Annotated in this window: 46 protein-coding genes and 1 pseudogene (2 of these 47 running past the window's edge); 27 read left to right on the top strand and 20 right to left on the bottom strand. The window is 52.5% G+C overall.

Going from position 1 to position 57,671, the window contains the following annotated elements; genetic code table 11:
- Positions 1-927, bottom strand: the 5' end (the start) of a protein-coding gene (locus QRN38_RS00510) for an ATP-binding protein (protein WP_057417590.1). It extends 1,050 nt beyond the left edge of the window; the window shows 927 of its 1,977 coding nt (coding positions 1-927); it begins with the start codon at positions 925-927; the stop codon falls past the left edge of the window.
- 282 nt (positions 928-1,209) lie between these two features.
- On the opposite strand from QRN38_RS00510, the gene QRN38_RS00505 reads away from it, so the two are divergent.
- Together QRN38_RS00505 and QRN38_RS00500 are read left to right on the top strand one after the other, a co-directional pair.
- A complete protein-coding gene (locus QRN38_RS00505; RefSeq protein ID WP_057417589.1) occupies positions 1,210-1,653 on the top strand; it encodes a hypothetical protein in 444 nt (147 codons plus the stop codon).
- Positions 1,654-2,038: 385 nt separating this feature from the next.
- Positions 2,039-2,500 carry a hypothetical protein gene (locus QRN38_RS00500; RefSeq protein ID WP_057417588.1) on the top strand — a complete coding sequence of 154 codons (462 nt, stop codon included), beginning with the start codon at positions 2,039-2,041 and terminating at the stop codon, positions 2,498-2,500.
- Between the two features lie 114 nt (positions 2,501-2,614).
- Here the strand turns inward: QRN38_RS00500 and QRN38_RS00495 are convergent, their stop codons facing one another.
- Entirely contained in the window at positions 2,615-5,506 is a 2,892-nt protein-coding gene (locus QRN38_RS00495) for a UvrD-helicase domain-containing protein (RefSeq protein ID WP_081025299.1), read from the bottom strand.
- 527 nt (positions 5,507-6,033) lie between these two features.
- Here QRN38_RS00495 and QRN38_RS00490 point away from each other — a divergent pair.
- Positions 6,034-6,651, top strand: coding sequence for a hypothetical protein (locus QRN38_RS00490; protein WP_057417587.1), 618 nt, complete (start codon positions 6,034-6,036; stop codon positions 6,649-6,651).
- A 285-nt stretch (positions 6,652-6,936) separates the two neighbouring features.
- On the opposite strand, the gene QRN38_RS00485 is transcribed toward QRN38_RS00490, so the two are convergent.
- The 6 genes and pseudogenes from QRN38_RS00485 to QRN38_RS00460 form a co-directional block, all read right to left on the bottom strand.
- The gene (locus tag QRN38_RS00485) at positions 6,937-7,239 is read right to left on the bottom strand and encodes a LysR substrate-binding domain-containing protein (RefSeq protein WP_235814498.1); all 303 of its coding nucleotides are present in this window, start codon (positions 7,237-7,239) and stop codon (positions 6,937-6,939) included.
- Between the two features lie 1,026 nt (positions 7,240-8,265).
- Positions 8,266-9,705 carry an AdeC/AdeK/OprM family multidrug efflux complex outer membrane factor gene (gene adeC / locus QRN38_RS00480; protein ID WP_057417585.1) on the bottom strand — a complete coding sequence of 480 codons (1,440 nt, stop codon included), beginning with the start codon at positions 9,703-9,705 and terminating at the stop codon, positions 8,266-8,268.
- Positions 9,702-12,857, bottom strand: coding sequence for an efflux RND transporter permease subunit (locus QRN38_RS00475; RefSeq protein ID WP_057417584.1), 3,156 nt, complete (start codon positions 12,855-12,857; stop codon positions 9,702-9,704). Before QRN38_RS00475 ends, adeC begins: the two co-directional genes overlap by 4 nt.
- A 3-nt stretch (positions 12,858-12,860) precedes the next feature.
- Complete coding sequence (locus tag QRN38_RS00470; protein ID WP_057417583.1) at positions 12,861-14,009, bottom strand: efflux RND transporter periplasmic adaptor subunit; 1,149 nt, start codon at positions 14,007-14,009, stop codon at positions 12,861-12,863.
- Positions 14,010-14,956: 947 nt separating this feature from the next.
- Positions 14,957-16,989: pseudogene (locus QRN38_RS00465) on the bottom strand (ATP-binding protein).
- A 655-nt stretch (positions 16,990-17,644) separates the two neighbouring features.
- Positions 17,645-17,977 carry a hypothetical protein gene (locus QRN38_RS00460; protein WP_057417582.1) on the bottom strand — a complete coding sequence of 111 codons (333 nt, stop codon included), beginning with the start codon at positions 17,975-17,977 and terminating at the stop codon, positions 17,645-17,647.
- Positions 17,978-19,426: 1,449 nt separating this feature from the next.
- Between QRN38_RS00460 and QRN38_RS00450 the strand changes: the two genes are divergently transcribed.
- The 4 genes from QRN38_RS00450 to QRN38_RS00435 all read left to right on the top strand — a co-directional run bounded on the left by QRN38_RS00450 (position 19,427) and on the right by QRN38_RS00435 (position 22,850).
- On the top strand, positions 19,427-20,113 hold the full coding sequence (locus tag QRN38_RS00450) for an SDR family NAD(P)-dependent oxidoreductase (protein WP_057417581.1): 687 nt from the start codon (positions 19,427-19,429) through the stop codon (positions 20,111-20,113).
- Positions 20,114-20,266: 153 nt separating this feature from the next.
- Positions 20,267-21,280 (top strand): zinc-binding alcohol dehydrogenase family protein, encoded by a 1,014-nt coding sequence (locus tag QRN38_RS00445; protein WP_057417580.1) that lies wholly within the window; start codon positions 20,267-20,269, stop codon positions 21,278-21,280.
- 112 nt (positions 21,281-21,392) lie between these two features.
- Positions 21,393-21,812: a nuclear transport factor 2 family protein gene (locus tag QRN38_RS00440; protein ID WP_057417579.1), complete on the top strand. Its 420-nt coding sequence runs from the start codon at positions 21,393-21,395 to the stop codon at positions 21,810-21,812.
- Positions 21,813-22,112: 300 nt separating this feature from the next.
- Entirely contained in the window at positions 22,113-22,850 is a 738-nt protein-coding gene (locus tag QRN38_RS00435; RefSeq protein WP_081025297.1) for an IclR family transcriptional regulator, read from the top strand.
- Between the two features lie 162 nt (positions 22,851-23,012).
- Here the strand turns inward: QRN38_RS00435 and QRN38_RS00430 are convergent, their stop codons facing one another.
- Together QRN38_RS00430 and QRN38_RS00425 are read right to left on the bottom strand one after the other, a co-directional pair.
- Positions 23,013-24,089, bottom strand: coding sequence for an aldo/keto reductase (locus QRN38_RS00430; RefSeq protein ID WP_057417576.1), 1,077 nt, complete (start codon positions 24,087-24,089; stop codon positions 23,013-23,015).
- 357 nt (positions 24,090-24,446) lie between these two features.
- Complete coding sequence (locus QRN38_RS00425; protein ID WP_057417575.1) at positions 24,447-25,490, bottom strand: NAD(P)-dependent alcohol dehydrogenase; 1,044 nt, start codon at positions 25,488-25,490, stop codon at positions 24,447-24,449.
- A 969-nt stretch (positions 25,491-26,459) separates the two neighbouring features.
- Between QRN38_RS00425 and QRN38_RS00420 the strand changes: the two genes are divergently transcribed.
- Entirely contained in the window at positions 26,460-27,050 is a 591-nt protein-coding gene (locus QRN38_RS00420; RefSeq protein WP_144433542.1) for a hypothetical protein, read from the top strand.
- A 378-nt stretch (positions 27,051-27,428) separates the two neighbouring features.
- On the top strand, positions 27,429-28,328 hold the full coding sequence (locus QRN38_RS00415; RefSeq protein WP_057417573.1) for a LysR family transcriptional regulator: 900 nt from the start codon (positions 27,429-27,431) through the stop codon (positions 28,326-28,328).
- Between the two features lie 50 nt (positions 28,329-28,378).
- Here the strand turns inward: QRN38_RS00415 and QRN38_RS00410 are convergent, their stop codons facing one another.
- Positions 28,379-29,035, bottom strand: coding sequence for an NADPH-dependent F420 reductase (locus QRN38_RS00410; RefSeq protein ID WP_057417572.1), 657 nt, complete (start codon positions 29,033-29,035; stop codon positions 28,379-28,381).
- Between the two features lie 805 nt (positions 29,036-29,840).
- Here QRN38_RS00410 and QRN38_RS00405 point away from each other — a divergent pair.
- The 8 genes from QRN38_RS00405 to QRN38_RS00370 all read left to right on the top strand — a co-directional run bounded on the left by QRN38_RS00405 (position 29,841) and on the right by QRN38_RS00370 (position 37,651).
- Positions 29,841-30,731: a LysR family transcriptional regulator gene (locus QRN38_RS00405; protein WP_057417570.1), complete on the top strand. Its 891-nt coding sequence runs from the start codon at positions 29,841-29,843 to the stop codon at positions 30,729-30,731.
- Positions 30,732-30,951: 220 nt separating this feature from the next.
- Positions 30,952-31,251, top strand: coding sequence for a hypothetical protein (locus QRN38_RS00400; protein WP_057417569.1), 300 nt, complete (start codon positions 30,952-30,954; stop codon positions 31,249-31,251).
- A gap of 10 nt (positions 31,252-31,261) precedes the next feature.
- Positions 31,262-31,552, top strand: coding sequence for a LysR family transcriptional regulator (locus QRN38_RS00395; RefSeq protein ID WP_057417568.1), 291 nt, complete (start codon positions 31,262-31,264; stop codon positions 31,550-31,552).
- A gap of 397 nt (positions 31,553-31,949) precedes the next feature.
- Entirely contained in the window at positions 31,950-33,152 is a 1,203-nt protein-coding gene (locus QRN38_RS00390; protein ID WP_235814496.1) for an MFS transporter, read from the top strand.
- 386 nt (positions 33,153-33,538) lie between these two features.
- Positions 33,539-33,967, top strand: a complete 429-nt coding sequence (locus QRN38_RS00385) for a cytochrome P460 family protein (RefSeq protein WP_057417566.1) — start codon at positions 33,539-33,541, stop codon at positions 33,965-33,967.
- Between the two features lie 188 nt (positions 33,968-34,155).
- Positions 34,156-34,686: a DUF4405 domain-containing protein gene (locus tag QRN38_RS00380; protein ID WP_057417565.1), complete on the top strand. Its 531-nt coding sequence runs from the start codon at positions 34,156-34,158 to the stop codon at positions 34,684-34,686.
- Between the two features lie 288 nt (positions 34,687-34,974).
- Positions 34,975-36,000 (top strand): alpha/beta hydrolase, encoded by a 1,026-nt coding sequence (locus tag QRN38_RS00375; protein ID WP_057417564.1) that lies wholly within the window; start codon positions 34,975-34,977, stop codon positions 35,998-36,000.
- Between the two features lie 463 nt (positions 36,001-36,463).
- Positions 36,464-37,651, top strand: coding sequence for an MFS transporter (locus QRN38_RS00370; protein ID WP_235814495.1), 1,188 nt, complete (start codon positions 36,464-36,466; stop codon positions 37,649-37,651).
- An 85-nt stretch (positions 37,652-37,736) separates the two neighbouring features.
- Here the strand turns inward: QRN38_RS00370 and QRN38_RS00365 are convergent, their stop codons facing one another.
- The gene (locus tag QRN38_RS00365) at positions 37,737-38,606 is read right to left on the bottom strand and encodes a LysR family transcriptional regulator (RefSeq protein ID WP_159420713.1); all 870 of its coding nucleotides are present in this window, start codon (positions 38,604-38,606) and stop codon (positions 37,737-37,739) included.
- Positions 38,607-39,058: 452 nt separating this feature from the next.
- On the opposite strand from QRN38_RS00365, the gene QRN38_RS00360 reads away from it, so the two are divergent.
- From QRN38_RS00360 to QRN38_RS00330, 7 genes are all read left to right on the top strand, one after another.
- Entirely contained in the window at positions 39,059-40,153 is a 1,095-nt protein-coding gene (locus QRN38_RS00360; protein WP_057417562.1) for an extracellular solute-binding protein, read from the top strand.
- Positions 40,137-41,015 (top strand): ABC transporter permease, encoded by an 879-nt coding sequence (locus QRN38_RS00355; RefSeq protein ID WP_217998280.1) that lies wholly within the window; start codon positions 40,137-40,139, stop codon positions 41,013-41,015. Before QRN38_RS00360 ends, QRN38_RS00355 begins: the two co-directional genes overlap by 17 nt.
- A complete protein-coding gene (locus QRN38_RS00350; protein WP_057417561.1) occupies positions 41,015-41,821 on the top strand; it encodes an ABC transporter permease in 807 nt (268 codons plus the stop codon). The genes QRN38_RS00355 and QRN38_RS00350 overlap by 1 nt, the downstream gene beginning before the upstream one ends.
- A complete protein-coding gene (locus QRN38_RS00345) occupies positions 41,818-42,909 on the top strand; it encodes an ABC transporter ATP-binding protein (RefSeq protein WP_057417560.1) in 1,092 nt (363 codons plus the stop codon). The genes QRN38_RS00350 and QRN38_RS00345 overlap by 4 nt, the downstream gene beginning before the upstream one ends.
- 172 nt (positions 42,910-43,081) lie before the next feature.
- The gene (locus QRN38_RS00340) at positions 43,082-44,434 is read left to right on the top strand and encodes an OprD family outer membrane porin (RefSeq protein ID WP_057417559.1); all 1,353 of its coding nucleotides are present in this window, start codon (positions 43,082-43,084) and stop codon (positions 44,432-44,434) included.
- 393 nt (positions 44,435-44,827) lie between these two features.
- The gene (locus tag QRN38_RS00335; protein ID WP_057417617.1) at positions 44,828-45,970 is read left to right on the top strand and encodes an MBL fold metallo-hydrolase; all 1,143 of its coding nucleotides are present in this window, start codon (positions 44,828-44,830) and stop codon (positions 45,968-45,970) included.
- Positions 45,971-46,055: 85 nt separating this feature from the next.
- Positions 46,056-46,865: a dienelactone hydrolase family protein gene (locus QRN38_RS00330; RefSeq protein WP_081025292.1), complete on the top strand. Its 810-nt coding sequence runs from the start codon at positions 46,056-46,058 to the stop codon at positions 46,863-46,865.
- A 73-nt stretch (positions 46,866-46,938) separates the two neighbouring features.
- Here the strand turns inward: QRN38_RS00330 and QRN38_RS00325 are convergent, their stop codons facing one another.
- The 7 genes from QRN38_RS00325 to QRN38_RS00295 all read right to left on the bottom strand — a co-directional run bounded on the left by QRN38_RS00325 (position 46,939) and on the right by QRN38_RS00295 (position 51,993).
- Positions 46,939-47,484, bottom strand: coding sequence for an NYN domain-containing protein (locus tag QRN38_RS00325; RefSeq protein ID WP_057417558.1), 546 nt, complete (start codon positions 47,482-47,484; stop codon positions 46,939-46,941).
- A 33-nt stretch (positions 47,485-47,517) separates the two neighbouring features.
- Entirely contained in the window at positions 47,518-48,402 is an 885-nt protein-coding gene (locus tag QRN38_RS00320) for an alpha/beta hydrolase (RefSeq protein WP_057417557.1), read from the bottom strand.
- A 46-nt stretch (positions 48,403-48,448) separates the two neighbouring features.
- Entirely contained in the window at positions 48,449-48,823 is a 375-nt protein-coding gene (locus QRN38_RS00315; RefSeq protein WP_057417556.1) for a EutQ-related cupin domain-containing protein, read from the bottom strand.
- Between the two features lie 24 nt (positions 48,824-48,847).
- A complete protein-coding gene (locus QRN38_RS00310; protein ID WP_081025291.1) occupies positions 48,848-49,366 on the bottom strand; it encodes a flavin reductase family protein in 519 nt (172 codons plus the stop codon).
- Positions 49,367-49,412: 46 nt separating this feature from the next.
- Positions 49,413-49,760 (bottom strand): DUF4286 family protein, encoded by a 348-nt coding sequence (locus QRN38_RS00305; RefSeq protein WP_144433541.1) that lies wholly within the window; start codon positions 49,758-49,760, stop codon positions 49,413-49,415.
- Positions 49,761-49,802: 42 nt separating this feature from the next.
- A complete protein-coding gene (locus tag QRN38_RS00300) occupies positions 49,803-50,861 on the bottom strand; it encodes an LLM class flavin-dependent oxidoreductase (protein ID WP_057417553.1) in 1,059 nt (352 codons plus the stop codon).
- A 160-nt stretch (positions 50,862-51,021) separates the two neighbouring features.
- Positions 51,022-51,993, bottom strand: coding sequence for a zinc-dependent alcohol dehydrogenase family protein (locus QRN38_RS00295; protein WP_235814494.1), 972 nt, complete (start codon positions 51,991-51,993; stop codon positions 51,022-51,024).
- Positions 51,994-52,606: 613 nt separating this feature from the next.
- On the opposite strand from QRN38_RS00295, the gene QRN38_RS00290 reads away from it, so the two are divergent.
- From QRN38_RS00290 to QRN38_RS00280, 3 genes are all read left to right on the top strand, one after another.
- Positions 52,607-53,053 carry a (2Fe-2S)-binding protein gene (locus QRN38_RS00290; RefSeq protein ID WP_057417551.1) on the top strand — a complete coding sequence of 149 codons (447 nt, stop codon included), beginning with the start codon at positions 52,607-52,609 and terminating at the stop codon, positions 53,051-53,053.
- A gap of 122 nt (positions 53,054-53,175) precedes the next feature.
- Complete coding sequence (locus QRN38_RS00285; RefSeq protein ID WP_057417550.1) at positions 53,176-55,434, top strand: xanthine dehydrogenase family protein molybdopterin-binding subunit; 2,259 nt, start codon at positions 53,176-53,178, stop codon at positions 55,432-55,434.
- Positions 55,434-56,774: a c-type cytochrome gene (locus QRN38_RS00280; protein ID WP_057417615.1), complete on the top strand. Its 1,341-nt coding sequence runs from the start codon at positions 55,434-55,436 to the stop codon at positions 56,772-56,774. The genes QRN38_RS00285 and QRN38_RS00280 overlap by 1 nt, the downstream gene beginning before the upstream one ends.
- A 178-nt stretch (positions 56,775-56,952) precedes the next feature.
- Here the strand turns inward: QRN38_RS00280 and QRN38_RS00275 are convergent, their stop codons facing one another.
- Positions 56,953-57,671, bottom strand: partial view of a YkgJ family cysteine cluster protein gene (locus QRN38_RS00275; protein ID WP_159420712.1) — the 3' portion only. Its footprint extends 25 nt past the window's final position; 719 of the gene's 744 nt are visible here — the last part of the coding sequence; its start codon lies beyond the right edge, outside the window — the gene reads right to left on this strand; the stop codon is at positions 56,953-56,955.

The following is a 57,671-nucleotide window of genomic DNA, read 5'->3' as shown; positions in this document are numbered from 1 at the left end:
ATGCTGGGCGGTGGCTGCGAACAGCTCTTTGACCTCCGCTGAGTTCCTGAAGCCTGTCCAGTCGGGTTCCACGTGTTGGTCGAACCCTTCGGTATCGACGATTACTTTGTAACGTTTCGCAAAACGCGTGCGTCCGTCAAAGTTAGCTATCTGGCCGATAGCCCAGGAAGGGTCGCCGACAAGGCGCTTATCGACCCAAAACGCAATCCCTTGGTGGATTGATGAATGATTCAAACGGGTGGAATCTATGATGATGACTTTTGCGCTTCGGCCATCTTTCAAAGTGAGTACTGATTCACGGATGTGCCCATCGAGCCGGTCGAAATTCAGCGGGATGCCATTCACACGGATTTCAAACTCCGGGTCATGAATGAAGCGAGCCGCCAGGACGGTCAAAATCTCTTCGATCTCCGGAAGCTTTCGAGTCACGGACACAGAAAGCTTGGTGCCCGATCCTTCTCGCGTGCCTTTGTCTTGCCATTTAAGAACAAAGGGGCTGGCGCCGGCACCTGTGCCAACGATGAACTGTCCGAGGGTGCCGTCCCGCCAGGTTTCCACACTGTATTCGTCAGCAAAGCAGAGCAACCCGTGACGACCGATCCCGTTCCGGCCATAGGCTTTGCGCGGTTGCCACGCTCTCATAGCGGGAAATTCAACCCGTGGGCCCTGATGCTTGAGTCGCTGATAGCGAAGGGTCATCCAACGCTTGACGAAGAGTTCAGGTGTCATCCCATGACCATCGTCGGCTACAGTCAGGGTGCCACCGATTTCTGATGGGAGAATAACTTCGACTTTCGAGGCTCCGGCATCCCAAGCGTTGGCTACTAGCTCCGTCAGTGCTACCTGAGGCGCGTGGGCGACTTGTCCTAGTTCGCGGAGAAGATAATCTTCCTCAAATAGAGAACTGAGCAGCGGTTGATCAAGCATGGTTTCCTTCCTTGGAGCACGCGCAGCGCTCAGCTTGCAGCACCCGGCAGGGGCTTTGGTAGGAATGATGATACATCACTCATTCTTCAGCCTACACGCGCGCTCTTTTGTGTTCCCCAATCAGAGGTTTCTGTCAGCAGAGCGACATCGCGACTCCCAGCTCAGCTAGACGAGGCAATCCTTTGACAGAACGATAGGGCTGCCTCGCTTTTCCAACAAAAGGGGTTGTCTATCCCTGGCCGCGTGGCTATCGTGGAGCCGTACCAACTCACGAGAATCCCTATGGATGATCATATTTCAACGACCAATCGAGATGAGCTACCTCTCGAATGCGAACGGGATCTCGATCCTGTCACCGCAGAGCTCAAAATTCAGTTTGCAAGGCTAGAGCGGGAAAGGCGCGAAGAGGCTTTTAAAGCCATCGACGCCGCGATTGAGATGGCGTGTGCTCCTACCAAACCGCGTAACCAGTTCCATAATCTGGGTGACGCGCTGGTAAAGATCCGTCGGGTGCTGGATGCGCTTGAGCAGGTTTGTCTGATCGGCATCGGTAGTTCCCCGACTCTATTGCAACAGTCAAAGTTTTGGAGGGCTGCTTACAATTTCCATCGTGAAGCGCTAGCCAGACTTAATGCTCTCCTGGCCCGTTCCCTGCGAGCCACCTTGCGCGTTCCTATGTTCCTAGACGGCCCAGAGCTGAGCGGCTACAAACACCGTCTTCGCTAATCCCTTCGAAAAAGTTTCTTTCCTTTCTTCGAATGGGAGCGTTGCTCGTGTCCAGAAAAAAATATCACGCTCGTGCCAACCGATTAGAGCGCAGGGGAATGATTAAGACTCCTACGTCCGCCGAACAGCCAGCACCAGTGTCCAATCACGCGTGTGCCGGCAAGTCATGGGCGGATCGCCTTCTCGATCTGTTAAAAATAGGGATTGGCTTGGCCAATCTGATCGTTGGCTTTCTGAAGCATTGAATACGGTAGGAGGGGATGGTGTTGAGTAAACTAGCCCAACACTAAGTGTGGTGGGTTCGGTTGCGAGCGATCCGCTGATTGTTGATGCTGATTAGACACACCCCAGCGTTGTGCTGGGGTGTGTCTAATCAGGAGCTACCATGAATCGTCTGCGTCGCATGTTAAGCCGCACGTTTGCCATCCCTTCCACCAATCAGGCACTCGTCGCGATTGCGGCTTGCCCGGCCTTGTATGCCGTTGCTTGCGCACAAACCCCGCAGATTTCCGAGTACCTGAATGGCCTAGGTGTTCACGTCAGCATGATGCAGGTCTTCATTGCTGGGAGCACTGCTTACTGTGCGATGCTGAGCCGTCACCGGATGTTCAACAACCGCTACTTCGTTCGCTACGCAGCTGACATTGAGCGCTACCGTCGGTTGGCCACCGTCTGTCAAAGCTTGATTGATATGGGGTTGATAGAAACTGCTGGATATCAGGCAATGGCCCGCGAGCGGGATAGCATCAGCGCTCGCTTGGGATTTTTAATCGATGCTGATAACTTTTATCGCAAGCTTAACGGCGTGGCAGATCTGATACGCGAGGGGCTCCGTCACCTCAGGTAGCTGAGCCGTTGAGCACGCTCAAGCTCCGGATCTAGAAAAAGATTAAGAAGGTTTTCAGATCCCCAATCGACGCTTGAGCCTCGTACGCAATCCAGGGCTCAAACTCGAACCGAGTCAGGCGCTCCTGACTTCAGGCTTACGTGGCGGCGCTTGGATGTGACTTTCCATATATCTGCAGGAACCAACGTCTGTCCCCCGATAATGAGAGCATCCCCAAGACTTGGCCTTATCCCGAAACACCATCTTCCCTCCGCTAGTAGGGCAGATGGCCTCCCACCCGTTGCAGGCCGGTGATACGCAGATACGGTAGCGTCCCGAAGGCGCCATAGGGGCATTACACCTAGAGCATCCGCTCTCAGTGTGACTGCATCGCGGCCAGTTCGAGCAGGCAATGAATGACTGTCTGGTCGATCCATTCACACGATTTACCAGATGACCCTGAACGCACGTAGGGCAGTTCGCCGCGATTGCATTGACCTGTTCCTTGCTTGCTACGAACTCATCCAAGTCGAGAGGGTATTTATCGTTGATCAGTTCCTGCACGAAAGGAGAGCAACGGATCATGTCGCACACGAGGTAGACCCGATGCTTCGCGCGGGTCAGTGCAACGTAAAACAGCCGACGTTCTTCAGCGTGGGGATAGGGTTCGCCTTGGGGCAGTAGTGCTTCAATCAGAGGATGAGTCACGATCTCCGAAGGCAGCCCATACTTGCCTTTGCCCAAGCCAACGATGATGACGTAGTCCGCTTCCTTACCCTTGGAGCTATGAATCGAGTCGCTCTTGAAGGTGAGGCTGGGGTAGCGCCTTGCTATGGCTGCAAGATCGGGCAAGTCATGGTTGAACCTGGCCAAAAAGTACACGGAAGAGCCTAGTTTAGCGATGGCGCTGATACGGGACACGGTGCGTTCTGCTGCGTCGGCAACCGCGGCATCGTCGATCAATGGAGCCCTCACCAACGAGACGGCCGCGGTGTCTACGACGCTGTGGGATTGGATGTTCTTTGTGATCTGGCGTCGATTCTGCATCACAAAGCGACTGGCCACCTCGCCGATTTTACTGTTGAAACGAAATGTCTTGTTGAGCTCACTCGCTTGGGTGGCACCAAAGAGTTTTTCGAAGTCAGCGGTGAAGCTTATGTCGCTGCCAGTGAAGCGGAAGATCGACTGCCAGTCGTCACCTACGCAGAACAGCGAAACGTCTTCCTGGCGCTTTCGCAGAGCCTGTACGAGATCGGCTCGGGATTTGGCGATGTCTTGGAATTCATCAACGACGATGTACTTCCATGGACTTTTGAAGCTTCCGTCCAGGACGTATTCATTCGCGCGGCTGATCATGTCATCGAAGTCCATTTGCTCGCTGTCTTTAAGCGCTTTCACATATGCCGTGACGATCGGCTCCAAGAGGGTCAGAGCTGCGCTGATCTGACCCGGATCAGCAGATCGAGCGATCAATTCGGCTTGCTCTTGGGCCGAGAGATTTGCAGCGCGAAGCAGCCCCAGCATGTCGGTGAGCACTAGAGAAAACTTATTGATGACCCCGAATTCCCGGAGGGTCTCCAACACAGCTTCGGGAGGGAGCGGGTTTAGAAGCACACCAGCCTTGATCAGACGCTGCTCCAGCAATGCGAGTAGAACGCCTTCTTGTTTTTCGTAGTGGAAGGTTTCGATAAGGGTTGTACCGCCCTCGGCGTGTACCTTGCGTTTCCATGCCATGTCGGCCTGGTATTCGGCTCGGTCAATGTATGGCGCAGTATTACCATGGCGATCAGTGCCGAAATGCTCGATGTAGATCCCAAGCTCTGGCAGGAAGAAATCTGGGCGATATGGGGATCGATCAGGCGCCTGCAGTGGGGTCTTGCAGACAGCTTCATACCGGTACTCAATCCCATTCTTGAACAGAAAATTCGCGATGTCGCATTCACCGAATCCTTTGACCGCTTCGCCTTTCAACGTGCGGATGCCGTTGTCTTCCAGAAACCGGTAATAGTCACCCAAAGTTTTGAAGTCAAAGGGATTACGGGCGGGGTGCAGCCACTGTTCGAAATAGTTAAGCAATAGCTCTCTGTAAGCAGGTTCGCACTGCTCGGCTTCGAATACGGTGTTGACGAACTTCGCCTTGAGCTTCTTATCCGTCGCCATGTCGCTGATGGCAACCGTCTTTTTTTCAGCCTCCTGAACAATGCACCGACCTAGCCTGTGAAAGGTTTCAGCGGTGATACCCTTGATGCCCAGGTTGCTCTCCAAGCGCTCGCGCAGCTCTCTTGCTGCTTTATTGCCATACGCGAGAAGAAGGATTTCCTCGGGCTTGGCCTTCCCACTGTTGACCAAGAACGCGACCCTACCGATAACAGTACTGGTCTTGCCGGTACCCGCGCCGGCCAAGATCAGGTTGTTGTCCTCGTCGATGACGCAAGCTCTGCGTTGATCTGTTGTGAGTGGTTGGCTTTCTACCGTCTCGAACAGATCGTGATGGTCTGCCAGTGCTTTGATAACGTAAGCGTCGCGTGTTTTTATTAGCCAATCATCGGGATGCTGAACAAGCTTCCTCATCTCAATCAGCAGGTCTCGATGATCGGATGTCAGAATACCGACAGGTGGGACGGGAGGGCAGGAGTCTTGCCAGGACAGGGCCAGCTGCCTGTATGCTGTCCACTTTGATGATCGCAAATAGCCGCAGCCTTCTAGACTCTGCTCAAACGATTTCAGCCGGGTTTGGCTTTCGATGACTAGGGGAATGTACCAAGCCCTGACGAGCTCTTCCCAAGCTGAATCGCGTCTTTGTTCGCTGCGGAAGTAGAGGCGCCAGTTGCCTTGCGGCGTTGGAATATACGCCGTGTGCAGAAACCAGATTTTGGCGCGCTTTGGAGCGTCGCTGATCGACGTCCAATCGAAGCATTGGGTGCCGCTACGGGTGTGAATTTCAACACCGGTTCCGGAGATGCCAAGGGCGCGTGCTGCTGAAGGGAGCCATTTGGCCCACCACGGGATAGTGAGGTCTTTGAGCATTTGATACCAGCACCGTCCTTGGTGAAGAAGTAGGCGGTGCATTTCCTTTTAAAATGTTCTGGTTTGGGCGGGCACATGTCGTCGAGCAGCAGCGCAGTGAGTTAGAACCGCATTCATGCGGTTCTTTTGGATCGTCATCATCAGCGTGAAGCGGCATCGCGCCGAGGCGGACTATAGGTCGCGCATTGCGCTCATGGCAACGCCGCCCGCACGTAAGGGAGACCTTGGGCGCAAATGCCGAACTCTACGGCGTGAGCTATGGGGCAGAGTATGGCCATTAGGGACGATGGTTCTCTTTCAAGCTTTCTACCCTGCGGGGTGGTTTGGTAGATGAGCCGCCTGCTGCAGGACTTCAACGTTCGAATGGAACATGCAATTCTTCTCATGTTAAAATCAACACTGGTCAGTCTGGATCAAGCGGTCGGCACGCATAGGTAACCCACAGACGTCGCTCTACATCTTGTCACGTGCATTCGACATCAGTCATTGCGGGCAGCCGACACCGCGTAGACATATGGAGAATGATTATGCGTGTTCCTATTCATCCTGATGACCTCGTTGCCGGCACCGGTTTCATCCGGCTTGCTAGAACCCTGAAGCGCGACTGGCTCGGTATCGAACCAATCAGCCTATCTCAGGCGAGCGAGTTGATGTCGAGGTGTCTCGGCTACTCGAACCTTCATGATCTGAAGCGTGATGCCAAGCAAGGCAGTGCTGAATTCGTGCCGCTGGCGAGCGTGATGACTCAGTGCCTCGCCACGATGACGGCTTCTCTGATGGAATCTGGCAAGTGCCGAATGCTCAACATTGGGGAGCTTCAGGAGCAGATTTTTCAATGGCCGTTCCTGCAATTGACCACCTACCGCAACCACTACGGACATACCGACAACCGGATGGTCGGCCAAGCGGTGAAGACTGAGCTCATTGATGCTTACTTGGATACTCTGCCCACTAGGCCTAAGCAGCAATTGCCAGCGGCGGGAGCCCCATTCACTACGCGCGAACTACATGCGATGGCAGGATATTTACCACTCCACGAGACCCTTGATTACCTCTCGGTAACATCAGGGCAGTGTCTCCATGGCGAGGACGGGTCGCCGATGCAGCATGTTGATTGCTTGATCTGTAAGCCGTTAATGCATTAGGCAGCGCGTTACCACATTCACCTAGCACGGTTAAGGGTAATGCGGCGCCAATAAGATCCCCTTGTACAAAATCACCACGCCCGAATGGCCGGGCGTTATTGGTTTTTGATTATGTAATATGTTGAGAACAGCACGCCTCTTTGGCTCTCAGCGACTGCACCGTCAACCCGGTAATGTCGTACAGGTCATACCGAACGAAGTAAAAATTGATGAACTGCCAGCACCTGCGGGCTTGTGAGGAGGGCGTCATCCCACACCAGACCTAGTTCCATATCCGGAATGGAGTCAGACAAAAGGCCGTCTCTCAAGGCGGCGTCCTTCCAGTGACCATGACCGGAATACCATTTCAGAAAGAATGGTTATGCCGAAGCCGTTTGCCACCAGACCGCGTAAAGCTTCCATTGAACCTGTACGAAATGCGATTTCAGTCTTGATGCCCGACTCTTGCCAGTAGCGTGTGGTGGATTCCTCACCTTCATCCACCGTAGGCATCAGGTAAGGAAACGCCTCGATATCTTTCAGGCTTATCTGCTCGGCCTGCATCAACGGATGGTCTGTGGAGAGCCACACCTGCCGTCTTGAGCGCATCAGCACCGCTACCTGAACGACCTAGCTGGCAATACTTACATGGGAATGCTAGCGCTTGCACCTTTCTGTTTTATATACGTCGGTGTAATTTTCTAGGGAATTCCTGACGACCGCCGTAACGGAAAAAAACCAGCGAAGGAGCTGAAAATTCAATCTCAGACAGAAGGCACGTTGGCAAAATAGCTATGGGTTCACCTTCCTGAAATGGCACTTTCTGTATCAAACTTTGCCCGGTGTCTACCTCACACACATTGTGGTTGACCGCCAGCAATCTGTTTGCTGGCGCGTCCGACACTGATAACGAAAAATGTCAGCTCCAAATGCTGAGCAAGATAGATTTCCGATACGCTTGTTGAGTGATTCTCCGGTTCCGACCTGAGGGCGATATATGCAACGAAGAGCGTAACTCGACTTAAGCTCACCTTTCTATGGGATGAGTGGCAGTGATTGTCCCATCGCTGATGTCGCGTCCCTTAATTCATCGCAGGGTTTGGTGTATCGTTAGGCGACTAACTACGTAGACACCCAACATGTCTAAACCCGCAGAATTCCGCCAGCTAGAAAAACACCTCGCCGGACAGCTGCAAGCCCTCTGCGATGACTTACCCACCAGGCTCATCTGATAGGGGTAACCGCCACCGGCTTGCGGCGCTCTGGATTCGGGCAAGCCGCCCTTAGAGTTGAACGGGCGCTGGCTGCTGTTTCGCAGCAAGGTGTGACGGGGTACCTGCTGTGCGCTTTGGAGCACAGGATGACAGTGACTGGCCTGCTGCTGTTGTGTGGCGGGCCAGTTGCCCATTCGCGCCAACAATCAAAATCTTCTTCATCTTTAACGCCGCCTTTGGCTTACATCAAGATAAGCCGCTTCAGCAAGCGACGCACCTGTCGGCTTGTGCAGCTGGTGCCGTAGCGGAGCCCGAGGTACTGAGGACGTTGCCTATATTAGTCCGCCAATCGCCACCCGCCCACGGCGCTCCGCCTGTGGGCCGGAAGGCGAAGGGAAGCCCGTAAAGGTTCGGCGGCTGATTACCGGTGAGCTGACACATCCCCGGATGCGTCGTTCTGACTCCACCCGCCTCCAAGCGCCCGGTATAGACTCACCTCGGACGTCAATTGCGCCAGCCGATCACTTATCATTGATTGCTGATTGCTGAACAGCGAGCGCTGGGCGTCCAGGTACGTGAGGTTGCTGTCTATGCCAATTCGGTATCTACGCTCGGCCAGTCGGTAATAATCCTGACTGGCGTCAACCAGATCGCTTTGCGCCTGCAACTGATCTTTATAGGTCTTACGGGCTGTAAGCCCGTCTGCTACCTCTTGAAACGCGGTCTGGATGGCCCTTTCGTAATTCGCGATGCCAATGTCTTTCTGAATCTTCGAGTAATCCAGGCTTGCCCGGAGCGCGCCGGCGTTAAAGATCGGCAGCATGATGGAAGGCGAGAACGACCAACTGCCAGAACCACCTTTAAACAGACCGTCCAGATCGGAGCTTGCAGTGCCTGCGTTCGCAGTCAGATTGATGCGCGGAAAAAATGCTGCCCGCGCCGCGCCAATGTTCGCGTTGGATGCCTGAAGCGAGTGCTCGGCCTGGAGGATATCCGGTCGGCGCGTCAGCAGGTCAGCGGGCAATCCCGCGGGAACCTCGGCCAGCAATCGTGCGGAGAGGGGCTGCGGTTCAGGCAGGTCGACGGGCAACTGCGTGCCGATTAACATTACCAGCGCGTTCTCGTCCTGGGCGACGCGGCGCTGGTAATTGGACAAGCTGACCCGAGCACTTTCCACGGCGGTGCGTGCCTGACTCCGGTCAAGGGCCGAGGCGACACCGACTTCGCTGCTGCGGGTGGTTAAACGCAGGCTTTCCTCATACGCGCCGAGTGTGTCATGGGTGAGCTTGAGCAGTTCCCGATCCGCCTGCCAAGTCAGGTAAGCATTAGCGACGCTTGCGACCAACCCGATTTGTGTTGACCGGCGTGCCTCTTCACTCGCCAGATAAACTTCCAGTGCCTGCTGGCTGAGGCTGCGGATACGTCCAAACAGATCCAGCTCGTAAGAACTAATTCCCAGATTGACGCCGTACTGGCTGTTGATGCCTGCCTGACCAGATTGCGACAAGTCGGCGGGAAGTCGCTGACGTGTGCCACTGGCGTTGGCGTTTATTACCGGGAGCAAGTCGGCACGTTGAATACGGAACTGCGCACCATAAGCCTCGACGTTCAACGCCGCGACCCGCAGGTCGCGATTGTTGGTCAGGGCCGTCTGGATCAGTTGGCGCAGTGCCGGGTCTTTGAAAAATTGCCGCCATCCCTGTTCGGCGGCGGCCTGATCCCCTGCCTGAACAGCTGAGTAAGCCGCTCCTTGCGGATACTGCTGCGCGACCGGAGCATCCGGGCGTTTGTACTCAGGGATCATAGAGCAGCCGCTGAGCACAGCGGCCGTGATCGCGAGAGACATCAAAGACTTATTCATTGCTCGACCTTCTCGACAGAGGTGTTTTCGTCTTGTTTTAGCCGGTTCCCTTTGAACACAGAGGACACCGCCACGAAAAACAGAGGCACCCAGAAGATGGCCAGCAGGGTGGCCGTGATCATGCCGCCAATCACGCCGGTGCCGATGGCATGCTGGCTGCCCGACCCCGCGCCGGTGGAGATGGTTAACGGAACCACGCCCAGGATGAACGCCAGGGACGTCATCACGATTGGACGCAGTCGCATGCGACACGCCTCGATGGCAGCGTCCTGCAAACTGCTGCCTTTTTCATGCAGCTCTTTGGCGAACTCGACAATCAGAATGGCGTTCTTGGCGGCAAGGCCCACCGTCACCAACAAACCCACCTGGAAAAAAACGTCGTTGGAAAGCCCGCGTAAGCTCGTCGCCATCAGTGCGCCAATAACACCCAACGGCACAACGAGAATCACAGCAATTGGGATCGACCAGCTCTCGTACAAAGCCGCAAGACACAGGAACACCACAAGAATTGACAGCGCGTACAGGGCAGGGGCTTGGGAACCCGAGAGGCGTTCCTCGTATGACAGTCCTGTAAACGAAATGCCTACGCCCGGAGGCAGTTCGCTGGCGATTCGTTCGACCTCGGCCATGGCTTGGCCAGAGCTGTACCCAGGGGCAGGTGTACCGAGAATTTCTTCGGAAGGGACGCCGTCGTAGCGTGACAGCTTGGGTGAGCCGAATACCCATTCAGCGCTCGCGAACGCGGAGAAAGGCACCATCTCGCCTCGCGCGTTGCGGACATACCATTTGTCCAGGTCTTCGGCGGTATTACGAGAATCTGGCTGGCCCTGTACGTACACCCGTTTGACCCGGCCACGATCAATGAAGTCGTTTACATAGCTGCTGCCGTAGGCGACAGAGAGCGTGGTGTTGATGTCAGCCAGCGAAATGCCCATCGCTCGGGCCCGCTCGTCATCGATGGTCAAGTGGTACTGCGGCTCATCAGACAAACCGTTGGGCCGCACGCCCGACAACACCGGGCTTTTCGCCGCTAGTTCGAGGAATGTGCTCCGCGCTTCCATCAGCTTCAAATGCCCGACGCTGTCCTGATCCTGTAGGTAAAAGTCAAAGCCGGTTGCGTTACCCAGTTCCAGAACCGACGGTGGCACCACTGCGTACACCATAGCGTCGCGATACTTGAGGAACTCCTGCTGTGCCCGTTGGGCAACTTTGAACACAGTATTGTTGCTGTCGCGTTCATCCCAAGGCTTGAGAAGCACGAACGCAATACCCGAATTCTGCCCACGGCCTGCGAAATTAAAGCCGTTGACGGTGAACACCGAACTCACAGCCCTGCCTTCGCCATGCTCTTTGTCGAGCAGGAACGCGGTCATGCGATCCAGCGCTTTTTGAGTGGTCTCGGCCGAGCTGTTGGCCGGGGTTTGCACCTGGGTAAAGATCACACCCTGGTCTTCTTCCGGCAGGAACGAAGTAGGTATCCGGGTGAACATCCAGATCATGCCGGCAACGATTACCAGATACACGACGAACCCTGGAATCTTGTTTCGAATGATTCGGCCCACGCCGCGCTCATAGCCGTTTACACAGGCATCAAAGCCACGGTTGAACCAACCGAAGAACCCCTTCTTAGGTGCACCGTGATTTTCCGGGTTGATGGGTTTGAGCATGGTGGCGCAGAGCGCCGGCGTGAATACGAGGGCCACGAACACGGACAAAGCCATTGCCGACACGATGGTGATGGAAAACTGACGATAAATGACGCCCGTCGAGCCTCCGAAGAACGCCATGGGAAGCAACACTGCAGAAAGCACCAGCGCGATCCCTACCAGGGCGCCCTGAATCTGTTCCATAGATTTGCGCGTCGCTTCTTTGGGCGATAAATGCTCCTCCGCCATCACCCGCTCGACGTTTTCCACTACGACGATGGCATCGTCCACCAGTAGGCCGATGGCCAGAATCATGCCGAACATGGTCAGTGTGTTGATCGAGAAGCCGGCCGCCGCAAGTATGCCAAACGTGCCCAGTAGCACCACCGGTACTGTCATGGTGGTAATAATGGTTGCCCGAAGGTTCTGCAAAAACAGCAGCATAACCAGAAACACCAGCACGACTGCTTCAACCAGCGTATGCATCACGCCGCTGATCGACTCCGTGACCACGGGGGTCGTGTCATATGGATATACCGCCTCTACGCCGGCCGGGAAAAACGGCTTCAAGCGGTCAACGGTTGCTCGGATAGCTTTGGCGGTGTCCAGCGCGTTGGCGCCGGTCGCGAGGCGGATGGCGATACCTGAAGCGGGCTTGCCGTTGCTTTGTGCATCAATGCTGTAGTTTTCACCGCCCAGGCTGATCTGGGCCACATCGCTCAAGCGTACTTGGGAGCCGTCGCCGTTCACTTTGAGCAGGATCTCTCCGAACTGCTCGGAGGTCTGCAGGCGAGTTTTGCCGATGATGGTGGCGGTAAAGACCGTGCCCTTGCGTGCCGGCAGCCCTCCAATCATGCCTGAGGCCACTTGCACATTCTGAGCTTCGATAGCTTGGGTGACGTCGACCGGGGTCAGTTGATACTGATTGAGCTTGGCCGGGTCAAGCCAGACGCGCATTGCATACTGGGTGCCCCAGACCTGAAAGTCACCGACACCAGACGTCCGCGAAATCGGGTCTTGCATGTTGGACACGATGTAGTTGGACAGGTCTTCCTTGCTCTGCTTGCCGTCGTTGGACACCAGGCCCACGAACATCATGAAGTTCTGCTGAAACTTCGTAACACGCAGACCCTGCTGCTGCACCTCTTGGGGCAGCAGAGGCGAGGCCAGGTTTAGCTTGTTTTGAACCTGCACCTGGGCGATGTCCGGGTTGGTGCCCTGATTGAAGGTCACGATGATGCGCATACTGCCGTCGGAGTTACTTTCAGACGAGATATAGCGCAGGTTGTCGATGCCGTTCATCTGCTGCTCGATGACCTGCACCACTGTGTCCTGGACGGTTTGTGCCGACGCGCCAGGGTAGGTCACCTGAATAGCGACGGCAGGCGGCGCGATGCTCGGGTACTGGTTGATCGGCAACTTGAGGATCGCCAGCCCCCCCACTAGCATGATCACCAGCGCGAGCACCCAGGCGAAGATGGGTCTATCAATGAAAAACTTCGACATGTGTTACTCCGTTTTGGCGCTGGCAGTGGGCGCTGAAGCACCGGGCTTCGCGGCGTTGCCCTCAGCTTCGTGAGGCTCGACCGTCGCGCCTGGCTTGACGAACTGCAGCCCTTCGACGATGACTTTATCGCCATCCTTCAAGCCGTCTTCCACCAGAACATCCTGGCCCACCGTTCGGCTGACCTTCAGCTCACGCTGCTCGACCTTGTTGTCGGGTGTCACCACCATGGCGGTGGGTCTGCCCTGGAGGTTGCGGGTGACGCCGATCTGCGGCGCGAGAATGGCTTTGTCCGCAATGCCGTCAGGCAGGCGGGCATGTACGAAGATGCCGGGCAATAGCACATGATCAGGGTTGGGGAATACCGCACGCAGAGTCACCGAGCCTGTGGTCTGTTCGACCGAGACTTCTGAGAACTCCAAGGCGCCCGGCAGCGGGTACTCGCTGCCGTCTTCGAGCGTCAGGTTGACTTTTGCCGCGTTGTCACCGGCTGTCAGCAATTGACCGCTTGCTAGCGCGCGGCGCAGCTTAAGCATGTCGCCGTACGACTGGGTCACGTCGACGTAGATCGGATCGAGTTGCTGGATAGTGGCTAGGGCCATTTCCTGACCATTGGACACCAGCGCCCCTTCGGTCACTGCCGAGCGCCCGATACGTCCACTGATCGGCGCCAGGACTTTGGTATAACGCAGATTGATCTGCGCACTCTTGACTTGAGCCTCTGCCTGGGATTGCTGGGCGTGCGCCGTGTCGTATTCCTGCTTGCTGACGGCTTGTTCGTCGATCAGCTGCTTGTAGCGCCCAGTGAGCGAGCGGTATCGCTCAACGTTGGATTGGGCGCTGGCAAGCTCGGCTTCATAGGTCGAAGGATCGATCTGGTACAACTGCTGACCTTCCTTAATCTCCGATCCTTCCTTGAAAAGACGCTTGAGGATAATGCCGTCGACCTGAGGCCTAACCTCGGCCATTCGGAAGGCATTAGTACGGCCCGGCAGGTCGCTGGTCAGATTCACCGAGCGCGGGTGTAGTGTGACCACACTGACTTTTTGCGGCGGAGGCGGAGGGGCAGGATCCGTTTTCTTATCACAGCCACTCAGGACGGTTAATAAGGCGAGGGTGGGAACCAGGGCGAACCGGACGGGCTTGTAATGCATGGAAATCCTCGTTGTGAAGATGCTCGAAGTGATAGGTGAACGTCGTGCGGCAAACCAGAGGCTTCTGCGCGACCTTGCTGATTTTTCAACTCGATGGGCTCAACGAGCGATCAATACGAAGCGCGCACGGAAATCTACGGCGACCCGTGCTGCCAAGGTTTTTTGCCGATTAAGTGTTTGACCATCCGCGGTGCTTTTGTAATTGAGGCGGGATTGGTACTACGGCTTGCCAGTCACACGGCAGCTTTGGAAGTTCCGGCCAGTGCATCGGCGGCCGAGTTGGAGCAGGCTGCTTATTAACCTAAGCAGGGTAGTGGGTCGGCAATGTGCAATAACTCACTTATGCATTGGCTTACAGCGGCGTGTAGCTATTTCGTTAGGCGTTGGCGTTCGTGATGCGGGGACTTTATCACAGTGATGGGAGAGGAATTATTGATCAGTTTGGGATGCCTAGATGAGTCAGACTAATTAATCCCGTGGAAGAGGCCATGGTGGATTCACATGCAGGCACAGCTTCAGCATGATGTAGTTATAGGTACGCACAGGATGACCAGGTAATTAAGGGTTCTGTCGGAATTGGTTCATGAGTGTGTTTCGGAGCCTTGTATGTCATAACGGATAACGCTCGCTCAACAAACCCTGTCATTGGCGGCATAGGCTGTGCTCACTTCTAGCTCTTGAGCGACAAGGGTTGGTTGTTTTCGAAACAATACTCGCACTTTCTGTAACGGCGCTGTCGTCGATAGTCGCCGGAAATCGCGTGTCATACGCGCCGCTGTAGCTCGTGGGGGAAGTAAGCCCGGCTTGGCGCTGGCGCCGGGCATGCCGATTCTGGAAATGGCGCCCTAGTTGATGCTGACGCTGGTAGCATCGCCGGTGTTGTTGGGTGCCGCTTATGACACTTCTGCGGCTACAGTCTGACCTCCGCGTGGGCGCTGAATTGAGATTTATTTCGACGTATCCAGCATTTCCCTGATCTTGTTGGCCAAGATATCGATAGCGAATGGTTTTGTAATGATTTCCATGTTCGAGGCTAGATAACCGTCCACATTCGACCCGTCGGCATGGCCCGTCGCTAATAGAACCTTCAAACCTGGACGTCGTAACTGCGCAATATCGGCTAGTTGGCGTCCGTTCATGCCTGGCAGACCTACATCGGAAATCATCAGATCAATGCGCTGCCTGCTTTCCAGTATAGGAATGGCCTCTTGATCAGCAGCCGCTTCACACGCGTGGTAGCCGAGATCACACAGCACCTCCACGATAAGCGATCGCACCACCGCTTCATCCTCGACGACCAGATCGATTTCGCCTTCTCCCAAGGGGGCCTCTCTGTTCACTTCACCTTCGGATATCCCTACATCGCCGCCCAGGCAAGGCATGTACAGTTGCACGCTGGTACCACTTCCCGGCTGCGAGATGATCTGGACAGCTCCTTTAGCTTGACGCATAGAATCATAGACCATGGAAAGCCCTAGTCCCGTCCCCTGACCTATCGGCTTGGTGGTATAGAAGGGCTCAAAGACCTTGGTCAGGACGTCCGGCGTCATCCCCACCCCCGTATCGGTCACCTCCAGCATCACGTAAACGCCCTCCGTGAGCTGCAGTGCCCTCCCCTCGGCAGTAGTGACATGTACCGACGCTGTCGTAATGGCAATTGTGCCTTCATCCGGCATGGCATCACGCGCGTTGATAGCAAGATTGAGCACTGCGCTTTCCAGCTGATTTGCATCCATTGACACAAGTGGCAGGCCTGCCGTCAAAGGTGTGGTTATCTCGATATTCTCTCGGGTCGTTCGGTGAAGCAGATCTTCTAGCGAAGCCACCAACTGATCAACATCGATCGGCTTGAGATCAAGGGTTTGACGACGAGAAAACGCTAGCAAGCGTTGAGTAAGCGCTGCTGCCCGGTGGGCTGAGGTGACGGCCGCAGTGATGTAGCGTTCGTCGTCTATTGAGCTACCGGCCTGGTGTCGCCGCTGCATCAGTTCCAGGCTACCGATGATGCCGGTGGGCAAGTTGTTGAAGTCATGAGCGATCCCGCCTGTCAGCTGCCCTACGGCCTCCATTTTTTGCGCCTGATGCAGCGTATGTTCTACTCGGGTGCGCTCAGCCAGTTCGGCGGTAACCCGCGCTTCAAGCGTCTCGTTGAGTTCGTACAGCGCGTTCTCCGCCTGCTTGCGGGCAGTGATATCCACGCAGGTGCCGGTGACAAACGAAGACTTGCCAGCAGCATCCAGAAAAACTTTACCTTTGCTTACCAGCCATCGTTCCTGGACGCTCCGGTGTAACCGGAATTCGACGGTAAAGTCCTTTCCGTGAATGCACTCAATCAGTGAGAGCCGCACCAGGTGCCGGTCTTCGAGATGGACGTATTCAAGGAAGCGCTCGATAGGATTACCGGTCAGCACGTCCGGAAAGCCGAAAAGGTGTTTCAGCGCGGTGTCGCAGTGGAATTGGTCTTCCTCAATGTACTAATCGAAGATCCCGGCTTCCGAGGCTAGAAGTGCAGAGCGCATGCGTTCATCGGTAATCTGCACGCCGGGATTGGAACGTTGTCGCCCTACGACCTGCTCGGTGACGTCTTCGGTCTGGTGAATGATGTAAATGACGCCGCCTCGGTCATTCAACACAGGCGTGTTCAAGGAACTCCAGTAACGCACCTCAAAGCCGGCATCCTCTCCAACCACGCGCGGGATGTCGTATTTAGTGATTGCCATGCGATCCGGCTGGCGGGTGTGCATGACGCGCGCTCCAAAGAGGCCCTCAAGACACTTGCGCCAAACTCTGATTGCTCATCCGGATTTCTGCCGAACACCTCAAAGATCGAACGTCCGATACAGTCTTCACGCCGTGTATTGGTGCCGCGGAGGCGTCGCTCATAGGCCGCGACCATGATGAAATCTGGGCCTGGCGATAACACTAATACCAGATGGGGGAGGGCATCGAACAAGAGCTTGAAATCTGGGTCTTGACTCATGGGTACCTACTTAGGTCTCTGCGGCCCTGAGCGAGCAGCGAAAGGATCTATCGCTAAAGATCCTCGAAATAGATTCATTATCAATTCTTCTGCTGCAGATGACTGCTAGTCGGTCAGTTCAGTTTGCAAGTCTTCCAAGCCACCGAGCGGCATTCGCTCTTTGACTGCCTCATGCCGATGTCGAGCGTCCGGGGTTTTGTGATAAATGCAGACCGAAAAGACAGCTCATCAGGGGATAGACATCGATGACCCGAGGTTAGAACCACTGGCAGGTTCGGCTATCGGCGCCAGATCACATTAGGCAAGTCCGAGCCATCAAGTTTTCCTGACATACGGATGTCTCTCAGCACAAGGCTGACCGGCTCTGCGTCCTGCAGTAAAACGAGAGCATCGTCAGCACACAAACAAGCAATAACCCTTACCTACAAAAACCTGGATCGGATACGTGCATGCCAGATCGCCGAATCGGAGGACATGCTCTTCTTGCTCAAACGCAGTAACGTCAATGAGGCGAGTGTCTCATTACACACTATCGGAGTTCCCAAGGAGGGTCTGCTCAAAAGTGAGACTTCAGAGGAGGAGTTGCGTTTCGATTCATGAGTGGGAGCATCAATGGCGCCGCAGATTGCCGATTTCCTGATAAGTTCATCAATGCCTACATCGAACTCACAGAAATCACTTCCACGTAACGGTATTTCTTTTTGGCCGTCTTGACCGCCTCCTGCTCAGCGAGGAGGGTGCTCAAGGTATCGGCCTCGTGGATCAGCTCGTAGGCTTCGCCCTCGAACTCGTTCGTGACATGCATCGTCACACGCAGCCGAGGGGTGTACGCCTTTGTGGTTTTCTTTTTGGGTTGAGGCTTCACCGCTTGCGCAAGCGCGATGCTTGGTACCGATGTTAATGAAGCTGGCGCAGTTACTTTAGGCGCTGGCGCGGGGCTGCCGAAGAGCGCTCGACGCATCTCTTCCTCGGTCAAATCTGTATTCATGAGGTTTCTCGTAGGTGATATGTTGCTGGCGAGATTCTACCATTTCAAGATGAGTCTGCGGCTTGGTGTTTCTAGATTGCCGCTCCTCCATTCATCTTTGTGTTCAAACAGCTAGCTCTTAAATTCTCAGAAATCTGTCGCCTGACACAGACTTCTTGGTTGGGATTACTGCGTCTGAAATTTGGGGAGGTGCATGGACTACGGTTTGGAATCAACGATCTGGAAAGAGGCAGGCGACGTTTCATGGGGAAGCGTTCACCGACGTTGTAGAGCTCGCTGTCAGCAGCTATTTAAGGCGCCCAGGTTACTCCGGGATACAGCGGATTTATGCTCCAGATGTGGGTGAAAGCGGGCTATGTATCCTTCGATACGTGAAGAGGCACGTCGATCACTTGCCCCGTGACGAACCTCTACTAGGTGCTTTTCCGTGAGAGCTGCGCTCAGGGCGCACGTCTATCATTTCTTGGAGGCGCAGATCGTCCGTGCTGGCTCAGCTTCTGAAATGGTCACCGAGTATCACGTGGCCCGGGCGCCCAACCTATGAGGAGGGTTAGCGGGCCATAGGGGATGTTGAGGCTTCGAGGCCCGGCAGAAGCGCGTCCAGAGTGATGGGAGCATTTCCAGCTGGGTCTGCTGTTCGGAACCGCAAGTAGGGGGCGGCTTGTAACCCCGGAGCGGAGTGGAAGGTAGGCGAGTTCAAGCTGGCTTTCAAGGGGCAGATCAGGCTTTACCTTCGCTGGGTGCACAAGCACGAAGGGGGGAGGAAGGCTCGCCGCCAGGGATCATCCTTTGCCGTATTACGGCGTTCTCCAACATAAAGGGCTGCATTCGCCAGCACGCTTGCGGCCCGTGGCTGTCTTCGACCCCTAATCGCAGCGTTGGGTCGATTCCGGTCAATTCCATCCATACAACCGCAGAACAGCCACGCACAACAAAACACACGTCTATCTCGAACATGACCATTGCTTGGTGTGCGGCACGCCGTTTGATATCCGCGCACTTCTGTTGGACAAGCAGCCAGCGTGAGCATGTAGGGCCATACGACCACCGCTGGTGCCTGTCCCACGCGCATTAGTACCTGTCCCACGCGCATTAGTACCTGTCCGAGGATCAGCTTGTCGCCTTGGCCGGATGCCATCCCTAGCGTATCGGCTCGCAGCCCGGCTGGCGTATATGCGGCACACGGTGTTCACGCAGATATTCACCGTACCGATGACGGCCGGACAGGCTTGCGTTGTTCATTGAGCGTAGCGACAGCCTGCTTCTACGGCAGCAGCCCAGCTTTTGAGTTGTCACAAGGGTAATTCCACAATGTTGAATAGCGAGTTTGCTCTTAATAATTTTGTTTGTCATTGTGGGATCAGCCGCTGGGATTGATCCCAACAGTTCAGTAGCCGGCGCTGGCAGCTGCCAGCTCCTACCATTATCTACCTCGACAAAGGAACACATATGACACGCATCATCCTAATCACCGGCGCCAACCGTGGGATTGGCCGCGAACTCGCCAAGCAGCTCGCAAAAGACGGCGACACCGTGCTCCTCGGCGCACGCAACTTCGAGGGCTCCATCCAGGCCGCCGCAGAGATCGGCAGCAACGCACACGCGGTACATATCGACGTGTCGAATCAAGCGAGCGTGGACGCGGCTGCGAAGAGGATCGAAGCCGACTTCGGTCGTCTCGACGTGCTGGTGAACAACGTGGGTGGCGTCTTTGACTATGCGCAAAAAGCTTCCACGGCCGACCTCGCGGTCGTCCAGCACGCGCTGGAAATCAACCTCTTTAGCGCAGTGCGCGTCACACAGGCGATGCTCCCACTTCTGCGCAAGGCGCAGGACGCGCGCATCGTCAACGTCTCCAGCGAGAAGGGTTCGATCGCCAGCATGACCGCGGGCGTCCCCGCCTACGGAACTTCAAAAGCGGCGCTAAATGCCTACACACGCAACCTCGCTTCGGAACTGGCCGATCAGGGCGTCACCGTCAACGCGGCTTGCCCCGGCTGGACAGCCACTGACCTCGGCGGCGAAGGCGGACGCCCTGTTTCCGAGGGCGCAGCCAGCATCAAGTACGTCGTCAATCTGCGCGCCGAGGCCGGCACCAGCGGCTTCTATCAGGACGGCAAGAGCCTGGCTTGGTAATGACGCGTTGAGCCGCGCTCCGATGGCGGGACGGTTCGACCGTGCCGAGGCGCACGCGCCGATCGACCCATCACCACAGGTTTACCCATGAGTTCACTCGCAGGAAAAGTCGGGGCGCGAACCAATTTCTTTAAACACAATCGAGGAAAAATAATGAAAGCTGTAGGCTTTAAGCAGAACGGGTCAATCGACCGCGATGACGCGCTGATAGACGTTACCCTTCCGAAGCCCGCTCCCACGGAGTATGACCTGCTGGTCGAAATTGCGGCCACGGCGGTCAACCCCATCGATTACGAAATTCGCCGGAATGCCACGCCGGCCGAAGGCGAAGTTCGGGTGCTGGGCTGGGACGCGGTTGGCACGGTCGTCGAGAAGGGTTCGCTCGTGCAGGGCTTCGAGGTCGGCGACAGGGTTTATTACTGCGGCGCCATCCGTCGGCAGGGGACGAACGCTGAATACCACTTGGTCGATGCACGCATCGCGGCCAAGGCGCCCGCATCCCTCTCCAATGCCGAGGCGGCTGCGCTGCCGTTGACCGCGCTCACCGCATGGGAAATGCTGTTCGAGCGCATGGATGTTACGCGCCCAGTCCCCGGCGCGGCCCAAGCCGTGGTCATCATCGGCGGCGCCGGTGGTGTAGGCTCGATGGCCATCCAACTGCTGCGCGCCCGTACCGACCTCACGGTGATTGCCACCGCTTCGCGCCAGGAAACTAAGGAATGGTGCGAAAGCCTCGGCGCGCACCATGTCGTGGATCATAGCCAGCCACTGGCTGCGCAGATCGAAGCCTTGGGATTGGGGGCGCCTGGCTTCGTCTTCGCCACGGCGGGTTCCATTGAGTACCGCGACGACATTGTAAAATTCATGGCGCCGCAAGGACGCTACGGCTACATCGATAATCCCAAGGTTTTCGACGCCAACCCTTTCAAGTGGAAGTGCATTTCGATCCACCTTGAAGCGGTTTTCATGCGCTCGCTTATGCAGACCATCGACATGAGCGTGCAGGGCGACATCTTGCGCGAAATCGCCAAACTGATCGAAGCCAAGAAAATCCGTACTACGCTGACCGACACTTTCGGAACGATCAACGCGGCCAACCTCAAGCGTGCGCACCAACTGCTGGAAAGCGGCAAGGCATGCGGAAAGATCGTGCTCGAAGGCTTCTGACCACTAGGCACTGGCGCACATGCGTCGCACGGATGAGGCTTATGGGGCCGCGATTTGCGGCCCATAAGATCGCGTCCCCTTTCCGATCCCCTTGCTTGAATGAGGCACCAAGATGAATTCTTTTGAACACCGCCGCGAGGCCGAAAGCCAGATCGCGCGCCTGATCCACACCTATCTCTACCGCCTTGATGAAGGCGACCTTGAAGCCGTCGCTGACTTCTTCGATGAAGCGACTTGGCACATCACTTCAGAACTGGCGATGCGCGGCAAGGCGGAGAAGCTCGCCTGGCTGCGCGAGCACACGCCCACGCATGATGCCCACCTAGGGCCGCAGCATTTGATCGGCAATATTCTCATCGACGTGTCAGACGACGGGCATAGGGCTACCAGCGTCTCATACTTCCTGGTGTCCCAACTGACGGAAGGCTCGGCGGTGCATTTGGCCGCACGCGGGCGCTATGTGGACGGCTTCGTCTTGCACAACAGCCGCTGGCGATTCACGGAGCGGCACGTCCACATCGACCGGCACTAAATCCCGAGCGATCATAGATCTTGACCGAAAGAGAGCAGTGATGGCTGAAGCAGCCGCATCTCAGTCTGTCCGGCGATAGCGAGCCTGCCTTGGGTCGTCTTTGAGCTGAAGGTCGGCACTTTCATCATCGGAACGTTCAAGTTCATTATCGCTGGCCTTCTGCCTGAAATCGCCGCCGGCCAAGGTGTATCCGTTTAACAATAGGGGCATCTTAGTTCCTATGTCGGCGGGCCGAGCGCCCAGCTTGCATCTCCACATCGTGATTGCTTTGAGCCATCCGGGGCGTCATAATTCAGCATTATGGAAATCCCAAAATCATCCGGTCGAGTGATCCAATCCGTGCAGCGGGCGTTCGATCTGCTAGAGCACGTCGCCCGGCAGCCCGAGGGCGCACGCTTGAGCGAGTTGGCGGACGGCGCCGGCTTAAACCGCAGCACCGCACATAACCTGATCGCGTCCCTTGAAGTGCTCGGGTACATCACGCAGGACAGGAAGGGCGCTGCCTATCGGCTGACCAGTAAGCTTACCCAGCTTGTGCGGCCTGACGCCGAGGCCGAACACGCACTGCGCGCACGCATCCGCCCCGTGTTGCATACGGTGAGCGTTGCATCGGGCGAGTCCGCATTTCTCGGCATGGTCAGCGGCAGCGACTACCTTTGCGTGGACGCCGTCCTGTCGGACAAGCCCCTGCACTTGGCCGTGAGGCCCGGCGAGCGCAGCCCGCTGATCGGACAGGCGCTTGGCCACATCCTGCTGGCGGCAGACCCCGGCTTGGCGCACTCCGCCCGTGCTCAAGACGCTGAACGCTGGCAGCGGCACGCCAAGGAGATCGACGAAGCGCGGCGCAAGGGCTTCGCTCTAGATCTCGACAGCGAGAAGACCGGGATCTCATGCGTTGCAGTGGCGGTCACGCCGCGCGCAGCGCTCGCCATTGCTGGGCCCACAAGTCGCCTGCCGAAAGCTCGCCTTATCGAGATTGCCAATCATATTCGCGCTGAACTCGAAAAAGTACGCCCGGCGGGCCAAGGTTGGTTGTAGCCGGCGACCGTCGCTGATGCGCCTGACCGAGAGAGTCGTGCTCTGATCCTTCGCGGCATGTCATTGCTTATCGCCTCTCAGGAATGCCTTTCTCCCGTGCCTGTAAGCCAGCGAGTTTTTGACGTTGACGCGTAAAAAGGCCGCGCTTAGCGCGGCCTTTTGTCAGTGAGGTTTTGTGGATCTAATAGTGTCGAAGTGCTCACGCAGAAACGGCAATTCCGCCGGATCAAGACGATCAACTTGACCGGTTAGTCTCTGCCAATAAGGATGCAGAGGCTGGCGTCGAGTGTTTTTCTCGATGCGAGAAATTTGCTCCGGAGTCAGTTTCAAATTAACTGCGCCGAGATTTTCTTTTAATTGGCTTTCGGTGCGTGCCCCCACAATGAGGGATGTTATACCTGGTCTGTCCTTTAGCCAAGCTAGGCACACTTGGGCGGCGCTAGTTCCGTTTTCTTCCCCAACCTGTGAAAGAATTTCAATAATATCAAGAGCTCTCTCGAAGTCTGCAACGTAAGGTTCAGGCCAGTCGCTGCCTTGCCGAGTTCCTATGGGGGGTTTCTGACCGCGTCGAGTTGAGCCAGTGAGCAAGCCTTCTCCCATCGGGCCCCACACTAGTGTCCCGATTGACTGATCTAATGACATCGGCAGGATCTCATATTCAGCTTCTCTGGCCTCTGGCGTGTAATAGATCTGCTGGCATATTGGTTTCATCAGGCCATGAATTTCTGCACTACCTAAAGTCTTCATCATTTGCCAAGCAGTAAAATTACTTGTCCCAAAGTAGCGTATTTTCCCCGAACGGATCAGATGAGTCATCGCTTCTAACGTTTCTTCGATTGGAGTTACGCCGTCCCAGTTGTGCAGTTGGTACAAATCAAGATGATCGGTGCCGAGGCGGCGTAGGCTGTTTTCACAAGAGCGGATTAAGTGGTATCTAGATGCACCAGAGTCATTCGGGCCCGATCCCATCGGCATGCGTGCCTTAGAGGCGAGGATCACGTCGTTACGTTTTTGTCCTAAGGCCCTACCCACGATTTCCTCCGATAAGCCCTTGGAATAGACATCAGCAGTGTCGATGAGGTTGACGCCGGCATCTATCGCGAGATCGAACATTCTCTGAGCTAGCTTCTCATCAACATTTCCGCAGTTCTCAAAACCATTACTTCCTCCGAAAGTGAGCGTGCCAAACGCTAGCTCAGATACGAATATTCCAGAGTTGCCTAATTTTCTGTAGTGCATATCCATCTCCATCGAATGTGTGTAATTGATGAGAGGAAGCGATGCGAGGGATGTTCGATGCGATAATCGATAACAGGCATGAACTAAGTAGATAGTTATGTGGAGTGGATTGTTCGGATGACGAAGGAGGCGTAAGTGTAGATGGAGACGTTGGGCCGGGACGAAGGAAGGAGCTGATCCTTAATGAACCACAGTACCCGGTAATTAAGAGGAGGGTAGGCGAATGCGGATGGGGCGTCTTTCGGTAACTGGAGAATCTCGTCAACCTTAATCGAGAGTACAGAACCCGAAATCCGCCCCGGAACGGATTTCATTTCAAATGGGAGCTATGTTAGCAACGGTGTATGCCGCGTAGCCTCACAACGTTGAGTTGTCTATAACGAAACGATAATGGACATCGCTTTTAAGCATTCTTTCAAATGCTTCATTAATCCCGTCGGCGCGAATTAGTTCAATATCCGCAACGATATTTTGCGCCGCGCAAAAGTCTAACATTTCCTGGGTTTCAGGGATTCCACCGATCATTGACCCAGCTACCGTACGCCTCTTGAATACCAGGTTAAATACCGAAGGTGATGGGTGAGATTCGGAGGGCACACCGACCAAGGTCATCACACCGTCTCTCTTCAAGAGCGTAGTGAACGCGTCCAGGTTGTGGGGGGCTGCGACGGTGTTGATAATAAGGTCAAAGCTCTTTAGATGACTGGCCATCTCATCCGAGTTTTTTGATACGACCACATCATCGGCCCCTAACAGTTTAGCTGCCTCTCGTTTCGAATCCGAGGTTGTAAAAGCCACAACATGAGCGCCCATCGCATGAGCTAATTTTATGCCCATGTGCCCTAGGCCACCAATGCCTACAATACCCACTTTCTTGCCAGGGCCCGCGTTCCAATGACGCAGGGGGGAATAGGTTGTGATCCCCGCGCAGAGCAACGGAGCGACGGCGGCGAGCTGCGATTCAGGGTGGCGGATTTTAAGAACATATCGTTCATTAACTACAATCCGCTCTGAGTAGCCGCCTAGAGTATGCCCGGGCGCATCAGGGGTCGGAAAGTTATAGGTGCCAGTCATGCCATCGCAATAGTTTTCCAGGCCGTCATTACAGTCATCGCAGACTTTGCAACTGTTTACTAAGCAGCCGATACCGACTAGATCACCCAATTGGAAGTTCGAGACGTGTGCGCCTACTGCGGAAACGCGGCCTACAATTTCATGCCCTGGAACGCACGGAAACAAAGTACCCGCCCACTCTGCTCTTGCTTGGTGTAGGTCGGAGTGGCATACGCCACAGTAAGCAATCTCAATTTGCACGTCGTGCTCGCCTGGTTTTCGGCGTTCAATATTCATTGGTTCCAGCGCCTTGTCCCCTGCAATTGCACCAAATGCTTTAACTGACATTCATTTCCCCTATACAAAACATAAAGTTTGAAAATTGACTATACACATTTTTGGGGGGCGTATAGCCACCTCCCGAGAAATGCTCCTATTAGTGAAATCGATAAATATTGGCTTAAATTACAGTGATTGGTATACACAGATGTTTTACGATTTATCGGTCTGCCTCATGGGAGCAAGCAGCAGGGCAGTATGTGTTGGGTGTGCATGTCTCGTATTATGGCGCCCATAAAACACGGGAAGTCTCACGTGGGTGGTATTGCCCGGATCCACTCCGGCCAAGCCCCCTGAATGGCCTTCGGTTTTCCACAACAGCACAACTTTCGGAAATGATATATGAAGCACGTAGTCTGCATGAATACCCTGTTTTCAGAATCATGAACGTGCCTGAAGATAGCGTTAATCTAGTTCAGTCGATATGTTTTACTACTGGACTGGCGGACTAAGCGCGCCCCCTGTTGCTATTAAAAAAGCTAGCGCGATTGCGGCGATCATGGGTCACCGTTTGAGAGTGATTCGAATCGTGGCGCCGACTTGAAGCCTGACGGAGTTTAGCAATTGGATCAGTCCGCGTATTCGAAACTGTTGTTGTGGTGTGCGCTCCTCTGCGCCGGCGCTTCTATAATTTTTGCGTTTTACGAACGCCAGTCTACGAAACTTGAGCAATGGCCCGAGCAAGTCAGGCCTTTTTCAGGAATTCCTCAAGACCTTCCTGGTGACGTGAGTGCGGGAGAATACCTAGCACGCGCTGCTGACTGCGTAGCCTGTCATACGGCGCCTGGAGGCAAATTTTTGTCGGGCGGTAGGGCATTTCGGCTACCTTTCGGCGAGGTGTACTCTACGAATATCACGTCCGACAGGGATGTCGGGATTGGGGGGTGGACTGACGATCAATTTGTCGACGCGGTTCGTCGGGGTATCGGATCTCGTGGGCATCTTTTTCCCGTCATGCCTTACACGTCTTATACTGGAATGAGCAAGCAAGACGTTCTGGAGATCAAAAAATACTTGATGACTGTTGAGCCGGTAGGCGCTGAGACCCCACCTAACAATCTGGCGTTTCCGTTCGACCAGCGTTGGGGTGTGCGTTTATGGAGCATGGCTTTCTTTCAGGATCGGCGATTCGAAGGGGTGCAAGGACAGAGTTACGACTGGAACAGAGGTGCCTACCTAGCGCGTGCATTGGGGCGCTGCGGCGAGTGCCGTGCAACTCGGAACGCTGGTTTCGCTATGAGCTCTCAGGCGTATTTTTCAGGTGTTCCGATTGAAGCTCGGGGCACATATAACACTGCTCAAAAAAACCTGCATGGCGTTGGTGCGTGGACGTCTGCGCAAATAGCCAATCATCTGTCGACCGGTTATGAGGCCAATCATAGCTTCGCTACCGGGCGTATTCCAGATGTGGTCGAACAAAGCTTCCAGTACTTGACGCCTCGTGATATGAAGGCTCTGGTGATGTATTTAAAAGCGTCCTTACCAGTGAATAGCGGCACCTCGGGCCTGGTTGAGTTGCAGTCCTCCGCGCTGGACGCCCCAAATGCATTGATGCCCCCCAGGAAATGAGCATGGCTTTTGATGCTACCCTCTTTCCATACGACTGGTCGGGTGTATGGAGAAGGCCGCTGTTCTGAGGTTGCGAGTCCGTTCCGAGACTCTGAGTTGATCATACTGCCGGCGTTGCTTTGTTTCAGGTTATTGGTCAAAGCTTCATAGCCGTCTACTCAATTCATGACGTCGCATCGGTTTGGAATCTTGCGGCATAAGCTTCGCGGTCACTGGAAAACAGTTCTTAAAAGCACTTGGCCACATCGCGGATGTAGGCTTGGCTTGGCTGGCATGTAGCTTGCGTGTCAGGTGTCGGCGCTCGTCGCCAGTTTAGGTTCAGGTCTACCTCATGCGCGACGCCGATACTCGAAGGTAATGATGACGATGAAAGGTAATATGACGAGAGACTCGTTCGGTGGGCTGGTGGCATTTATGGCAGTTGCTCGCGAGAAAAACTTTACGCGGGCTGCAGCACAGCTGGGGGTGTCTCAGTCAGCCGTGAGCCATGCCGTTCGTGGGCTGGAAAAAACCTTGGGTGTTCGACTGCTAGCGCGAAATTCCAGATCTGTATATCCAACTGAGTTGGGGGAGCAGCTCCTGAGCGTCGTCGGCCCACAGCTAGGAGAAATTGACAGGGAGCTGGATGCAGTCTCCGAATTGAGAGACGCCCCTTCCGGGACTATTCGTATCACCGCATCAGACCACCCGATCCGAACTTTGCTCGCTCCGAAGCTCAAGGGTTTTGTTCAGAAATACCCTGATATTAAAGTTGAGCTCTTCGCTGATAATGGTTTGGTAGACATCGCGGATAAGCAATTCGATGCGGGAGTACGTTTAGGCGAAATGGTAGCGCAGGATATGATAGCAGTGCGTATCAGTCCGGATATAAGATTCGCTGTGGTGGGCACACCACGGTATTTCAAAAGTCGAGAAGTGCCTCTTAACCCTGCTGACCTAATGAACCATAATTGTATAAACTTAAGGCTTGCCACCCACGGGGGGTTGTGGGCTTGGGAGTTTGAGAAGGAAGGGCAGCAGGTGAACGTCCGAGTTGACGGGCAACTTATATTTAACAGTATTTACGACTGTCTTGACGCTGCCGTGTCTGGAAATGGTCTGGCGTTCGTACCGAGTGATATCGCTGCACCTTATTTATCGTCGAAACAACTCGTATCGGTCATGGAGGACTGGTGTGCCTTATGGCCCGGGCACCACCTGTATTACCCTAGTCGTCGACAGCCATCTGGTGCTATGAGCCTGCTTATCGGGGCCCTCAGATACGACCCCTCGCTGTAAACCCATGCCAGACCAGCCCGCTCGATTGGACGACAGCGAGGGAGTGCGCTTCAGCCCTGGAGCCTAGGAAATCTTCCGAAGTGATATGCCCACTCGGGCCCTTGGTCGGTATCGTAAGCTAGGACGCCAGATAGCATTCCAAAAGGCTCGATATACCTGGCGACTTTCAATTGACCTGCATCAATAGGGTCAAAACCCAATTGGTTGATCAAGCTCGCGACTGTGGTTTTGCTGGTGGTGTCGTTCCCGCAGAAAACGAGGCTAGGTCTTTGGTAATCTTGGTTCCTTACCCTGAATACCTGCATTAACACCTCACTAGGAACGGTCTGGAATGCTGCGACGATCCGAGATTGTTTGAGCTTTTCAGCTAGTACCTCGGCCCCCGAGCTTGTAAGACCAATAATGAGATCAGTATCTTCGATATTGAGTGGGTTACAGCAGCTGAGCACGACCTTATCATCTAGGCTACCTGCAGCCGTCAGCACATCGTCAATTTGATGCCAGTGGACTGCCAATAACACTATATCGGCCTCTGCTGCCGCTTGAGCTGGTGATCCGTACCCACATTGCGGCCCGCCCTGTTTGGCGAGTTGTGCGAGTTTGCCCTCTGTCATGGAGTAGCTAAAGGTAACCTCGTGGCCTGCGTGTGCAAGCATCAATCCAAGGTTGCTGCCCATTCTGCCGGATCCTAAAACGCCTATTTTCAATGATGTTGTCCTTTGTCGACATGTTAAACTTCGAAAGGGGGGATACTGCTTGCGATAAAGCAAAGTCATCAAATTTTAGATTGGGTTAAACTCAAGCCGCAGCCTGACGCGCCAGGGGTAATGCTAAGGATCGGTTCGCCCATTGTCTAAATAGCTCATTGAGGCCTCGGAGTTCGTCTAGCTTCTAATGTCGGACACTTCCGTGATCATCATATTACGAAGATAGATTGCAAGAGCTCCAGCACCAATGTCAGCATTCCAGATCCTGGGCGAGAACGCCTTGCATGACACGTTCGTCGATTTCGAACTGGTCTGCTATAGAGTCCCGCTCTGGCACTCCGGGGTCTTTGGCCACAACCACACGCCGCCATAGCTCGCCAGATCGCCTGCCACGCCTCCCCGGACACAGCCAACGACTCTCCATACTGTCGGGGGAGATGTGCAGAAAAAACCTCAACCGCCGCGGCATGCCTTATTTCATGTTGTACCAGCTGAGGAGCCTTTACGGACTATAAGACCAGCATAACCCAAGCATTCCTCTTCACCTGTAGGCAGGTAGCCAAGTCAAAGTATTGCCCGTAAGTAACTGAAAAACATGCCGAACCGTCTGCGTGCAGTATCGATCATAGACAAAGGTTCTCTGACCAGGAACCAGTGAGGAAGGCTTCAAGAAGAATGCAGCCATGAGCTAGACAGCTAAGTCTGCAGTGCGAGGTACGTGTGTTCCCTTGCTCAGGCGAAAGAAAAGAAGAACCCGTCAGATATTTTGGTAAAGTCTCTCCACAGCCATGCAGAGATTGAATAAATGCCACGTGAGCATTATAGCGACCTGATCGCCCTGGTTGCGGTAGCGGAGGCTCGTAGCTTCACTGCTGCCGCTGCGAAGCTTGGTATCTCACAGTCGACACTTAGCCATACGATCAGACAGCTGGAGTCACGACTTGGGGTCAGGCTCCTTACACGCACTACCCGCAATGTATCCGTCACGGAGTCAGGGGAAAAGCTGCTCAAGGTTGCCGCCCCTCGATTGAGGGATATCGAAAACCAGCTTAGAGCGATAGCTGACTCCGGAAGCCTGCCCTCTGGAACGGTTAGAATTGTCTGCTCTGAATATGCGGCTAATACGGTTGTGTGGCCAACCCTGGCCAAGCTGCTACCTGAGCATCCTAGGATCAAGGTGGAGGTGGTTGTAGAGCAGGTGGCTCGCGACCTAGCTCAGGGACGTTTCGACCTTGGCGTCAGATTAGGAGATGAACTGGATAAGGACACTGCTGGTGTTAGAATTGGGCCAGACCTGAAATTTGTGATAGTCGGAGCTCCTGCTTATTTCTCGGCAAAAGCGGTTCCTTTAGAGCCGGAGGATCTGCTTGAGCATGATTGCATCACGCTGATGTCCGGAGGACAGAATCTTTTTCCTTGGGCACTGAAAAAAGGTATGCGTGCAACGGTAGCGAAGGTTGATGGGCGGCTGTCATTCAGTGGCGTATATCAAGTGCTAAACGCTGCTCTTGAGGGTTTCGGTCTGGCTTATATACCTGAAGCTCTAGCGCAACCGCACATTGTTAGTGGGGATTTGATAGCAGTTCTGCCCGAGTGGTGGCAGAGTTTTCCAGGGTTTCATCTCTACTATACCAAGCAACCAGATATGTCTCGCGCGGTGAAGACTGTTCTAGCAACATTCAGTAACAGTCAGTAATGTTACACAGCGTTACAAACTTGGCGTTGCGTTGAGTGATGATCCTATGGGTTGTTTAGGTAAAAACTGGGCGTCGCGGTTGGAGTAATCAATTCCGTAAGGACTCATGCAAACGCTGCATGGTAGCTTGCAGAGCTCCAGTCGCTTAAAAGGTTGCGTTACTTCCAAACTCCGTCAGAATTCCCTACAGGCAATTATGCCCTGAGCGTAGGAGGGAATTATGATGATCGAAGCTGTGTGCACTTTAGAAATAGGAATAAGTTGCGGTCGTGAAGCGCTGTTAGCAGCGCGTTTAACACCACTTCTAGACAGGCTTGCCTTGATTGAGAAATGCGTGGGATATACGGTAAGTCCTGTTTCGGCCGATAGCGGTAAACTTGTGGTGAGCGGTTTTTGGGAGTGTAAATCCGCGATGGATGAGCATTTTAACTCGTCGGATATGTCTGATTTGATTGCTGTGCTGACAGAAATGGGCACCAATGTGATCTTTGGAAATTTCTCTTTAAGGGCTGCCGCCTAAGGAAAGTTATATGGATGCTCTTGATTCTGAGATGATCGGTTTTGATCTAAACCTTCTTATAACGATGGCGGTAGTGTACAGGGAAAAGAGCGTGAGTCAGGCTGCAGGCCATCTACGCGTCAGTCAGCCCGCGGTAAGCAATGCGCTGAAGAAGCTCCGGGATTTGTTCAATGATGAATTGTTTACTCGTTCGAACGGTCAGTTTTTGATTACGGCAAAAGGGGAGCAGTTCATGAGTCAAGTCGAACCAGCAATAATCTCAATACAAACAGCTCTTAGAGAAAGTCTTAAAGGGCGATGAGGGGTAGAAGCCCATTCTCGTGGCTTGATGACCATGTAGCAAAATGGGAGATGATTCCCTTCGTCGTGCTCGTGAGCAGGCTTCGCAACGACCTATCGAAATCATTCATGGCTGCCAGCAGACAGGCAAGATGTTAGCTTTTAACTTAAACCTGTAAGCTCAACGCAGCATTTGCATGAGTGTATTAGTTTCCAGGATATCAATGTTAGCGTTCCGCACCTTTTTACTTGCCTAAGTTTTCAGCGCTACGGTTTAGATGCGGTTCATGTAAAGAGCTTATGCCTAACTGGCTAGTTTCACTTTCTTTGAGATGGAAGTTTAGTAAAATTTTAGTTGGCTCAACGTTAAGTTGAACCAGAAATCTTGATCATTATAAATGGTTTAGGGGAACCGAATAGTGAGAAGAGAATTTCGCGATAAGAATTTTCAGGTTTGGGGTTCCGTTTTAGCAATTTCACTTTGCTCATTCGCTCTTGTTGCCTCAGAGTTTATGCCAGTAAGTCTGCTGACACCTGTGGCAGAGGATCTTTCGCTGACGGCGGGGCAGGCCGGTCAGGCGATATCGATTTCAGGAATCCTGGCGGTTCTGACGAGTCTTTTCATATCACCAGCCACTCAGAAGTTTGATAGAAAGCATGTACTTCTGGCCCTTTCAGTTTTGATGATCGCCTCGGGCATCATGGTGAGTGTCGCTCCGAATTTTTCAGTCTTCATGGTTGGGCGGGCTTTATTGGGAATTTCGATAGGAGGGTGCTGGTCAATGTCCACCTCCGTGGTTATGAGGATCGCCCCAGAATCCTTTGTGCCAAGGGCGATAGCCGTTATCCAGGGAGGATCCGCATTGGCAACGGCTGTAGCAGCCCCGCTTGGAAGTCTGTTGGGGAGCTACATCGGCTGGCGCTGGGCATTTTTTTGTGTGGTTCCGCTGGCGGCAATCGCCTTGTGCTGGCAGGCAGTCTCCCTGCCGAGCATGCCAAAAGAATCTAAAAGGACTTCGCCGGTTGCAGTATTCCGATTGCTAGGAAACTGGAACCTTATGTTAGGCATGGGCGGGGTCGCTTTCCTTTTCATGGGCCAATTTTCATTATTTACTTACCTCCGTCCATTTCTTGAATCAGTCACAAAAGCCAATATAAGCCAAATTTCATTACTGCTGCTTGCATTAGGCATATCAGGCCTGATCGGGACGGTCTTGGTGGGTTCAGTTATCAAACGTAATTTGGGCGGGGTGCTCATAGCTATACCGTTGCTGATGTCCTTGATAGTTGAAGGGCTGTTGCTATACGGCGAGGGAATTGCCGCTACCGCTATGTTGCTTGGGGCTTGGGGTCTCGTTGCAACGTCAGCCCCTGTAGGCTGGTTTACCTGGCTCTCTAAAACCTTGCCAGCAGATGCGGAAGCAGGTGGTGGACTGATGGTAGCAGTCATTCAAATGGCTATCACAATCGGTGCAACCGTAGGGGGAGCACTTTACGATCTTCATGGATATCAAGCGACATTCACGGCAAGCGCGCTGATGCTAATTTTAGCTGCTGTGCTCGCAGCAGTCGTCTCACGGTTTACACGAGCCGCGAATCAGCTGGAGTTAAATAGCAGCTGATGGAAACTCAAGAACGCAGTTGAAAATACGCCGGCCTAAAAGCTTCATCCCTTGGGCGTTCTGCCCACGCCATGCAACCCCGCATGGCTTTTTTTTAAATACTTCTAGTTTTAACTTTTGGTAAGGACGCCGTAACACCTCGCAACAAAAAATTATCAACTTAAAGATTGATCACGTAGCAGCTAGGAACGACCTAAATCGTAGCGCTGCGATAGATATGACAGGTAAATACTAAGTCAGATGATTGTTCTATCTACATGCGCCTTTGGAAAATGTCCAGTTATCGAATTAGCACATGGCTGTTAGTGCTGATCATAGGTGATGAAGCGTTGGTAGGTTGGTAATGTGCGAACTTCGAATAGGGCCTGTACCAGGGGGAGCAACACTTGACGATCAAGCTCAGTTTTTTGGCAAGCATATTGTGCGGGGCACTGTGCTTCACCGTTTATGCAGCTCAGCCGGGAGTTACGTTTCCCGCTATCGATCAACTGCAACAGTATACCACTGTTACTCGTGGGAGTACTGTGGAGCATATGTTGATCACGCCAGATGCTTTGAAGAATATCAAGGATGGGAGCGCTGTTCCTGTTGGTACGCACTTGGTGCTGGTCGATTATCAAAGCGGAAAGCTTAGTCGTTACCTCGTGTCTGAGAAAACCGGGGAGGGCGAGCTAGATTGGTCGTACCAGGCTTTCGGCGCCGACCAAAAAGTTAACAAAGATGAAAATCCTCAGCAATGTTACTCGTGCCACGAGTCTCAGCAGCGGAAACAATTCATGTTTACCTTTTCCGACGCTATAGGGTTTAAGAGATAATGCCAGCGAGTCGTTTATCCCGCCGAATTGGCTTCAGAGCTGCTCGAGCAGCGGAAGTGCTCTTCTTATTTTCGTTTCTGCTTTGGAGTTATAGCTATTGGTGGTATGGGAATAACAGCCACGAGCTTGTGGGTCTAGCATTTTTTATACTGGTAGGAAGGCATATATTTGTACGATTCAGACTGGTAATGAATTATTTTTTGAGAGCGCTCAGACAGCGTGCGAACATCGGAAGCGCGTTAGCACATTTATGCCTGGTAACTTCGATAATCGTCCTGTTTGTCAGTAGTTTGCTGGTATCAAAGCTGCTCGGTTCGGTACTACCTCGCCTTGGTGGTATAACCGCTCGCCAGGTTCATTGGTTCGCCGCATATTGGCTAGCCGTCTTTGTTGGGGTGCACATAGGGTTGCATTGGAATCGGTTTTGTGGATTATCCAATCGAAAATTACACGGCTGGGATGCGCGAAAGCTTCAGTCTGGCTTTGGTGTGGCGATGGGCTTGGCTATCTTCGGTTTTGGGATTTGGAGTGTTGACGTCCTGGGGCTCGTTCAGAGGTTGTCTTCAGGCTACAGCATCAAGTTCTGGAATTTTAGAGAATCAGTTGTTCCTTTCTTTGCACACTGGATTGGGGTGATTGCGTTGGCCGGACTTTGCACTCATTTGATAACAATAATTCTCGCGGACAAAGGGCTAAAGCATAAAACCCCAAAAATTTAGTGTCCTACTATGAACGCAAGACGGCTGTTGTCCACGCTTTACTAAACAGATCCGGCAAAGAAAAAATCATGATTAAGCGAATGGATTCATGGGTGCAATGTTTTTGGACGTATTTATCCATCTCTAAGTGACGTGTAGCCTTCTTATATCGCTGGCTCATAGGCTTGACGCGCGGCTGGAGAGAGCGCCGCGGACGCAATACGTTGAGCATCAGTACGCGACCTGTATGAGTGTAATCGGGCATATGCCGAGAACGAGTCTAGTGTTACTCAATAATGAGGGTTTGCTATGAAAAAGCTATTGCTACTGTTTTCGTTTTTATTCGTTTCATATACTGCAATGGGGCAAGACATGTCGAATGGTGCTGATAACTTCTATAAAAGTGATAAAGTTACGGTGCAAAAGGTCACCTTCAAAAACCAGTACGAAATGAAAGTCGTTGCAAACGTGTTTACTCCGAAAGGTGGCGCGAAAAACACTAAATATCCTGCTATTGTTGTTGGTCACCCGATGGGCGCTGTGAAAGAGCAGAGTGCAAATCTTTATGCACAGAAACTCGCTGAGCAAGGATTTGTAACCATAGCAATTGATTTGTCGTTTTGGGGGGAGAGTGAGGGAGCCCGTAATGCTGTATCCCCAGACATCTATGCTGAAGACTTCAGCGCAGCTGTTGACTATTTAGGAACGCGTGATTACGTCGATCGTGACCGCATCGGTGTACTCGGCATATGCGGTAGCGGGAGTTTCGTGATCAGCGCAGCAAAACTTGATCCACGCATGAAAGCGGTCGCGACGGTAAGTATGTACGACATGGGGTCAGTAAACCGGAACGGCCTGAAGCATTCTCAGACGTTGGATCAGCGTAAGCAGGCACTCGCCGCCGCCGCCGACCAACGTTACGTGGAATTCCAGGGCGGCCCGAAGAAGTATGTAGACGGCATGCTTGAGACCCTGCGCGCTAATGCTAACCCTATTGAAAAAGAGTTCTTTGATTTCTACCGCACCCCGCGTGGTCAGGTTGTACCTAAAGGCAGCTCTCTATACCTCACCACAAACCGCGCGATCACCTCGGAAGTGAAGTTCATGAACTTCTATCCTTTTGACGACATAGAGACCATATCGCCCCGTCCTATGTTGTTCATCGCCGGTGAGATTGCGCACTCCCGTGAGTTCAGCGAAGACGCTTACCAGCGTGCTGGGCAACCGAAAGAGCTTGTGATCATCCCAGGCGCTAATCACGTAGACCTTTATGATCGTGTAAATCTCATCCCGTTTGACAAGCTAACTGCGTTTTTCCAAAAGAATTTAAAATAAGTTACGACCACCCAAGGCTGAGCTATGGTTCAGCCTTTGGTGTCTTTTCCCGATAGTACTGGCCCAAACCTTTCATAGTCCCTCCCTAATCTGCTTCAAAAGTAGTCTCTTCCTTTTCTTTTAAAACCCCAATTTGTAAGTACTGGTTCCCCTGCAACGCAGGATAGGTTGGGCGCATTAGGCGCACTCAGTCTAGCAATGTGCCAATGGTAAATCATATTTAGGTGTGTGAGTCAACGTTGATGGCGGTTTCCAGTATACGCATTGTTCGGCTTAGTTCATGGTTGCAATCGTGATTTCTTATGCGCAGTACCTCATAACTGCCGTTAGGATCGGCCGTTGCTGTACTGGGGAATTATCTAGTTCAGCGCGCGCTGAATTGGGAGATTCAATTTAATTGAACGACGCGTTTGATTGCTGCAAGTGTCCGTAAGTGCAGTGAGCGTGTCAAGCTGAGATGAACATGACGACTTCAACCGTGATGGATCAACCTGAAGAGAAGGCCAAGATAGGAAGCGCCGTAGGCTCGATGGCGCTCTGTGTGGCGATGCTGATCTCCTCAGAGTTTTTGCCAATGAGCCTTCTTACTCCTATTGCTGATGACTTGGGCGTTACACAAGGGATGGCGGGGCAAGCTATTTCCGTGTGCGGACTCTTTGCTCTATTAGCAAGTTTGATCGCGGCTCCAATCGCGTCTTACTTCAATCGCAAGCGGGTTCTGCTAACCCTTACCGCATTACTACTTGTTTCCCTGCTCATCACCGTTGTAGCTCCGGACTTCCTGACCTTAATGCTGGCACGGGCAATATTGGGATTAGCTATTGGGGCTTTTTGGACTCTGTCGACTGCAACGGTCATGCAGTTGGTGCCGGTAGCCAAGGTTCCCATTGCGCTGAGCATGATCTTCATGGGGAATGCCATGGCAACGGCTTTTTCAGGGCCTATTGGAGCCTATGTGGGAGAGGCCGTGGGTTGGCGTACCGTGTTCGGTGGCCTAATTCCGATCGTCCTTTGCGTATTCATTTGGCAGGCCGTCAGCTTGCCCAACATGAAGCCTGGGAAAAAGATACGGTTTGTTGAGCTGTTCTTACTAATCAAACGACGGTATGTCGTTTTTGGAATGCTGGGTGTGATGCTAAGTTTTTCAGGTGCCCTGAGCGCCTTTACCTACTTTCGACCATTCTTGGAGACGGAGACGAAGGTTGATTCGCACTCCCTATCTCTTCTGTTGCTTGGCTTGGGCTTGGCTGGTTTTGTTGGTACGAGGTTCGCAGGCGTAATGCTTCAACGTGGACGTCTGTATCCGATGCTGCGATTTTTACCCGGTGTCCTAGCTGTGGTTACGCTGCTGCTCGCTGCTTTTGGTGGAAGCTACTGGATCGCAGCAGCCGCAATGGTTGCATGGGGGGCGCTCTGGTCAGCAATACCTGTGTGCTGGTCTACCTGGCTGGGACGGGAGCTGCAGGATCATCCAGAAAGCGGGGGGGGCTTGATGATAGCCTCAATTCAGCTTTCGATCATGCTCGGAGGCGCGGCCGGTGGCCATTTACTGGACACGGTGAATCCCGCCAGCCCATTATTGGGTGGCTCCGTCCTTTTAATCCTTGCTGCGTTGGTGATCGGTAACGGCAACCGGCTGAAGCGGGTTTAACTGATTAAGCGAATGCATGGCATTTAGCTGATGCTAAGCAGCCTGGGCGTTAAGCCCAGGCATTAACAAGGCCTAGAGACTGTGTTCAGTTTAGCGCGTTGAATAGCCTAACTATCTCTTCCTTTACCTGCTCAATGGTAATGCCGGGAAGTCGTTCGCGCAGGGTTTCAGGCGAATAGATCAGATACGCTTTGCGAGGCAGGACAGGGCAGCCCGGCAGTGCATAAAGCTTGTCCTTGTACGGCCCGCTCTTCAATGACCTTACAGGTACAATCACCGAGCCACCAAATTCGCTAACCAGGCGCATCCCTAGGGAGGAACTCATAGTAGAGACGTGAGGCGTTTCGTCAGCTTCACCCCAGAATAATTCTTCCTGGGCGCGGATACCTTCATCCCAATATATCTCGATATAGTCAGGATCGAAGGTTTCCCTCAGTGATCGTTTTTCAGTGGATGCAATAATCAGTGGGTCATCGAACAAGGGTTCGACAGTGAAGCCGCTGATCGTTCTCGCTTCATACACAACGCAAATGTCCAACCAACCCTGGAACAGTCTGTTGACAAGATATTCGGCGTCACCGTCTTCGCAGTGTATTGCAAGGTCGGGGCGTGCTCGCCTCGACTGACACACCCAATCGAACATGATGTCATCCCACAGCAAGGTGTCGGCGCCAATCGAGATGATTCCGGTAAACCCGGAGGCGAGTGACATTTGCCGTCGGGTCATTTGCCAGGTTCTCACCAGCGCCTCCGCAAAGCGGTGAAATCTCACACCCGCGGCGGTCATCGAAATTCCAGACTTGTTTCTTATCAACACTTGGCGCCTGAGCAGTTCCTCCAGCGCTTTAACACGCATGGTTACCGTTGAGTGAGTGACATGCAGACGATCAGCCGCCTTTGCCATACTTCCCGTCGAAACGATTTCTAAAAATGTTCGCGCCAATTCAATATTCATCTGCTGTATCCGCACCAAAACAGGAAGTTTAAGATATGTGTCGCACCCAAATGATGCATCCAGAATCATACCCAATGTAATTATAGTTATCAGCCAGCATGTATATGTAAAGCGGATTTGGGCCGCAGTGGTCTTAGGACAAGCGCAAAAATTTCGGGAGAAAACCTAAGTCGTTGATTTTCGGGCTTTTCAGCGATTTCGGCTCATACCTGTATTCAATAAAAATGAACTAAAGACGATAAAAAATCAATTGAACAGAACATCACAACATGTCACTGTTGATCATCGCAGCGTCACTATATAAGGGTGAGATGACAAACCTGATTCTTTGACGTTATTGATTTAAAGGTCGCAGAACCACTAGATGCGTGCTTAGGCATTTTTGCTTGAGCCAACTTAAATACCTGCCCCATTACGCACGCCTGGCTTTGTGCTAGGTTGGGAGGCTTGTTGTGCAAAGTATCGAAGAAGACTCTATCGCCATATTGAAAGATAAGCTCGTTAAGAAAGAGATAACCAAGCGTGATTTCTTGAAAGCGTGTTTAGTAGTCAGTGGTGGGGTGGCTATGTCGAGCTTGGGTCTGCCTAGCGCATACGGCAATGAGCAGATGACGGTCGCAAACCAAGGCGGTGATGCCGTGAAAGTTTTCGGGGATGCGTGGACTACACCTTTCGAACGCGGTACAGGTATTAAGGTCAATATCGACGGCTCCGGGACGCTTGTCGGGACAGTCAAAAAGATGGTTGATGACCGCAACGTTCATTGGGATGTTCTCGATGGCGACGGGTTTTTCAGTCCTATGCTAGGAGCCGACTATCTCGAGCCCATCGACTACAATATTGTGAGTCCGAACGGATTTTTCGATTGGAACAAGCAAACCTATGGAGCAGGTAACTACGTATACTCGGTAGTTCTAGCATACGACAAAAGTAAGTTGTCCACTGCGCCCAAAAATTGGGTGGATTTTTTTGATCGCAAAAACTTTCCTGGCAAGCGAGCGTTGTTCAAATGGTTCTTATGTATGCCAGAAGTATGTATGTTAGGAGCCGGGCGTAAACCAGAAGAGATTTATCCAATCGACATGAATCTAGTAACGGAGATGGTTCAGTCATTAGGTGATGACTTGGTTCTCTGGGACTCGGGAGCGTCGAGTCAGCAGCTTTTCCTGGATGGCGAGGTAGTAATGGGGGCAGTCTGGAATACTCGTGCAACATCCGTTGCACGTGATACCAATGACCGAATTGCCTGGACGTGGGAGGATCAGATTGTCACACCCGCAACATGGAACATTCCTAAAGGTGCAAAGAATGTGGCCGCTGCGCAACGATTCATTGCATCTACTCAAGATATACGAAGCCAAATCAAAGTTCTGGAGTTGATGGGGTACGGGCCTGCTAACCCTGCAGCAATCAACCAGTTGAATGAGGCCCAGGCGAGAATCAATCCGACGTCTCACTTAGACAAAGGTATCATTCGCAACGACCTGTGGTACGCACAGCACATGAACAGTGAATTGGGAACTTGGTTAGATGCAATTTCTGGTTGAAGATAGTTTGAAGGCGCCCGCAGGTATTCGCATGAGAAAAAACAGATTGGATTCGGTCTGGTTCTTGGTGTTGCCAATATTAATTCTTGTGGGGTTTCTTTATATTGTTCCGCTGCTTAACGTGTTACTGATCAGCTTCTCAGATCCTTCTCCAGGCGTTGGAAATTTTCATCGCCTGTTTACGGCAAGAGGGCCTTTGAAGGTTTTGATCACGACCCTAAGAGTATGCTTGATTACCAGCGCTATTACTGTGGGGCTAGCGTATGTTGTCGCTTATGCCCTAGCCAGGGCATCCAGTATGCATCGGCAGTTACTAATGATAGGCGTGCTGGTACCGCTTTGGATTTCGGTACTCATCCGCGCCATGTCTTGGCTGGTTTTGCTTCGAGACAATGGGCCTGTCAATAATTGGCTGATCGAGCATGGATGGATAGATCAACCCCTCCAGATGGTTCGCAATGAGCTGGGGGTAGTAATCGGAATGGTGCACTACCTATTGCCGTACGCGGTACTCCCTTTGTTTGCGACGATGAGAGATATCGATGACAAGTTGTTGTTCGCTTCTCGAAGCCTTGGCGCTCGCTCAACTCAAACTTTTTTTAGGGTTTACTTGCCCTTAACGGTTCCCGGTGTGTTCGCTGCCACAGTTGTAGTATTCGTATTCGGGCTGGGATTTTACGTAACGCCAGCGATTTTAGGCGGCGGACGTGTAGTGATGATGGCTGAGTCAATTAACGTCGAGGTGATGCAGACTTTGCGTTGGGGCTTTGGCGCGGCGCAAGCGGTGTTTCTGCTTGTAGTTACGATGATACTGATTAGGGTTATGGCCAAAACTGTAGGATTAAAAAGAGGGTTCGGTTGATGTCTCTCGATAAAACGCCAAAGCTTATGTTTGTCAATTCCTTCGCTTGGATTATTGTTGCATTTCTTCTAGCCCCGCTATTTGTGGTAATCCCGTTTTCGTTCACATCTGAGCGTTATCTTTCGATGCCCAACGGACAGTGGTCGTTGCGACATTATGAAGCTGTATTTAATGATCCAGCTTGGCTTCATGCTATCGGTCAGAGCACGTTGATTGGCTTATGTGCGATGATTATCGCAACCGTGGTAGGTGCGTCAGCAGCAATTGCATCGTGGCAGCTCAAGGCTATGCCTGGAAAAATCATTAGCATCCTGGCACTTATGCCCTTGGTCGTTCCATCAGTCGTAACTGCTATGGCGCTGTCGCGGTCATGGGTCACGCTTAACCTATTTGATACCTTTCTGGGAGTGATTTTAGCGCATTCGATCATCGGCATGCCATTTGTCTTTCTGACCGTGAATGCAGCATTAAGTAACTTAGACGAACGAATCGTACAGGCGGCTCGAAGTCTTGGCGCCAGCTCTATAAAAGCGTTAATCCATGTGGTTGTTCCTAATCTCAAAGTTTCATTATTTTCAGGCGCAGCATTTGCGTTTTTTACCTCATGGGATGAGGTGGTTGTTACGCTGTTCGTATCGTCATCGAATGTCTATACACTTCCAAGAAAGATATTCACGGATATTCGGGAGAATATCGACCCAGCGGTGACCGCTATCGCGTCTATGATGATACTCGTAACAATAGTTTTTGCGTTTTATACACTTATTAAGTCGCGAGCGAAAACGAGTTCTGAGGTGGTTCTATGACATCTGCTAATTTGGCTAATCCAAAATCTGATATTCAAATTTATGGAGTCACAAAAAGCTATGCCGACTTCCTAGCTTTGGACGATGTGTCTCTCACAGTCAACGAAGGTGAGTTTATGACCTTGCTGGGCCCTTCCGGGTCAGGTAAAAGTACGCTGCTGATGGCAATAGCAGGTTTTGTAGACCCTTCTCACGGCGATATCCTGATGGGAGGCCGGTCAATCGTTCGACTAGCCCCTGAAGACCGAAATTTCGGTGTTGTTTTGCAAGGCTATGCTCTTTTCCCCCACATGACTGTTGCGCAGAATATCGCTTATCCGCTGAAAATCCGGGGTTTGGGTAAAACTGATATCGAGGCGAAAGTTAGAGGCTTGCTTGACCAGGTGCAACTTACACACCTGAGTACAAGGATGCCTAAAGAGCTCTCCGGGGGCCAGCAGCAACGCGTCGCGCTTGCCAGAGCTCTTGTGTTCTCTCCAAGGGTCTTACTACTGGATGAACCAATGGGGGCTTTGGACAAGAAGCTGCGCCACGATCTCCAGTTGGAATTGCGACAGCTCCATCGCAGGCTGGGTTGCACATTCATCAATGTGACGCATGATCAGGAGGAGGCGATGGCTATGTCAGACCGTGTCGCTATCATGCGCGCGGGAAAGATAGTCCAGGTTGACAATCCGGCAACATTATACCGACGGCCCAAAACCCAGTTCGTCGCTGATTTCTTGGGCAAAAGTAACTTTTTGTCAGGCAAGGTTGTAGGTCAGTCTGAAGGTTTGGTTAAGCTCGAGTGCAAGGGCTTGGGAATAATTCTACATCATTCCGAGGTCGCTCTCACAATCGGGTCAGAGGTGCTACTTGCTCTACGCCCTCAGCGGATCAAAATTGGCGCTGATGTTAATACTCTGAATGTTCAGGTCGTTAATTCTATTTTTCTTGGCTCACACACCGAAATATCTGTTCGGTCTCCTTCTGGACAAGCGCTAGACGTTACGCTCGATAGCTCTGAGAGTAACTCGGACTGGACAGCTAACGAATCGATCAGCATCTGTTGGTCGCCCGGTGATACTGTCTTGGTGTCGAAGACTTGATCAGTCCTTAGTGTATGTGACCGTTTGCAGAGTAATGTTCTACGTAACTTTATTCACGCCTGCCAATTGTCATATAAAATCGCTCGGTCTTGCTGCCGTTCTTTGTTTCCGACTTCATATCGCTTGTGATTCGGCGTGATAGCAGTTGGCGCACATCTGTTTGGGGAATTGGATGACATACATTAATATTCGATGTGGGCTTTCGGCGTTCTTAGTGAGTGTTGTGCCACAGATCGCACTAGCGGCTCCCTACGTAAGCGACCAAGCTACTTCTAATGGCCTTGTTGAAGATTCCACGCTCCATGTTCTCCTGAGAAACTATTACTTCAACAGAGACAGAAAAAACCAGCTTGATGATTACAGAGACTGGACGTTAGGCTTACAGGGCGTTTTCTCCTCCGGGTTTACACAGGGGACAGTAGGTGTTGGTGTCGACGCCTTTGGTTACAGCGGTATCCGACTGTGGGGCCCCGACCGGTATGCCGGTTCATGGAATCTCACCATGGATTCGAATGCTGACGGAAGCCGTGAAAACGATAGCGCTTATGGTAAAGCCGGTGCAGCTGCGAAATTTCGCATATCAAGAACACAAATCCGCATTGGCGACATGCAACCTGTTACGTCTCCGGTTTTTGCGTTGGGAGGTACTCGTCTTACACCGCAGACTGCTACAGGGATACAGGTACTGTCGAGCGAGGTAACCGATCTGGATCTAGAGGGAGGCCATTTCTGGTCTAGCACATCAGAGCCGACGACCTCTAGGGAGGGGAATCTTTGGGCTGCGTACGCGTTTGTACCTGCGAAGTCAGCCGACTACGTAGGAGGCAGGTACGCTGTGAATGACCGTATCAATCTGAGCCTGTACGCTATCAATTTAGAAGATGTTTGGAATCAGTACTACTGGAACTCCATCTACGTGATTCCACTTGGAAAAGATGACTCTCTATCATTTGATTTTAATATGTACCGCACCCTAAGTGAGGGGGGACAGAAAGCAGGTGTCATCAATAACACCACGTGGTCGCTCAACACAGCCTATACGTTTATGGCTGCACATACAATTAGTCTGGGATATCAAAAGGTGGACGGCGACACACCGTATGATTATGTAGGCGTAGGAGACGGGAAGGGCAGTGATGCGATTTACTTGGCCAACTCCTCCCAGTTTTCAGACTTCAACGGCCCCAATGAGCAGTCTTTGAAGCTTGAGTACGGTGTTAACTTTGCAACCTACGGATTGCCTGGTTTGACGTTCCGCAGTCGTTACACTTGGGGGTGGGATATTGACGGCACTAATGCCCCAGCCGTCAGTAGCTACAGGAATGCCAGCGGTGAACCGTTATATGGCGCCGATGGCAAGCACCATGAAATTGATTCGGAGTTCCGTTATGTCATTCAAGGAGGGGTAGCAAAGGATCTTAGCTTCCGGGTTCGTGGGGCCATCCATTCTGGCAATGTGGATCAAGGCGAGGGAGATATCAAGCAAGTGCGTGTGATTGTGGACTACCCTATATCGATTCTATAGTCCTTAGTCTGCACACTTCGGAGCGGTAGCCGTCCCTTGGGCAAGGCGAGCTCTATCTTCATTGAGTGCCGAGCCAACTCAGGTCATTAACTCTGCTATCCGACGCCAAATACGCCAATAGCCTCTTACGCATCAGTGTCCCTGGCTGCGCTCAAGCTTCCCTTGCACTTCTAGAGGTCACACTGAGCTGCTGACCTCACTATCCGCATTTATCTTTTATTTTCATCCCTGAGATCAGATTATCTACATTCTAGGCGTGGTTGAGGCGAGGTATCATCCGTACGCCTTTCTATAACCGGGCTGTATTGCAGCGCGGTGTGCAACTTGAGAGCTCGGACTGGCTCAAGTAGGTAGCGACCAATCTTGAAATCAGCCATGCCTCAGGGATCTTATATGATTTTTATTTTGAAGCGGGTCTTACTGATTTTTCTCGCCGTTACGGCTGTCCTTGCTGCGATCATCTATGGTTACCTGCAGGCACCATTATTCGGAGCGCTTCCTAACGGCGCAGTGCTTGAACGAATTCGCCACTCCCCCAACGCTGTAAATGACACTTTTCAAAACCAGGTCGAGACCCCCATCCATACTGCGGGCAGCACGGAAATGTCTATCTGGAAAGATATGTTGTTCGGCGAGAAAGGGCACCCGCGACCACCTGCTCCCATACCTACTCAAAAAGTCGATCTCAAGGCTCTAGATAGATCTCAGGATCAACTGGTTTGGCTTGGGCATTCTTCGTTTTTTATTCAAATGAACGGGCAGCGAATTTTGATAGATCCGGTGCTCAGCACCAATGCGGCACCAATACCTTACGTGAACGAGGCGTTTGAGGGTGCATCCCCTTACTCCTCGGATGACCTTCCAGACATAGATCTACTCCTCATCAGTCACGATCATTACGACCATCTGGATTATCCGACAATCAAGTCCCTTCGACCGAAGATCCATGCAGTTGTGGCCGGTTTGGGTGTCGGTGCGCATTTTCGAGCGTGGGGTTATGACACCTCTCAAATTCACGAGGTTGATTGGTATGAAGAGGTTGGCATGGGGGGCGGCCTCGCCGTTAGCGCGACGCCTGCACGCCATTTCTCCGGACGGGGGTTGGAATTCAATAAATCGCTATGGGTGGGATTTGTGCTGACGACCTCCAGGCATCGTTTGTTCTTCAGCGGAGATACCGGGTATGGGCCTCACATCGCAGAAATAGCGAGGCGGTACGGCCCTTTCGATTGGGTTGCGCTTGATACTGGGCAATATGACCCCCGATGGGCGAATGTGCACATGAACCCGGAACAAGCGGCACTAGCAGCTGAAGAGCTCCACACGCGAGTTTTTATACCTGAGCATGTTGGACGATTTTCACTGGCCCCTCATGACTGGGACGATCCCTTCAAGCGCGTTAGCGCTGCGAGTGCTGGGAAGGATTATGTCCTATTCACTCCGCTCATTGGTCAGCTAATCCACCTTGATCGTTCCCCACCACCGAATAGTCCCTGGTGGGAGGGCGTCAATCCAATACATTCCCCATTCAAATAATCTTTTCCAGTTCCAATACCAATACCAATACCAACACCAACACCAACGCCCCAACGACCAGTCAACAAGCAGCGAAGGAAGCAGTATGAAAATCCAAAAGAGCAGGGCAGGCCGGTTAGTATTGCTAACCGCAGCAATGTGTGCGGGAGCGTTTATGTCAACTGCGAACGCCAAGATTGTTTCTCGAGTCGTAGATTACCAGGTGGATGGGCAATCTTTTGAGGGCTATGTTGCCTACGACGACGCATTGAAGGGGAAGCGTCCGGGAGTACTCGTGGTACATCAATGGCTTGGACTTACGGACTATGAGAAAGGCCGAGCACGACAACTCGCTGAGCTGGGGTACGTGGCGTTTGCTCCCGATATTTACGGGAAAGGCATCAGGCCAAAAGGTACGGACGAAGCTGGCGCGCTCGCCATGCGGTATAAAGGTGACAGAGCGCTGCTACGCGAGCGCGTCAACGCAGGCTTCGATCAGTTGCTCAAGAACAATCTAGTAGATCCTTCAAAGGTCGCTGCACTTGGGTACTGCTTTGGTGGCACCACAGTTCTTGAGCTGGCATTGAGTGGGGCCAAGGTTAACGGCGTGGTCAGTTTTCATGGTGGACTCGATGCGCCGGCGCCTAACGATGCTAAGAATATAAAAGGCAAGATACTGGCTCTCGCCGGCGCTGATGATCCTTTCCAGAAGCCGGAGGACTTAGCGGCGTTCCAGAACGAGATGCGGGATAACAAAGTTGATTGGCAGCTCACATTCTACGGCGGCGCCGTGCATAGCTTTACGCAGCCAGACCCAGGATTTATTGATCCAGGCGCGCGTTATAATGAAAGAGCTGATAAAAGGTCTTGGCAGGCTATGAAGGATTTCTTTGCCGAAATCTTCAAGCCTACCTAGCTTGGGTTAAGACTGCTTGCCCTATGCTTTGGATGATAAGGCAGAGCAGTCTGATGACTACCAGGGCTTGATGTCACATCGGAAAGAACGGCCTCCGACCGCTTTCCGAGTTGTCATAAACGCTGGCGGTTTGCAACGTTAGATTTTTTTTCCACTTTTGGCCCAGTTGTGGTGCCTTCGTCAGCTGCAGATCAAAAAAAGCAGTCTCTACCTTTTTGCCAAGCAGCTCTATCGCCTCCAAAGCGGGAAGCAAGTCCATGCGATTGCTGATGATAAAAGCTCGGTCAAAAGTATCTTCGTAGGCGTCTTGTAACATTTTTGTCGCCATGAGCGCTTCAACGCCTTTCTCTAAAAAAACGCTATTGGCTATTTCAGTACGGCCAAGATGGCAGTGAATGCCTACGGTAGTCAATTCCTCAACCAACCGCGCCTGTTTTTGATATTTTGCCGGATATGGTGACTCAGGAAGTCGAGATATGAAGAAGCGTGCGACTGAGATCCTGCCTTCTCCTATTATTGAAGCCATGAAATCGGCCCAGCGAATATCTACGGTCATTCCCAACCCGCGGATACCATCCAAAAATGGCCCCCCATCATAATATATACCCACGCGCTCCATTTGAACCTCCCAACCATTTGATAAGGGCAGTTTCTACCGTGTAACTGCGGTATTAAGAGAACATCTGTCAAAGAATGACATCATTACTTTGGAGGCTTCACTGTCCGGATTTCCTAGCATGAACAACAAAGATGAATGATCTTCGTCCTTCATGTCGTGATACTCAACGGTAGTGCCTGCTTGGCCGAGCGCGTCTACAAACATGAGAGACTGACGGTGAAACTCCTCGGACTCCTCCCCGCCAAGCATTACCATCACTGGGGGAGTGGAAGCTTTAATATGATGGATAGCGCTCTCTCTCGTTACCTGATCTCCATCCAGCTGCAGCCAAGCCTGCAACCAGCTCGACTGAAAAGGCTGCATGTCGAATACCCCGCTCATAGGTACCACTGCTTTAACGATGTCAGCGGGGACGCCGTGTGATGCCCAATCGGTGACTGAGATCATGGCCGCCTGCTGCCCTCCCGCAGAATGCCCAACGACAAAAATACGGTCTTTATCCCCATTGATCTCGTCCGCATGCTCGTAGGCCCAAATGACGGCCGCTCGAGATGCCTGAGTGATGTCCGAAACAGTGGCGCTGGGGCATAGCGTGTAATCGGAGATGACCACGGTGTACCCACTGCTCACAAAGCCATTGGCACAAAAGGAGTAATCCTTGCGAGTGCCCCCCCTCCACCAACCTCCATGTATAAAGACCACGATTGGAGACTTTTCTCGGTTTGAGAGGAATACGTCAATCCGCTCTTCTGTTCGCGCACCTACGCGGATATCGGCGATGTGGGCCAAGTGCTGCCTTGCAGCCGCACTTTGCCTGCCAACGAACTCGAGGTATGGGGCTTTATCCCACATGTGGTTGATTAGATCGAGCTGTAGACTGACTTCATCGGGCGTACTGTACGGTGAGTGGGTCAACATTGAAGTTCCTTCATCGGACAGGGAAAAAGTTCATGCAGTCTCAAATTTAATCATTTTTGCTAGCCAATGCAGCTTCATTGCGTTGGCGCCAATTTACTGGGTATACCGCATACACTGCTACTGCATGCTCGCCATCAAATGTAATATTGGTGTCCTTAGGGATCCAGGCAAACTCCCCAGCTTTCAGTTCATGCTGAACGCCATCTACTGTAAGTTTGAGTAAGCCCTGAATACAGATCGAGATTTCGTCGTAGGGAAGGTTCACATTTGCGGGGTCACGGTGGATGCGGAACATGCCAGCGCCCAGTTCGTCGTTGTAGCTTTCATCCACCATTCGGCATAGTGCTGACCCAGTTTCGCCATCATTCGGAAAATCAAGTTTTGCATCCGATACCCGAAATACTTCAAAAGCTTTTTTCATATTTATCTCCAGATGAATACAGTGTTACGCATTTGTGTTTTGAACGTTTTCGATGCTTACGTATTTGCCGCTAAAATAACCGAGCGGAGCTCCATCGGCTGTCCGGAACCGTACCACCCTTCCGAGCATTATCAGATGGTCGCCCGCGTCAATCATTTGATATGGTGTGCACTCAAATGCTGCTAGGCAGTCAGCGACATGCGGCACAAAATCGTCGCTGAGCATCCTTGACGCACCAGCTTTTATTCCCGAATCGCGAGAGGCAAATGCGCTCGATAGATCTTTATGGTTGTTTGCTAGTATACTGATCGAGTATGAGGAAGCATGCTTGAACTCCTCATAACTGCCAGATGATTTAAGCAGGCAAACCAGAACCAAGGCCGGATCCAAAGAAACGGAAGTGAACGAATTTGCAGTGAAAGCACGCGGCTCGCCATTTTCCAGGCGAGTCGCTACAACGGTTACGCCTGTAGCGAACTTTCCAAATGCTTTTCTTAGGGTAAAGTTGTCAGCCTCAGGAATGGCGAGCCATGAATTATCCATGATGCAATTGACCTATAACTTGATTGTGAGATATCACGCTGGGTGTTTAAATGAAAGTCTCGCCGTTAGGCAGTCCTTCGGTTGGAAATATCAGCGGGCTGACGGATTCAAAAAGATGCACTTGCCCCCCAGGTGCATAGCTGTCTGTGCTGCGCATCTGAGCTGTACCCGCGCGACGCTTCAGCTCGTCAAACAAGTTTTGAACGTCATCTGTGTCTACTTGATAGATTGTTAGGTATTTCCATTCGCGCCCGGCGCCATCGCGCTGTATCTCCGCTAAGCGGTGGCGTTGAGCGCTAATAAACCCCGGAATTTGTAGAACGTCTGGAATGTGCGTATTAGTCCACCAGTCGTTCAATTCTTCATCTCGTCCTTCAGCAGCATTCAGCAGCACTACTAGACTATATCTACTCATCATATGCCTCGAGAATAATCATCATTTACAGGCAGCAGCTATCGCGGCTTCTTCTGGGGTATGAATAAGGGGCACGATATTTTCGCCGAAGCTCGCTAAGGAATCCATAATCGACTGGTGATCAGGGCCACAATGTGCTTGGAGCATCAGGTAGTCGAAACCGATCTCCTTCAGTTCCAAAACCTTTTCCGTCACCTGCTCCAAACTACCTATCAGTGTATTCTCGGCATACTCTTCGGGTGTACCTGGGATGTCCACACCCGGAACGTGTCCCCCTTTGATTATTGAAGAGTCCTGATAAAGGCCCATAAACTTCCTATGTTTTTGGTACGCCAGTTCAATCTTTTCTTTGCGGTCAGCTTCGTCTTTAGCAATATACATCCATTGTATAATCGCGATCTTTTGGTCGCCTTGATGCTTCTCAGCCTCAGCTACTCCGCCGCGGAATGCTTCCATCATCTCGTGTACATAAGATATTGGATTCCGTAGCTGCGACATCATGACATGGTAGCCTTGCTTAGCAATGTGGAACGCCGCCTCAACCCGTTGCGCTGCCATCCAGATCGGTGGGTATGGCTTTTGATATACTGACGGAACAATGGTCACATCCTTGAATTTAGTATGTGGCCAGTCGAGCGAAATATCTTGCTGTTCGAATAATATTCGCATCGCTTTAAGACGTTCTTCGAAGATCTCGCGCGCGCTTTCGTAGTCGGATGGCATATTGAATCGACGTAACTCATACGGCCCGCCGCCGCGACCAAATCCTATGTCAATTCGGCCGCGTGTGAGCTGGTCTAACATCGTCAGTTCTCCTGCAAGCCTTTGCACATCATGCAAGGGAAGGAGCATAACTGCCAAAATCATACGCTGGCGTGTCGTAATCGCGGATATGTAGCTTGCGAGAGCAAGCGGGTCTGGCGTCGCGTTGTAATCCATGAAGTGGTGTTCACCCATGACGAACGCATCAAATCCAACTTTGTCGGCAAGTTTGACCGTTTCCAACATTTCAGGGAAAAGGTTGTCCATTGAAATAGTTTTATCGGGCCAGTGGCCGCCCAGCTCAAGCGCTACTTGCATATCAGTTACCTAGGTTCTACCGCATTGGTAATGGTTGGTAGTGTTAATTTTGCACGCGCATAGTTTCACTGCAATTGAATTATTTTAAGTTTTAGTTCAAGGAAATTGAAGTATGCTCGGTTCGGCGGTCTCTAGGGCTGAACTGCATTGTGTCGCGCAGCTATTTTTGCGCAGCAATACTCACCACAATCTTTCCAAAATGTTGGCCGCTCGCTTGCCATTCAAACGCTTCAGCTAGATCGTTTATTCCAAACGCACGGTCAATTACCGGGCGGATAGTGCTTCGGTTTAATTCGTCAATAAAACGCTGCTGATCAGCAGGTGTCCCCACCATCAAGCCCTTTAATGTTTGCTGCCTCAACAGCAGCTGCACCGTAGAGATCTCACCCATTCCTCCGGTAAGAGCTCCAATCATCGCGATGTGGCCGCCCACCGATGCGGCGATCATCGACTCCTTGAGCGTACCTGGGCCCCCGACTTCGACCACGATATCGGCCCCCTTTCCGCCAGTTAGCTGTCGAACAGCGCTGCCCCATTCCGGAGTTTCCTTGTAATTGACTACGTGGTCGGCGCCCAACGCTATCAGTCGCTTAGTTTTTGCGTCGCTCGATGTCGTGGCGATTACCGTAGCCCCTGCATGTTTCGCGAGCTGTAATGCATAGATAGACACACCCCCTGTACCCAATACGAGGACTGTCTGACCTGCTGATACTTGAGTATCAACATTGAGGGCTCTCCAAGCTGTTACGCCGGCCGTAGTGATTGTCGCTGCTTCTTCGAATGACCAGTCCTTTGGTGCGAACGTCAACCACCCCTCTGGAACGGATACGTACTCCTGCGCGTACCCATCTATTCCATCCCCTGGTACTGCGTTGCAATCTGAAGGCATGCAGTCGTAATCAACCCAAGTGGGAAAATAGGTCGATACAACTCGGTCACCGAGGGAAAACTTCGTAACCTCGTCTCCTATGCCAACCACTATTCCCGCGCAGTCTGACAGCGGTACTATTTCCTTACCGCCAACATAAGAACGTGTTGCGACCCAGTAGTCGTGGTAATTTAGCGAGCTTGCTATAACCTTGACTAACACATGTCCTTTTGATGCCTTAGCCGGTGCCACGGTTTCCGTCATTGCGAGGCTCTTTAATCCTCCAGGGCTTCGTAGTGTAACTTGCAGCATTGAGTACCACCTTCATGTATTGGATTGAATCGGTGCTTTGTATGTGATCAACAAAAGCTTTTACCATGTTCTTGTTAGCGCTGATACTCAAATAAATTGAACGCATGCTGATATACATTGAACTGAGTATCGTCTTAACTCATTTCAATTCGATATTTCCGGAGCAGCCCTGAAGTTAATTTGGTTTAGCCATGTCAGAGGAAGGACGTCTCCGGGTTTTCATTCGCGGCGGTTGCGATCAGCGCTTGACGCATCGGGCATGTCAGCCTGGGCAACCTGCGAGGGGCAGAGCTCGCCTTAGCGCGCGATGCCTATGTATTTCTTGTCGATTATGCCTGCTGCGGGGTGCGGCTGTTCTGAGCCGAGAGCATTTATCGATCTTGTTGCTGGTTGCTAGCGTAGCGTCTCACGGAGCATCGCTTGCCGCTTCTCCTCTGCGCTATTAGGGTGGACGGATGAATCAGCCCAGATGTCTTCAGATGCTTAGCCACCCGTATGGTCGCTTTACATGGAGGTGCGAATCAGCGGGCATTCGTTCTTTAGAGCTGAGAAAAGAGGTTTTTTTATGGATCTTCATGTTAACGGCACCTTATTCAAAGTGGATGCTGACGGGGATACACCACTTTTATGGGTGATCCGCGACGACATCGGATTGACAGGAACAAAGTATGGTTGCGGTTTAGCCCAATGCGGTGCTTGCTCGGTCATGGTAGACGGCTTGCTGGTTCGGTCTTGTGTAACGCCAGTAGAAGGGTTGGTGGGGGCGAAGATAAGGACAATCGAGGCTATTGAAGAAGATGACCTGGGCCGCAGAGTAGTGGCCGCTTGGGTTAAACACCAGGTCGCGCAATGTGGGTATTGCCAATCAGGGCAAGTGATGGCAGCGACGGCGCTGCTTCAGCGTATTAAGCATCCCTCTCAGCAAGATATAGATATCGCGATGAGCAATCTTTGCCGTTGCGGGACGTATAACGCAATCAAAGCCGCCGTCGCTGAGTTGGCCGAGGGCTGAACCGTATGGTCTGAATCATCGGTAACTTACTGGCGTGTAAATTCCGAGTGCCTCAGCTTCCCTATGATCAGGGCGGAAGGCCTCAGGCATGCGCTCGTCTCGATCCATCAAAGGGCTGATACATGGCACAGCACGATTATCCAAGCACTGATACCGGTGATGCCGTCAAGGGCAATCCCGTAAATATATCCCGGCGTCATTTCCTAATGGCTTCTGCTGGTACTGCTGCAGGGGCGTTAGTTATAAGTTTCGGTATTCCTATTTCCCAAGCTCGAGCAGCCGGTTCGACTGAGTCGCTTAAGCCAGGGATGAGGGTGCCCGCTTTTCTTGAAATCCGGCCCGACAACACCATTCGTCTTCAAAGCCCCTTCATTGAGGGAGGTCAAGGAATATTCACTGGCATGGCGCAGATCGTAGGTGAGGAGCTAGATGCTGAACCATCAGGTTTTCTGGTCGACAATGCTCCTCCCGGTGACGATTTTAAAGTAATGGAAGGCGGTGGGCGTGTGACTGGCGGCAGTCAGTCGATGAGAAAAAGCTATATGACTATGCGGCGAATGGGGGCTTGTGCCCGGTTGATGCTTCTCCAAGCAGCCGCCATTCGTTGGAATGTTCCCGTTAGCCAACTCACTACTGAGCCGGGCCGTGTAATCCACTTACCCTCAAAACGAGAAGCCACCTACGGAGAGCTTGCGGGTGAGGCGCTCGACTTGCCTGTGCCTGATCCGGAAACGGTCACTCTTCGCGACCCGAGCAGATTTCGTTGGATCGGTAAACCTGTTCCACGTTTAGATATCTATGACAAGTCCACCGGCAAGGCCCAGTACACGATCGACACTCGCGTCGACTCAATGCTCCATGCGGCGGTGCAGCATGCTCCACGGTTGGGGTTGCAGGTAGGGGTTGTGCGTAATGAAGATCAAGTAAAGAATCTAAAGGGTGTGCATTCTGTCCATCGTCTTTCAGGCGCGGTTGCTGTTGTTGCAGAGCGCTGGTGGGTGGCAAAAAAAGCCGTAGAAAGCCTTCAGGTAGAGTGGGTAGAGCCTAGCGGCGATTCGTCGGTTCGGTATATGCCGAGCGACTTCTCCACGGATGAGTATGTAGAGCTTTTGGGCAGCGCGCGAGAGGCCGGCGACGTTGCCGAAACTCGTGGAGATTTACAGCATGGTTTTGCGAACGCCGCAAAAACTGTTTCGGCTACCTATCACACACAATATCTTAATCACGCTCAGCTAGAGCCCCCATCTGCCCTTGCCTGGTTTGATACCGCAGGGCGCCTAGAAATCTGGTTGCCTAATCAAGCTCCAGATATGTTTTTAGATGACATTTCTAAGATAACAGGGCTTGGACGATCGCAAATCACCATTCACTCCCCGCTGTTGGGCGGTTTTTTTGGAAGGCATTTCCTGTATCCCACTGCCACGCCTTACCCGCAAGCAATTGAGCTAGCCAAGGCAACAGGGCGTCCCATTAAATTGATTTGGAGTCGGGAGGAAGAGTTTCTTCGTGATGTGCTCAGGCCGCTAGCTGTTGTACGTTTTCGCGCCAGTTTGGATGCGGACGGGATACCAACAGCCCTTGAAGCCATTACGGCAACCGAAGGGCCAACCGAAGGGATAGCCAATAAACGCGCTGCGAAAATTGACCCGACGGCTGTTGAAGGGCTGGCTGGAAAACAATACGACATACCTAATAGGCGGATTGCACAAGTTTACTCCAAAACTCCTGCGATGCTCGGTTATTGGCGCTCTGTAGGTAATTCTCTGAATGATTTCTTATACGAGGCGTTTCTCGATGAGCTGGCGGACAGCGGCGGCATCGATCCTGTCGATTTGAGAATAACGTTGCTCAAACGTAACCCTCGTCTGCTTAATCTTTTATACGCAGTGGTTGAGCTATCGGGAGGGTGGAGACGTGGCCCATTTATAGCTGAGGACGGAACGAAGCGTGCGCGAGGAATAGCGATGGCTTCACCTTTCGGAACGGAAACGGCGGTTATCGCAGAGGTGTCGATCCAGAATGGAAGAGTTAAAGTTCACGACATCTGGCAAGCCATAGATCCCGGTAGTATTGTAAATCCCGCCATTGTTGAGGCTCAGGTTAACTCAGCAGTCGCGCTCGGTTTATCCCAAACTCTGGTTGAGCACGCTGAGTATAAAGATGGTGAACGCACTGCTCGAAACTATGACCTTTATCCCATTCTCACTGCGGACATGATGGCGAGGGTGCATGTCCGGATAATCGAGAGCGGTGAAAAAATGGGTGGTATTGGTGAGCCTCCACTGCCTGCTGTGGCACCTGCAGTCACGAACGCAGTTTCTTGGCTAACAGGGCAACGGATTCGCAGCATACCGCTGTCGAAATATCGCTTCGACGTTTAATAAGGGAAAGACACTTGAACAAGGTCATAAAAATCCTGTCGGTGGGAACAGTCGTCGCAATTGGCGCTTTGGTGTGGTTTGTGGAATCACTTCCGCGGTCAACGCTTACGAAATCATCTGCTCAAGCTGTTAATTCTGAACTGATCCGCCGTGGCGAATACATAGCAAGGCTAGGAGACTGTGTGGCCTGCCATAGTATCCCTAAAGGTGAGCCGTTTGCCGGCGGGTTGGAGATGGCGACGCCGATGGGGTCAATCTACTCGACAAATATAACTGGAGATGAGAAGTGGGGTATTGGACGTTACACACTCCAGGATTTTGATCGTGCAGTGCGTGCAGGCGTCAGGCCCAACGGCGAGCGGATGTATCCAGCGATGCCTTATCCTTCGTACGCCAAGTTTAGTGACGAAGATATAGAAGCGCTCTATGCGTTTTTCATGCGAGGAGTGAAACCCTCACTCCAGCCAAATCAAGCCAGCGAAATTCCCTTTCCTTTGAACATGCGCTGGCCACTCGCACTGTGGAATGCTGTATTTGTTAAAAATGGAGCATATAAGCCTGACAGCTCTCAAGACTCGTCGTGGAATCGAGGCGCCTACCTCGTTCAAGGCCCTGGTCATTGCGGCAGCTGCCATACGCCTAGAAGTCTGACCATGAACGAGAAAGCTCTTGATGAGTCCAGTCCTCTGTTTCTAAGTGGCGCGCTTCTGGACGGCTGGTATGCCCCCAGCCTGCGGCAGGATGTCAACACTGGTCTGGGAAGATGGAGTGAGGCAGATATTTTCGATTACCTAAAGTCAGGCCGTAACCAGCATAGTGTAGTGGTAGGTACCATGGCCGAAGTCTTCAACAACTCTACCCAGTACATGTCGGATCCAGACCTAGCAGGTATAGCGGCTTATCTTGTTTCCTTAAAGGGAGATCCTGCTAGGGACGTTGTTGCACCGTTGGCCCCTAATGCCTCAACGGCCGACTCTCAGGCTGGCGCGACGATTTACGCGGCCAAATGCAGCAGCTGCCATGGCTCTAACGGGCAGGGTCAGGGTCAATGGATTCCGCCACTGGCCGGAGCTTCTTCGGCGATGATAAGCGCAAGCGACACTGTCGTGAATGTCACGTTGAACGGTTCTGCCCGAGTTGTTTTGAACGGCATTCCGGATACATACCGGATGCCATCGTACCGCAATCAGCTATCGGACAAAGAAATCGCTGATGTATTGTCATTCGTTCGTGGCTCATGGGGGAATCGAGGCGGCGACGTTAAGCCTGATAAGGTCAAATCTCTTCGTGAAAGTACTAATCCCGCCAGCAGTAGTCCTATTGTCCTACAGATGCGTTAAGAATATAGAGCGAGCTTAGCGCTGTACCAAGTGGTGCGGGTCATTCGATGCTGTGAAACCGTAATCCATCCCTAGCGCAACGGGTGGTGGCGCTAGGCTCTGGCGACCTATTAGCTAGATTCTCGGTGACTTTCATTAGGCCACTGGAGCTTTCATCACGTGGCCGCTTCGACTTTGTTCAGTGAGCCGAAGGAAGGGGAACGAATGCTGCGCTGCATTCGGAACTGCTCTGAACAGTCAAACCCTTGGCAAGCAGCTCCCGGCGTAGCGTCTCCGTTGCGGCGACCAACGTCCATTGGGTGATAGGTTGTATACTTTTCTCGTTTTGAGATTGTTCGATTGCGCGGAGCAGAGTTTCGATACTCGGCTGATAGACTACGAGCCCGTCTCCTTTCCATCCAGCGGATCTGAAATCAAGACGGTCGCAAACCGCGAGCTTAATAGCGGCGTCTTGCCGATCCGCCGAACGTGAACGATAAATTAACCCTGCATATTGCGACGTTTCTGTGTCCGCCAAGTCGGGGTCACCGTCCTGAATCCAGGACTCTGGAGGGCATTCCTTGGCCTCTGGTGCGAGTGCAATGAACGGATTGATCTCGCGTGGATAAATCCGACATACGAGAGGTCGTTGCTCGTAAATGGCACAAGCGTTGTCAGCTTGAAGATTTGGGCAAGCGTTCAGGTTGTTACCTGCAAAAATAGGGATCACTCGTGCTGTGCTAACGCCACTTTTCACTAGCGCTGAGCGGCGAGAATGGTGCTCGTAAGCTTGAGAGCTCGTCGGCCAGTTGCTGCTGTCAAAGCCTTCAAGCATGATGACCACTTCGTGTCCACGACCTAGCCAAGCCACGGTCTCCTCAAGGGTAAGCGGCAGAAATCTTCCTTTACAACATTCAC

The organism is Pseudomonas sp. CFBP2511 (genome assembly GCF_030209255.1).
Classification (GTDB): Bacteria; Pseudomonadota; Gammaproteobacteria; order Pseudomonadales; family Pseudomonadaceae; genus Aquipseudomonas; species Aquipseudomonas avellanae.
This window is presented reverse-complemented; position numbering and strand designations above follow the sequence as displayed.

Bases quoted from the DNA above. Each gene is read 5' to 3' on its own strand.
- QRN38_RS00505 (WP_057417589.1), top strand. From the start codon at position 1,210: ATGGATGATCATATTTCAACGACCAATCGAGATGAGCTACCTCTCGAA.
- QRN38_RS00500 (WP_057417588.1), top strand. From the start codon at position 2,039: ATGAATCGTCTGCGTCGCATGTTAAGCCGCACGTTTGCCATCCCTTCC.
- QRN38_RS00495 (WP_081025299.1), bottom strand. From the start codon at position 5,506: ATGCTCAAAGACCTCACTATCCCGTGGTGGGCCAAATGGCTCCCTTCA.
- QRN38_RS00490 (WP_057417587.1), top strand. From the start codon at position 6,034: ATGCGTGTTCCTATTCATCCTGATGACCTCGTTGCCGGCACCGGTTTC.
- QRN38_RS00485 (WP_235814498.1), bottom strand. From the start codon at position 7,239: ATGCGCTCAAGACGGCAGGTGTGGCTCTCCACAGACCATCCGTTGATG.
- adeC (WP_057417585.1), bottom strand. From the start codon at position 9,705: ATGAATAAGTCTTTGATGTCTCTCGCGATCACGGCCGCTGTGCTCAGC.
- QRN38_RS00475 (WP_057417584.1), bottom strand. From the start codon at position 12,857: ATGTCGAAGTTTTTCATTGATAGACCCATCTTCGCCTGGGTGCTCGCG.
- QRN38_RS00470 (WP_057417583.1), bottom strand. From the start codon at position 14,009: ATGCATTACAAGCCCGTCCGGTTCGCCCTGGTTCCCACCCTCGCCTTA.
- QRN38_RS00460 (WP_057417582.1), bottom strand. From the start codon at position 17,977: ATGAATACAGATTTGACCGAGGAAGAGATGCGTCGAGCGCTCTTCGGC.
- QRN38_RS00450 (WP_057417581.1), top strand. From the start codon at position 19,427: ATGACACGCATCATCCTAATCACCGGCGCCAACCGTGGGATTGGCCGC.
- QRN38_RS00445 (WP_057417580.1), top strand. From the start codon at position 20,267: ATGAAAGCTGTAGGCTTTAAGCAGAACGGGTCAATCGACCGCGATGAC.
- QRN38_RS00440 (WP_057417579.1), top strand. From the start codon at position 21,393: ATGAATTCTTTTGAACACCGCCGCGAGGCCGAAAGCCAGATCGCGCGC.
- QRN38_RS00435 (WP_081025297.1), top strand. From the start codon at position 22,113: ATGGAAATCCCAAAATCATCCGGTCGAGTGATCCAATCCGTGCAGCGG.
- QRN38_RS00430 (WP_057417576.1), bottom strand. From the start codon at position 24,089: ATGCACTACAGAAAATTAGGCAACTCTGGAATATTCGTATCTGAGCTA.
- QRN38_RS00425 (WP_057417575.1), bottom strand. From the start codon at position 25,490: ATGTCAGTTAAAGCATTTGGTGCAATTGCAGGGGACAAGGCGCTGGAA.
- QRN38_RS00420 (WP_144433542.1), top strand. From the start codon at position 26,460: ATGAGCAAGCAAGACGTTCTGGAGATCAAAAAATACTTGATGACTGTT.
- QRN38_RS00415 (WP_057417573.1), top strand. From the start codon at position 27,429: ATGACGAGAGACTCGTTCGGTGGGCTGGTGGCATTTATGGCAGTTGCT.
- QRN38_RS00405 (WP_057417570.1), top strand. From the start codon at position 29,841: ATGCCACGTGAGCATTATAGCGACCTGATCGCCCTGGTTGCGGTAGCG.
- QRN38_RS00400 (WP_057417569.1), top strand. From the start codon at position 30,952: ATGATGATCGAAGCTGTGTGCACTTTAGAAATAGGAATAAGTTGCGGT.
- QRN38_RS00395 (WP_057417568.1), top strand. From the start codon at position 31,262: ATGGATGCTCTTGATTCTGAGATGATCGGTTTTGATCTAAACCTTCTT.
- QRN38_RS00380 (WP_057417565.1), top strand. From the start codon at position 34,156: ATGAATTATTTTTTGAGAGCGCTCAGACAGCGTGCGAACATCGGAAGC.
- QRN38_RS00375 (WP_057417564.1), top strand. From the start codon at position 34,975: ATGAAAAAGCTATTGCTACTGTTTTCGTTTTTATTCGTTTCATATACT.
- QRN38_RS00370 (WP_235814495.1), top strand. From the start codon at position 36,464: ATGACGACTTCAACCGTGATGGATCAACCTGAAGAGAAGGCCAAGATA.
- QRN38_RS00365 (WP_159420713.1), bottom strand. From the start codon at position 38,606: ATGAATATTGAATTGGCGCGAACATTTTTAGAAATCGTTTCGACGGGA.
- QRN38_RS00355 (WP_217998280.1), top strand. From the start codon at position 40,137: ATGCAATTTCTGGTTGAAGATAGTTTGAAGGCGCCCGCAGGTATTCGC.
- QRN38_RS00350 (WP_057417561.1), top strand. From the start codon at position 41,015: ATGTCTCTCGATAAAACGCCAAAGCTTATGTTTGTCAATTCCTTCGCT.
- QRN38_RS00345 (WP_057417560.1), top strand. From the start codon at position 41,818: ATGACATCTGCTAATTTGGCTAATCCAAAATCTGATATTCAAATTTAT.
- QRN38_RS00340 (WP_057417559.1), top strand. From the start codon at position 43,082: ATGACATACATTAATATTCGATGTGGGCTTTCGGCGTTCTTAGTGAGT.
- QRN38_RS00335 (WP_057417617.1), top strand. From the start codon at position 44,828: ATGATTTTTATTTTGAAGCGGGTCTTACTGATTTTTCTCGCCGTTACG.
- QRN38_RS00330 (WP_081025292.1), top strand. From the start codon at position 46,056: ATGAAAATCCAAAAGAGCAGGGCAGGCCGGTTAGTATTGCTAACCGCA.
- QRN38_RS00325 (WP_057417558.1), bottom strand. From the start codon at position 47,484: ATGGAGCGCGTGGGTATATATTATGATGGGGGGCCATTTTTGGATGGT.
- QRN38_RS00320 (WP_057417557.1), bottom strand. From the start codon at position 48,402: ATGTTGACCCACTCACCGTACAGTACGCCCGATGAAGTCAGTCTACAG.
- QRN38_RS00315 (WP_057417556.1), bottom strand. From the start codon at position 48,823: ATGAAAAAAGCTTTTGAAGTATTTCGGGTATCGGATGCAAAACTTGAT.
- QRN38_RS00310 (WP_081025291.1), bottom strand. From the start codon at position 49,366: ATGGATAATTCATGGCTCGCCATTCCTGAGGCTGACAACTTTACCCTA.
- QRN38_RS00300 (WP_057417553.1), bottom strand. From the start codon at position 50,861: ATGCAAGTAGCGCTTGAGCTGGGCGGCCACTGGCCCGATAAAACTATT.
- QRN38_RS00295 (WP_235814494.1), bottom strand. From the start codon at position 51,993: ATGACGGAAACCGTGGCACCGGCTAAGGCATCAAAAGGACATGTGTTA.
- QRN38_RS00290 (WP_057417551.1), top strand. From the start codon at position 52,607: ATGGATCTTCATGTTAACGGCACCTTATTCAAAGTGGATGCTGACGGG.
- QRN38_RS00285 (WP_057417550.1), top strand. From the start codon at position 53,176: ATGGCACAGCACGATTATCCAAGCACTGATACCGGTGATGCCGTCAAG.